Source organism: Pseudomonas entomophila (assembly GCF_018417595.1).
In the GTDB taxonomy this organism is placed as follows: Bacteria; Pseudomonadota; Gammaproteobacteria; order Pseudomonadales; family Pseudomonadaceae; genus Aquipseudomonas; species Aquipseudomonas entomophila_C.
Window position 1 is genome coordinate 399,540 of record NZ_CP070982.1, and the last position, 57,671, is coordinate 457,210.

Consider the following 57,671-nt stretch of genomic DNA (forward strand, 5'->3'; position numbering starts at 1 on the left):
CTGTACTTCGGCGCCTCCGAGCCGCTGGACCACTACTTCAACCCACCGGAAGGCACTCCAGCCAGCCTCGAGGCCGCGCGCCAGGGCCTGCAGCTGACCTTCCTGCACTGGGGCCTGCACGGCTGGGCGATCTACGCCCTGGTCGGCCTGGCCGTGGGTTATTTCGCCTACCGCCACAACCAGCCGCTGGCACTGCGCTCGGCGCTGTACCCGCTGGTCGGTGAGCGTTGGGTCAAGGGCGGTGCCGGCCATGCCGTGGACATCTTCGGCATGTTCGTCACCCTGCTGGGCCTGGTGACCAACCTCGGCATCGGCTCGATGCAGGTGGCTTCCGGTCTGGAATACCTGTTTGGTATGGACCACAGCAAGACCAACCTGCTGGTGGTGATCCTGGTCATGGCCGGCGTTGCCACCGTGGCTGCAGTGTCGGGCGTGGAAAACGGCATCCGCCGCCTGTCCAACCTGAACATCCTGCTGTTCAGCGGCTTGCTGATCTTCGTGCTGCTGGCCGGTAACACCCTGCACCTGCTAAACGGCTTCGTGCAGAACATCGGTGACTACCTCAACGGTGTCGTGCTGAAGACCTTCGACCTGTATGTCTATGAAGGCGACAACGACAAGTCCGAGCGCTGGCTGGGCCTGTGGACCGTGTTCTACTGGGCCTGGTGGATCTCCTGGGGCCCGTTCGTCGGCATGTTCATTGCCCGTATCTCCAAGGGCCGTACCGTGCGCCAGCTGGTCAGCGGCGTGCTGCTGATCCCGCTGGGCTTCACCCTGGCCTGGCTGTCGATCTTCGGTAACACCGCATTGGACCTGGTGATCAACCAGGGTGCGGTGGAGCTGGGCAAGACGGCGCTCGAACAGCCGTCGATGTCGATCTACCAGCTGCTGGAATTCTTCCCGGCCGCCAAGATTGTCATCGGTGTAGCCGTGTTCGTCGGCTTCGTGCTGTTCCTGACTCCCGCCGACTCCGGCGCGGTGATGATGGCCAACCTGTCGTGCAAAGGCGGCAAGGTCGACGAGGACGCCCCGCACTGGATGGTGGTGTTCTGGTCGGTGGTCATCACCCTGGTCACCATCGGTTTGCTGTTCGCCGGTAACTTCGAGGCCATGCAGACCATGGTGGTACTGGCCGGCCTGCCGTTCTCGGTGGTCCTGGTGCTGTTCATGTTCGGCCTGATGAAGGCCATGAAGCAGGATGTCGCGGTCGAGAGCGAGCGCGCCGAGCTGGCCGCCCGTGGCCGTCGCGGCTTCAGCGAGCGCCTGAGCCAGCTGGACCTGCAACCGACCCAAGCGGTGGTGCAGCGCTTCATGGACAAGCAGGTCAGCCCGGCGCTGAAAGAAGCCGCCGAGCAGCTGCGTACCCTGGGCTTCGAGGTCGAGACCCGTGTTGGCCAGTCGCGCAACATGATGGGCCTGCGGGTGATGATGGAAGAGGGCAACCCCTTCGTCTACGAAGCCAGCCTGGACGGTTACATGGCTGCGCCGAGCGAGGCGCCGGTCGAGGGCGAGCCGGAAGTGCGCCAGCGCTTCTACCGTGCCGAGGTGTACCTGCACGATGGCAGCCAGGAGTACGACCTGATGGGCTTCACCCGCGAGCAGATCGTGCGTGACGTGCTTGATCAGTTCGAGAGTCACCGCCAGTTGCTGGGGCGTGTGTACAGCTGATCGTCGCTGATGTCCGGCAAGGGCCTGGTTCGTGAGAACCAGGCCCTTTTCGTTTGGCCGCTCAGCGGGCCTGGAGCAGGTCTGTCCTGGGGGCCGAGCGCTGCTTTGTGGCATCCTCGGCCTGGCTGCACAGTTTCATCGGCAGCTCGACCTGTTTGAACACGAATTGTTCGTGGCGCAACAAGCGATAGCCGGCCGGGTCGGCGCAGTCGACCTGCTCCGGCTTGCCTTTCTTGACCCGGTAGCGCTGCAGGTGGGGAGGAGCGGTTCGCCAGGCTACCCGAATGTCGCCGTTTTCCAGATGTTCGATGTCCAGGTCTGGCGATGGTACTGGCAGCGCTGGCAGCAGTTCCACAGCGATGCTCAGGGCGTTGCGCATAAGGCCGCGCCAAGCCAGACCCTCGGCCGAGACGACACCGACGATGCACAGGTAGTGCCAGCCAGGATCCGGGCCGATAGGGGCGTCGATCAGCACCGTTCCCTCGGCTGGCAAGGTGCCGCTGTAGTCTTCGGGGTTTTCGCAGGCCCGTGCGTCGCGCGTGGTTTTGTAGCGGTAGCGCGGGGTGTCCAGGGTGAAACCGAAGTTCCAACGGGGTAATGGCGTATGCGCCTGCGCATCCAGGCTGAGTTTGTGCAAGGTCTTGAAGTCACTGCGTTGCTGATGAAGCTGGAAGCCGGGCAGCAGGTGGCAGCGATCCACGCTCAGGTCGGCTTGGCCATCGCTGAAGCAGTCGAGTAAACGGTTCACCGGTGTCGACTCGATCTGCTGGCCATTGCTGTGGTTGGCCACGCCCACGATCCGGTTGCTGGCACGGTCCAGTATCGGGCTCCCCGAGGCACCTTCGGCGACCCTGGGGCAGTCGGCGCCTTTCAGGTTGCGCAGTACCGACGGTGGGGTGCGCGAAACGGGCAGATCGTGTTCGGTGCACGCCCAACGTCGCAGGCCGACATTCATTGCGACCACTTCGCCGACCAGCAGCACGCCACTGCCGGATGGCAGTGGCGGGGCAAGCGCCAGCGGTTCGATGCCGCTGTCGAGCAGGTGCTGCAGCGGGGCTTGCAGTTCCAGCAGCGCCAGGTCACTGCCTTGGATGCTGCTCCAGAGCGTCCGGCGGGTGGCGAACCGCCGACGGTCGTCGAGGGTGTCGGCAAAGTAGTTGAACGTGATGCTGGCCTGCAGGGGCTGGTCGTGGACGATCACGCCATTTTGCTTGCTGACGCAGTGGCCGGCGGTTACCACGTACGCCGGACCATCCGCTTGTCCGTCAGGCCGACGGGTGTCGATCAGCGAGCCGATGCAATGGCCGTTGCCGGGTAGCTCGAGGCGGCCAATACCACTCCAGTGATGGTTCTGTCCTTGGCTGTTGGCGAGCAGCACAGGGTCGGAGCGGGTGGGCTGGCCTTGCCCGTAATCCATCGCCACGGCTGGAAATGAGAGGGCTAGCCCAAGGCAGAGGGGGCGCAGGTCGATCATGGTGGAGCCTCGTGAGGGGGAGGCGCTCACTTTCGGCCTGAGCCGCTGGCCCGCGGCGGTAGATAGTGCTGGGGCCCGCGTGTGGCGCTACCAATATGTAACGCCTCTCGGCGTCCTCCGACCAAGACCCTTGTGTCTTCATTTCTCAAGGGCAAATACAACATGGTATCCGCACCCCCTTCCCCCTTCGATTTCAGGGCAGCTGTTGCCAGGCAGTTCGCCGATCGGCCGACCTTGCGCGCGGTGGCAAGCCAGCAACTGCTGGCGCTGTTGCGCAAGCAGCTTCCCTATATCGCCGGAGTCCAACCCGAACTGTCATCCGCCGACGCGCTGATGCTCGATTCGCCGGAGCCTGGCGTGTCCTGGTGGACGACCCAGCCCTTGGTCGATGCCGTGCTCGAGGCCATGGCACAAGGGCAGCCCATGAACCTCGAACCGCTCGAGCAGCGTGACTACAAGCTGGGGCTTTCGGGACCGTATCGTTTCCCGGGGTCGCACAGTGAGTGGGAAACACGGGCGTTGAAGGGGCTCAGCGAGCCGTTGAATGAATTGATCGAGCAACTTCCCGGTCATTTCGCCAAGGCCCAGGTGGATTTCTGGGCGGCGCAGGGTGACGCTGCTGTCAGCCGTGACCGTTGCCTGGCAATGCTGCTGCGGCTGGCTTTACTGCGCAATTTGCCGCTGCAAGGGCTGGATGCGCGGCAGAAGGCGTGCATGCAGGGGTTGCTGCTCGGCGAAACGACACCGTCGGTGTTTGTCGTGAACGTGCAACTGTGTCTTGGAAAGCAGCAGTTCAGCCTGGTCCGCAGCAACCTGTTGGTGGTTGGTGAGTGGGATGAACGCGAAGTGGTGTTGTGGTGCTCGGCGTCGAGCGTCGTGCAAGCCTTCGCGTCGCTCGACGAGTTTGCGCTGGCGCTGCGTGATGAGCTCGCCGCGGATTACCAGTTCGATGACCTGGCCTGGGATCGTCACTTGCTCGAAGGCGATGTGTTCGCGCAGCAGGCGGCCTTGCTGCTCGATGGCATGCTCGAGCGTATCGGACAGGTTCGTTATTCGCAGGTGCAGGGGCTGGCGGCGTTGGAGCACCTGTTCGCCACGCTCAGCGACCCCGCGCAATACTTCCATAACGGCTACTTCGTCGATCAGCAGGTGCAGCCGGCGCTGCCGCCGGGTCTGGCGACGGCGGGTGGCGTTGACAGTTTCGCCTGGCAGCAGGCGTTGCTGGTGCTTGCCCTGAACCAACTCGAGTCGGGGGGGCACGCGGCGCTGGATGGAGTACTGGATCTGCGCAGCTATACCCGTGAGCAGCTGCGGGCGTACCTGGAAAAGGCCTTCCCGGATGAAGAAACGATCCCGTCATCCGATGATGTCCTGCTGAAGCTGTCGGCCGCCGCAGGCATGCCTGGCGGGGCAGCGGTGGGCACGGGAGGCGGGGAGCCCTTGGTGCCCATCGGTGACAAGAGTCTGACCGAGTTTGCCATCGACAACCTGGCATCGCTTGGCGACAGGATCATCAGCGGCGTCGCGCGCCGAGATGGTACAGCCTTGCCTGACTGGCTGGATGTGGCCTTCGTCAAAGCGCTGGTGGCCCGCGTCGATATCGGTGGTGGTTACCCCAGTTACGTGGCTGCGCAGCTCGATGAGCGTGGCCGGCGTCCGCAGCGGGTGGCATGTTTCGCTCGGGAATGGCGTGCTGGGCTGTTGTTTGCGGCGCTGCGCGCGAAGCTGGCTGGCCGCCTGAGCGACAGTGCGCTGCAGTGCGTGACCGATTACTGCAACGGCCACGTGGACACCACCGCGCCCGCCGTCTCCTTGCTGCCACTTGCTTTCAAGCGACGGCCGGACGCAACGGTACACGACACGGTTGCCGGCATGTATGTGCTGCTGTGCAGCGAGCCTGCGGTCGTCGTGCTGTACAGGCCCTTGGTGCAGCATGACACAGTCATGGGTTTCGCCAGCGAGGCGGCGATGATGGCGGCGATCTGCCAGGATCCGGTCTTGCAGCAGAGCCTGCTGGACTGGATGGCACCCTCCGCCAGGGCGATCTATGACAATGGCGGTTTTGCCGAGCCGCATATCAGCCGGATCGGGGTCGACCCCTTTCTCAATTTCGAGCCGCCAGCTCCCGCGAGCCTTGGCGTCAAGCTGTGGGAAACCAATGTCGACGAACAACTGTACCAGGCCAATCGCGACCTGCTGGTGGCGTTGGCCGACCTTCAGTCCACTTCCGATGCGCAAAGCCGCTGGGCCCTTCTGGTCAAGGGTGGCTGGTTGCTGTTCAACACCGCTGCCCTGTTTCTCCGGGGGCCTGTCACTGCTGTCACCTGGCTGGTGCAGGCCGTCGAGACGCTTGAAAGTGATCTGCAGGCCATCAGTCAGGCCGGACCCTTCGACCGCTCCGCCGCCTGTGTCGATGTGATGCTGACGTTGGGGGGGATGCTGGCGGACCTTCGCTTGCCCAGGAACTCTGCCGCGCAAGCTGGGCGCTTGCCGGACGTCAGCGGATTCGATGGCCCGCCTGCAGCGGGGTTGGCCAGGCACCGGGTCGACGTGATGCCCCGACAAGGTCGGGTCGAACTGGAGGGAACGTTGGCTCGTCTTCCGGGGCGGCAGCTGGATTTCTCCTGGCGTGGCAACCAGGGGTTCAACTGGCTGACTCCGTCCCAGCGTTCGGCTCTTCTGGCCTTGCGCGCGGATATCAACCTCAAGGGGCTGGCGCCGCTGGCGAGTGGCGACGCTATGGGTACCTACCAGGTGGGTAGCCGGCATTACGTTGTACTGTCGGGGGATCCGTATGAAGTCAGTGTTTCCAGCGCAGGTGTACAGGTTCTGGGGCCGAAGGGCATGCCTGGCCCGTGGCTGACACGTCAGTGGCAGGCGTGGCGGGTCGATGCGCGGTTGCGCTTGCAGGCGGGCATGCCACGCCAGGCGACGCGGGCCAGGCTCGAGGCTGCCTACCTGTCGATGCGGCAGGCGGCCGACGCCCTCACCGAGCAGTCCAGCGAGACCTCGGCGATGTTCGCCGGTCAGGGCCAGGACGTCTTGCGGGTACAGGGCCAGATCGACAAGCTCGAAGCACTCATGCAGGCCGAGGCGGCGAAAGCGCAGGCCGATTCGACCGTGATCGCACTCTATGCCACGCGCCAGGCCAGCCTGCGCACACAGTTGCAGGAACTGCGCTTGCAAGCCGTCGCGACCGTCGAGAAGGCGGTCAGGCTCGACAATGAGAAGCTCACGGTGCTCGAGCGGATGCTCGAGCCTAAGTATGGCGTTGCCCAACGAGCACAAATGGCAGGCATTCTCCGGGAGGAGGTCGCGACCCTGCGCAGCTCCTTGATCATCAACAACGATTTCATTTTCAACGAATTGTGGCGGCTGGCCGAATACCCCGAGCTCAATGCCCTGGCCGATGCCTTGCGGGCAAAGGCTTTGCATCAGGCCACGCTGCAGTATCAGCGGTACAAGAAGGCGCTCGAGCGGGTCGTTGCCTTGCAGGAGCGCATGCTGGTCGCCAATGCACAGTTGGATGATTTGCTTACGCAGGCCTCCCCTGAGCTGCAACTTACCGTAGGCAACGATATGCGCACGGTGGCGCAACTCATCGAGCACAGAACCTTCACGACCCAGGACCTGCGCTTTCATCATGCGCTCAACCTGGCGGATCTGGCATTGCACATGGACTCGACAAGTGGCTGGCGGCAGCTTGCGGACTACAAGGCCGACCTGGGCGGCAAGAGCCTGCAGGGCGCCGCCAATGCCCATGGTGAGTCGATCACGGCCAATCTCGCGGTGTCTGACCGGGTGAGCATTCTGCAAGAGGCCTGGGACGAGTACAGTGCTGCGATCATCAATAGCGAGCTTGCCGCAGTGGAAGGGGGCAAGCTGGTGGTGCCGGCCATGCTGGCGCGCTACAAAGCGCATATGCAGTTGCTCAAAGAGGATGCTGGGCGTCGGCTGGTGGAGGCACGGGATGTGCTGGAAGGTCGGCTAGACCCGGCGCTCAGTACGCCGGCCTACCCGCGCTCCAGTGAAACCCAGCATGTGATCCGCGACGCCGAGGGCGTCATTGCCATTGCCAGCGAAGTGCTGGAGGAGGGGCGTACCGTGCTGGTGGTGCGCGACCCTCTGCGCAAGGCCGTGGTGCAGCGCTTTGACCTTGTGGACGGGACCTGGATCGAGCGGGTCGAGACACCAGGCGAGGCGACGCCGGCCTTGGCGGCCACGTTGGCAAGCGTCAAGGCCGCCCTCGAGGGTAACGAAAGCGTGCGTGCCCATGCCGCGCGCTTTGTGCAGCAAGATATCAGCGGCAAGCGTCTGACCCGGCTGTTCGACACGCAAATTGCCAGGCTTCGAGCACTGCAAGGTGTACTACCGGCCACCGACACGCAAGCTGCGGAGCTGTTGAAGACAGGTCTTGAGTCTTTGCAGGCCGACAAGACCGAGCATTTGACCGAGCTCTACACACATACCGCGTACCCCACCGCCGAGGCGCTGCGCTTTCTGCATGAGCGGCAGTTGCTCAAGGTTGAGTACGTGGGCCCGCGAAGGACCATGGCCGATGGTAGTGCGTTCGACGAGTACAAGGTCATGCGGCTGAAGGCGCCGGGTGAGCACAAGGGCAGGGCTCTGTGGGCCGCCCACTTTCATCTGCCCAGCGGCGATGCCATGGCCAGCGCGTTTACGCGCGGCCACTTGAAGTTATGGGCCCAGCGTTTCGACAGCAACCGCAATATGGCCGCTGGAGCGCAGGCCGTGCCTGGGAGGCGGGTGCATTATGGCCCGCTGACCCTCGCCGACGCGCAGGGGATCATTGCGTTTTGAGCGGTGGGGCATTGGCGTAGCGCCCCTGCCTGCCATGAGCCGGCATGGCCTGATTGGCCCGTTCGGCGATCAGCTGGGGCAGGGCGACCAACTCGATCCCTTGGCTGTTGAGCCGAGGGATCTCGCGTTCCAGCACTTCGAGCGTCTGCGGGTAAGGGTGGCCGATCAGTACCGCCGAGCCCTGTCTGCGTGCCAACTCGATCCCTTGGCGCAGTTGGCCAGCAATCGCTTCGCGGGTGCGCACGTCATCCAGGAATACATCCCGGGAGACATGCGCCAGCCCTTGCGCCTGTGCTTGTGCTCCCGCCACGGTGGCTGCGCTGGTACGGCTGTCGACGAAGAACAGGTGACGGCGCTGCAGTTCCTCCATCAGCCAGTGCATCGGCTCACGCTGGGCAGTCATGCGGCTGCCCATGTGGTTGTTGATGCCGGTGGCGTAGGGCACCTTGGCCAGCGCGGCGTCCAGGCGTCGGGCCAGTTCCTCGATGGCTGTGCCGGGGTGCCAGGCGTAAGGGCCGGTGGCCGGGTCCATGGGCATGTGCAGGATCACCGTGCGCCCGGCCTTGTGGGCCTGGCGGGCGAAGTCGGTGGCGTGGGGCGTGTCGGGCATGATCGCCATCGTGACCGGGCCGGGCAGGGCGAGGGTGCGGCTGTCGCGCTCGTCGCTCTGGCCCAGGTCGTCGATGATGATGCTCATGTAGGCCTTGCCTGGCGCCGCCTGGGCGGCGCCGAGCATGAGGCAGAACAGCGTGAACAGCAGATAACGCATGGGAAGCGGTCAGTTGCCCTTGGTGATGTTCAGGCCCTTGAGCAGGCTGAGGGCCTGGCTGAGCTGGAAGTCGTTGTCCTGTGGGCGATCCTTGCGCTTGCTGCTGCCGGTCGGGCGATCGGCGCCGCCGTTGCCGTTGCCCAGGTGGCCTTGCAGGTCGGCTTCCTTGAAGTTGTCGTTGTCGGCTTCCGTGGTGAGCTTGGCCGGACGCACTTCGATGTCGGGGACAATGCCCTGGGCCTGGATCGAGCGGCCGTTGGGCGTGAAGTACAGTGCGGTGGTGAGCTTGAGCGCACGGTCGTTGGCCAGCGGCAGCACGGTCTGCACCGAGCCCTTGCCGAAGCTGTCGGTACCCATCAGCACGGCGCGTTTCTGGTCCTGCAGGGCGCCGGCGACGATCTCCGAGGCCGAGGCGCTGCCGCCGTTGATCAGCACCACCAGTGGCACGCCTTCGCTGGCGTCGGCCGGGTCGGCGGAGAAGCGCAGCTCGGAGTTGGCGATACGGCCCTTGGTGTAGACGATCAGGCCTTTGGTGAGGAAGTGGTCGGCCACTTCCACCGCAGCCTGCAGCACGCCGCCTGGGTTGTTGCGCAGGTCGAGCACCACGCCGCGCAGCTTCTTGCCGTTATCCTTGCGCAGCTTGGCCAGGGCCTTGCCCACCTCGTCACCGGTCTTGACCTGGAACTGGGTGATGCGGATGTAGCCGTAGTCGTTCTCCAGCAACTGGCTTTTCACGCTCTTGACCTGTATCACCGCGCGGGCCAGGGTCACGTCGAAAGGCGTGCCGCCATCGCGAACCAGCGTCAGGGTGATCTTCTCGCCGACCTTGCCGCGCATCTTGTCGACCGCTTCGGTCATGGTCTGGCCGCGGGTCGGGGCGCCGTTGATCTTGACGATCAGGTCGCCGGCCTGCACGCCAGCGCGGGAGGCCGGAGTGTCGTCGATGGGCGAGACCACCTTGATGAAGCCGTCTTCCTGGCCGACTTCGATGCCCAGCCCGCCGAACTCGCCGCTGGTGCTCTCCTGCAGCTCCTGGAAATCCTCGGGGCCGAGGTAGGCCGAATGCGGGTCGAGGTTGCTGAGCATGCCCTTGATGGCGTTCTCCAGCAGCGTCTTGTCATCCACAGGCTCGACATAGGCGGCCTTGATGCGGTCCATGACCTCGGCGAAGGTGCGTAGCTCCTCAAGCGGCAACGGCGCCTTGGCGGTCACCTCTGTGGCTGGCACTGTGGCCGGCTTGGCGGCGACTGGCTTGGCCGGCTCGGCGGCAATGGCCAGGGGCGCGCCGACGACCAGGGCGATGGTCAGGGCCAGTTGAGAGAGGCGAGGCGAGTACAGCATGTCGAACGAACTCCTGATCCTGTTGGCGCTCCTGCGGGGAGCATCGGTGCGTCACATTGGATGTGCCGCGCCGTAAAAATAGTCGAACCTAGCCTCGGCACCATTGCGCGGGGTCGGAGGGCCGGCCCTGCTGGCGAATCGCGAAGTACAACCCGGCGCTGTCCTGGCCGCCACTGTCGCCGACGGTCGAGATCGCTTCGCCGGCCTTGACGATGTCGCCGGCGCTCTTGAGCAGGCTCTGGTTGTGGCCGTACAGGCTCAGGTAACCATTGCCATGGTCGAGGATGACCAGAAGTCCGGCGCCACGCAACCAGTCGGCGAACACCACGCGCCCGCCATGCACGGCGCGCACCTGGGTGCCTGCGCTGGCGCCGATCATCACGCCGTCCCACTTGGCCCGGGCATCGCCACCGCGTGCATCGCCAAAGCGTGCCAACAGTCGACCATTGACCGGCCACGGAAGTTTTCCCCTGGCCGCGGAAAATGCGCCGCCATAACTGGCTCCGTCACTGGAAACCACTGGCCCCAGCGTGGTGCGGGCTTTTTTCGGGGTTTCTTCGGGCGTGTTGTCGCGGGCGGCGGCCAGGGCTTGTTCCTTGAGCCTTTTTTCTTCTTCCTGCTTGGCCAGCAGGGCGCGTTGGCGGGCTTCTTCAGCCTCGCGGGCCTGGCGGGCGAGGGTTTCCTCGATGGTTTTGAGCACCTTGCCCAGGTCGGCCTGGTCCTGCTCGCGGGCCTGGAGCTTCTGGTCGCGCTCCTTCATGTCGCTGTTGAGCTTGGCCAGCACCTGCTGGCGCTTGCCGCGCTCGCTTTCGAGGGCCTGGCGCTGGCTGTCGAGGTCGGCGCGTTGCGCCAGCAGCTGTTCCTGCTGACGGCCGATGTCCTGCTCGACATTGGCCAGTTGGCGCAGTGTCTCATTGAAGGTGCGCAGTTGTTCGGTGCGCGCCTTGCTCAGGTAGTCGTAGTAAGAGAGGGTGCGGGCGAACTTTTCCGGGTTCTGCTGGTTGAGCAGCAGCTTGAGGTATTCCTCGCGGCCGTTGTTCTGGTAGGCGGAACGGGCCTGGATGGCGATCAGTCGCTGTTGTTCACTGCGGGCGCTCTGGAGTTTTTTTTTCTCGTGGTCAAGGCGCTCCAGCTCGCCCTCGGTCTTTTTTAGTTCTTGCTGCAGTGCCTCCACTTGCTTTTCGAGGTTGCCGATGTCGGTCTCGGTGGCCTTGAGGTCTTTCTGCACGCCGGACTTCTCCTCCTGGAGCTTGCCCAACATTTTTTTCAGCTCGGCGATGTCCTGGCGGGTGGCGTCCAGCTGTTGCTGGGTCTGCGCGCGCTCGTCGGCAGCGAAGGCCGGGGCGAGCAGGCATGACAGGGCTAGTAGGAAGAGGGCGCGGAGCATGAGGTTTGGCGTACCGGGGATGGAGACTGGCCTAGTATGCCCGCGTGGGCCTGCAAAAAAAACGCCCCGCGGCGTGTGCGGCGGGGCGTTGGTCTGGAATTCATGTGTTTTGGGGTCGCAAAGCGACCCCGAAACACGGATCAAGCGTCAACCAGAATGGACGTACCGGTCATTTCCGCAGGCTTCTCCAGCCCCAGCAGCTTGAGCATGGTCGGTGCTACATCCGCCAGTACGCCGCCTTCGCGGACCTTGACGCTGCGCTTGCCGACATAGATGAACGGCACCGGCTCGCTGGTATGGGCGGTGTGCGCCTGGCCGGTACATTCGTCTTCCATCTGCTCGACGTTGCCGTGGTCGGCGGTGATCAGCGCTTCGCCGCCCACCTTGCCCAGCGCCTCGACGATGCGCCCGACACAACTGTCCAGGGCTTCGACGGCTTTGACCGCCGCTTCGAATACGCCGGTATGGCCGACCATGTCGCCGTTGGCGTAGTTGACCACGATCACGTCAAAGCGCTGCTGCTCGATGGCTTCGACGATGCGGTCGGTCACTTGCGGAGCGTTCATTTCCGGCTGCAGGTCGTAGGTGGCGACCTTCGGCGACGGGATCAGGATGCGCTCTTCGCCTTCGAACGGCTCTTCGCGGCCACCGGAGAAGAAGAACGTGACATGCGCGTATTTTTCGGTTTCGGCGATGCGCAGCTGGGTCTTGCCGTTCTTCGCCAGGTATTCGCCGAGAACGTTGTCCAAGCTGGACGGAGCAAATGCGGCAGGCGCCGGGATTTTCGCCGAATACTGGGTCAGGCCGATGTACGCCGCCAGCTTGGGCAGGCGTGCGCGTGGGAATTCGTTGAAGTCCGCTTCGACGAACGCGCGCGACAGCTCGCGGGCGCGGTCGGCGCGGAAGTTCATGAAGATGACCGCGTCGCCATCCTCTACCTTGACGGCTTCGCCAATGCGCGTGGCCTTGACGAACTCGTCGTTCTCCTCGCGGGCGTAGGCGGCTTGCAGGCCGGCAAGGGCGTTGTCGGCGGTGTATTCGGCGGCGCTGTCGACGATCAGGTTGTAGGCGGCGCTGACGCGGTCCCAGCGGTTGTCGCGGTCCATGGCGTAGTAGCGGCCGATCAGGCTGGCGATGCGGCCCTTGCCGAGCTTGGCGAAGGTGGCGTCGAGCAGTTCGATGGAGGACTGGGCGCTGCGCGGCGGCGTGTCGCGGCCGTCGAGGAAGGCGTGCAGGTAGATCTTCTCGGCGCCGCGCTGCGCGGCCAGTTCGGCCATGGCGATCAGGTGGTCCTGGTGGCTGTGCACGCCGCCGTCGGAGAGCAGGCCGAGGATGTGCACGGCCTTGCCGGCACTGGCCGCCTTGTCCACCGCGCCGGTGAGCACCGGGTTTTCGAAGAACTCGCCGTCACGGATGGCCTTGGTCACCCGGGTGAAGTCCTGGTACACCACGCGGCCGGCGCCGAGGTTCATGTGACCGACTTCGGAGTTGCCCATCTGCCCGTCGGGCAGGCCCACGTCCATGCCGGAACCGGAGATCAAACCGTGCGGCTGGGTGGCGCGCAGGCGGTCGTAGACCGGTGTGTTGGCGGCGAAGATGGCGTTGTATTCGGGGCTTTCGCTGTGACCGAAGCCATCCAGGATGATCAGGACCAGGGGTTTAGGCGTACTCGTCATCAATCAAACTCACGGTTGTTCAAAGATGATAAAGACACGCATTTTAGGGCAAATCCGCCAGCGGCGGCGAATATTCCTCCCCTTGCCCGACCAGCGCGGTCGGATATGGAACATGAAGGTGGTTTTCCGGCCGGCCCGGTGGGCTTTGGCGGTCATGGGGGGCTGTGTATACTGGCCGCCATTTTCAATCGCCTGGAACACCCCTGATGGTTGCTCACCTGATTCAATTCGCGACAGATCACTTCATCCTGGTGGCGATCTTCGTCGTCCTGCTGATCCTGCTGCTGATCAACGAAGTCCGCCGTGGCGGCCAGAGCCTGAGCAACGGCCAGCTGACCGCCCTGGTCAATTCGGAGAAGGCCGTGGTGATCGATATTCGCCCCTCGAAGGAGTATTCGGCCGGGCATATCGTCGGTGCGCTGAACATTCCGCAGGACAAAGTGGCCAGCCGCATGAGCGAGCTGGAAAAGCACAAAGACAAGACCCTGATCGTCGTCGACGCGATGGGCCAGCAGTCCGGCACCCTGTGCCGCGAGCTGCTCAAGGCTGGTTTCACCGCCGCCAAGCTCAGCGGTGGCGTTTCCAGCTGGAAAGCCGATAACCTGCCCCTGGTGAAGTGATATGAAGCCCGTCATCGTCTATTCCAGCGACTACTGCCCCTACTGCATGCGCGCCAAGTACCTGCTCGAGAGCAAGGGCGTGGCGTTCGAGGAGATCAAGGTCGACGGCAAACCCCAGGTTCGCGCCGAAATGAGCCAGAAGGCCGGGCGCACCTCGGTGCCGCAGATCTGGATCGGCAGCACGCACGTCGGTGGATGCGATGACCTCTATGCCCTGGAGCGCGCGGGCAAGCTCGACGCGCTGCTGGCGGCCTGATTCGCACTGCATTCAAGAACATTAGGAAAAGGATCTGCCATGACCGAGCAACAGACCAACGGCGCCACTGACGCCAACGCCCCACAATTCTCCCTGCAGCGCATCTACGTGCGTGATCTGTCGTTCGAGGCCCCGAAAAGCCCGCAGATCTTCCGCCAGCAGTGGGAGCCGAGCGTTTCGCTGGACCTGAACACCCGCCAGAAAGCCCTGGAAGGTGACTTCCACGAAGTGGTGCTGACCCTGTCGGTGACCGTCAAGAACGGTGACGAAGTGGCCTTCATCGCCGAAGTGCAGCAAGCCGGCATCTTCCTGATCGCCAACCTCGACGCCGCTTCCATGAGCCACACCCTCGGCGCGTTCTGCCCGAACATCCTGTTCCCGTACGCCCGTGAAACCCTGGACAGCCTGGTGACCCGTGGTTCGTTCCCGGCTCTGATGCTGTCGCCGGTCAACTTCGACGCCCTGTACGCGCAAGAGATGCAGCGCATGCAGGAAGCGGGTGAAGTGCCGACTGTTCAGTAATTTCTGCGGCAAATGAAAAAGGCGACCTTCACGGTCGCCTTTTTCATGGTGTATCGCCTGCCCCGGCCCCTTCGCGGGTAAACCCGCTCCCACAGGCTCCCGATATCTGTGGGAGCGGGTTTACCCGCGAAAGGGCCAGTGCGATCAACGCATCAACTCCCGGCAAACCCCTGCTGCCGCCACGCTTCATAGACCGTCACCGCCACGGTGTTGGACAGGTTCAAGCTGCGGCAGCCCGGGCGCATCGGCAGGCGCAGGCGCTGCTCTGCCGGCAAGCTGTCCAGCACTTCCGCTGGCAGGCCGCGACTCTCGGGGCCGAACAGGAAGGCATCACCGGGTTGGTAGGCGACCTCGTGGAACGGGTGCGAGCCCTTGGTGGTAAAGGCGAACAGCCGCGGATTGCCCAGGCTTTCCAGGCAGCTGGCCAGGCTCTCGTGGCGCTTGAGCGTGGCATACTCGTGGTAATCCAGCCCTGCCCGGCGCAGGCGCTTGTCGTCCAGTTCGAAGCTGATGGGCTCGATCAGGTGCAGGGCGCAGCCGCTGTTGGCGCAGAGGCGGATGATGTTGCCGGTGTTCGGCGGAATTTCTGGTTGAAAAAGGATGACGTGAAACATGCACGGCTCCAGGCGTGAAGATGACGAGCATTCTACCCTCGAACCGGACCTGCGTTCGAAGGCCTTCCCGCGGGTGATCCTGTCCCTGGCCATTGTCGGGCTGATGGTCGGCCTGATGATCGGCCGCCTGACCACGCCCGAGGAGCGGGTGCTGGAGCAGGTAATGGTGGTGCAGGACGGCCTCGACCTGTGGTTCAACGAGGAACCCAAGCTGCACGGTGAGAATGTCGAAGGCACCGTGGCGGTGGTGTTCGAGGCCCAGGGCAAGGCCCAGCGCGGCCAGCTGACGATGCAGGGCAAGCCGGTGGGCTGGCGCCTGCAGAAAAGCGAAGAGGGGCTGGTGCTGAGCGTGGTGGCCGCCCGCCCCCTGCACGGTGAGTGGACCGTTGCAGAGGACGAGGGGCGCTGGCGGGTGCAGGTGAGGCTGCACGAATAAAAGAGGGGATGTCCCGGCCTGCCTGTACCAGGGTCCCCGAAACTTGCGCGAGGGCGAAGTAAAGAGGGGGTATCCCGGCCTGCCTGTACCGAGGCCCCCGAAACTGGAGATACGGTGTCTATTGCAGGGGTTGTGCCAAGTTTCCCCAATCCAGTGAATACTAGGGGTGATGACGGTTTTGCCAGAATCTACGGTTTTTTTTGCCTTCGCACGGTGCAGGCGGCACAAGTTCGGTGCATGGCGGGCAAGACAAGACGGACCTCAGCAACGCATTCGCGGGCAAGCCCGCTCCCACAGGATGACCGCGGCTATTTGAAGCCGCGTTGAGCCTGTGGGAGCGGGCTTGCCCGCGAATGCGTCAGTTCAGGCAGTCAGGGCTTAATGATCTTCGCCCTCATCATCATCCCCGCCATCGACCTTCATCCCCAGCTCCTTGATCTTGCGCGTCAGGGTATTGCGCCCCCAGCCCAGCAGCACCGCCGCGTCACGGCGCCGCCCTGCGGTGTGCTTGAGCGCTGTCTCGATCATGATTCGCTCGAAGCTGGGCACGGCGCTGTCGAGCAGGCTCGACTGGCCACGGGCCAGGGCCTGGTCGGCCCACTGGCGCAAGGCCTGCTCCCAGTTGGTCACCGGCGCGGCGTCCTGGGGCAGGTTGAGCAGTTCCGGCGGCAGGTCGCCGACCAGCACTTCGCGGCTGGATGCCATCACGGTGATCCAGCGGCAGGTGTTCTCCAGCTGGCGCACGTTGCCCGGCCACGGCAGGTTGCGGATGAACTCCTCGGTTTCCGGTTTGAGCAGCTTGGGCTCGACCGCCAGCTCCTGGGCGGCGCGACCGAGGAAATGGCGGGCCAGGGCCGGAATGTCTTCGCGCCGGTCAGCCAGGCGCGGGATATGGATGCGGATCACGTTGAGGCGGTGGAACAGGTCTTCGCGGAACTTGCCGGCCTGTACCAGCGACTCGAGGTTCTGGTGGGTGGCGGCGATGATGCGTACGTCCACCTTCACCGGCACATGGCCGCCGACCCGGTAGAACTCGCCATCGGCCAGCACCCGCAGCAGCCGGGTCTGGGTGTCGGCGGGCATGTCGCCGATCTCGTCGAGGAACAGCGTGCCGCCGTCGGCCTGCTCGAAACGGCCACGGCGCAGGTTGGCGGCGCCGGTGAAGGCGCCTTTCTCATGGCCGAACAACTCGGATTCCATCAGGTCCTTGGGGATCGCCGCCATGTTCAGGGCGATGAACGGCGATGCCGCGCGTGGGCTGTGGCGGTGCAGGGCGTGGGCCACCAGCTCTTTGCCGGTGCCAGACTCGCCATTGATCAGCACGGTGATGTTGGAGTGGCTGAGGCGGCCGATGGCGCGGAACACCTCCTGCATCGCCGGCGCCTCGCCGATGATCTCGGGGGTGCGGGCCAGGGCTTGCGGCACGTCCAGCGCCTGCTGCTCCTGGGCGTGCTGGTTGGCGCGCTTGACCAGCGACACCGCCTCGTCGACGTCGAACGGCTTGGGCAGGTACTCGAAGGCGCCGCCTTGATAGGAGGCCACGGCGCTGTCCAGGTCGGAGTGGGCGGTCATGATGATCACCGGCAGGCGCGGGTGCTGCTCGCGGATCTGCGCCAGCAGGTCGAGGCCGCTGGCCCCCGGCATGCGGATGTCGGAAATGATCACGTCCGGTTGCTGGCGGGCCAGGCGGCCCATGACACCATCGGCGCTGTCGAAGCTCTGGGTGGTCATCCCCTCCTGCTGCAGGGCCTTCTCCAGGACCCAGCGGATGGAGCGATCATCATCGACGATCCAGACGGTTTCACTTCGGCTCATGGGACGGTGGCTCCTTGTTCCAGGGGCAGGTAGATCGAGAAGGCGGTATGGCCGGGGTGGCTTTCACACTCGATCAGGCCCTGGTGCTGGCTGATGATGTTCTGGGTGATGGCCAGGCCCAGCCCGGTACCGTCCGGGCGGCCGCTGACCATGGGGTAGAAGAGGGTGTCCTGCAGCTCCGGGGGAATGCCCGGGCCGTTGTCGACGATCTCGACCCGGGCCACCAGGCGGTGGCGCACATGGCCGATGGTGAACTGGCGCACCGCGCGGCTGCGCAGCGCAATACGCCCCAGGCGCAGCTCGTTCTGGCTGCCGATGGCCTGCATGGCGTTGCGCACGATGTTGAGCACGGCCTGGATCATCTGTTCGCGGTCGATCAGCACGTCCGGCAGGCTCGGGTCGTAGTCGCGCACCAACGTGATGCAGCCCTGGCTTTCGGCTTCGACCAGGCTGCATACCCGCTCGAGCACTTCGTGGATGTTGGTCATGGCCAGCGACGGCAGCTTGTTCGAACCGAGCATGCGGTCGACCAGGTTACGCAGGCGGTCGGCTTCCTCGATGATCACGTTGGTGTAGTCGCGCAGGTCGTCTTCAGGGAGCTCTCGGGCCAGCAACTGCGCCGCGCCACGGATCCCGCCCAGCGGGTTCTTGATCTCGTGGGCCAGGCCGCGCACCAGCATCTTGGTGGTTTCCTGCTTGCTCAGCTGGGCTTCTTCCTTGGTGATGCGCAGCAGGCGATCACGGGGGTGGACTTCGAGCAGCAGCAAGGTCTGGCCCTGATGCAGGATGGGGGTGACGGCGTAGTCGACGGTGATGGTCTGACCGGTCAGCGAGGTCAACTGGGCTTCGCGCTTGGTGAATGGATGCGCCTGCTCGACCGCCTGGCGCAGTGAATTGAGCGCCTCGGTCGATTCGGTGAACAGCTCGCTGATGAACTGCCCATGGCTGCGCTGGCCGCTGACGGCCAGGAGCATTTCCGCGGCCGGATTCATGTACTCAAGGCGCAGCTCGGCGTTGAGCAGGAGCGTGGCCGTGGTCAGGTTGTCCAGGAGCAGACGGTGCTGTGCATCGCTGATGGTCATAAGGCGTCGTTGACCTCTTTTGGCACATGGGCGCCCCGAGGCTGGCCAGGGGCGCGCACGGATAACGTGCTGGATGCTGTGAAAATGCAAGAACCAAACCAAGGCTCCGAAAAGAAGCGGAATATCCGGATAAAGCCCTGGTTATGCGCAAATACAGACCAGAAAGCCCTGGTTTATCGATTCTTGTGACCCATATTGGGGTGCATGATGGGGCGCTCGATCTGATCGTGCACCAATATGGAGCATAGAGCGGTCACGGCGTTTTGCACAGCTGGCCGCTGGCGCGGACCAAGGCAAGGTGACGAACCGGGTTGTGCGTGCGCTGTTGCAGGGCGTCGGCCAGCTGAGTGGCGCAGTCGCGTGGCATCGCCTGGTCGAAGCGGGCAAGGGCGGCGAGCAGTTGCTCTTGCAGTCGGTCCAGTTCGGGGCGCACCTCATTGCCGAGGTCCCGTCGGGCGAGGCTGGGCGCTTGCCGTGCGAGGTGCCAGCTGTCGAGCAGCTGATACTGCAGCAGTTTATTGGCCTCCATCTGGTCGGCGAAGAACGCTGCAGCGCGCACCGGATCAAGCTGATGAGCAGGTGCAGCCTGGCGTGCACTGGCCAGCACTTGTTCTTCGCGGGCGCTGGCCTGAACCGCCTGGCGCTGGTCCCACTTGTGCAGGGCGACTGTCTCGGCCAGGTCCAGGCGCCGATCGATGGTGTCGAGCAGGTGGCCAAGTGCAGGGGAGGGAGGTGGTGGGGTGGCGCAGCCGGACAAGGCAATGCACCAGGTCAGGGCAAGGGGGATACGCATGGCGGTCTCCTGAGATAGATGGAGACTGAAGTCTCTGTATAGGTTCGAAGGCGGCAATAGGTTTAGTCCTGTCTTGCCGTTGTGCAAATAGAAACGGCCTCCCGAGGGAGGCCGTTTCAGATCGATGTCGGCGACGCCAGGCGTCGGCTACATCAAACGCTGTAGTACAGGTCGTATTCCAGCGGGTGAACGAAGGTGCGGACCTTGATCTCTTCTTCCGACTTCAGCTCGATGTAGGCATCGATGAAGTCGTCGGAGAACACGCCGCCCTTGGTCAGGAACGCACGGCCCTTGTCCAGCTCTTCCAGGGCTTCTTTCAGGCTGCCGCAAACCTGCGGGATTTCTTTGGCCTCTTCAGGCGGCAGGTCGTACAGGTTCTTGTCGGCGGCATCGCCTGGGTGGATCTTGTTCTGGATACCGTCCAGGCCGGCCATCAGCAGGGCGGCGAAGCACAGGTACGGGTTGGCCGCCGGGTCCGGGAAGCGCGCTTCGATACGGCGGGCTTTCGGGCTGGAAACGTAAGGGATACGGATCGAGGCCGAGCGGTTGCGAGCCGAGTAGGCCAGCATTACCGGGGCTTCGAAGCCAGGTACCAGACGCTTGTAGGAGTTGGTGGCCGGGTTGGTGAAGCCGTTCAGGGCCTTGCCATGCTTGATGATGCCGCCGATGAAGTACAGGGCGGTATCGGACAGGCCGGCATAGCCTTCGCCCGAGAAGGTATTCTTGCCGTCTTTGGAGATCGACATGTGCACGTGCATGCCCGAACCGTTGTCGCCGTACAGCGGCTTCGGCATGAAGGTGGCGGTCTTGCCGTAGGCATCAGCCACGTTGTGCACGCAGTACTTGAGGGTCTGGACTTCGTCAGCCTTGGTGACCAGGGTGTTGAACTTCACACCGATCTCGTTCTGGCCGGCAGTCGCCACTTCGTGGTGGTGGACTTCGATGACCAGGCCCATCTCTTCCATGGCGTTGCACATGGCGGTACGGATTTCGTGGTCGTGGTCGCACGGCGGAACCGGGAAGTAGCCGCCTTTGACGGCTGGGCGGTGGCCCTTGTTGCCGCCTTCGACGTCCTGGTCGGTCATCCAGGAGCCTTGCTCGGAGTAGATCTTGAACATCGAGCCGGAGATGTCCGACTTGAACTTGACCTGGTCGAAGATGAAGAACTCAGGCTCCGGGCCGACGAAGACGGTGTCACCGATACCGGTGGTCTTCAGGTACTCTTCGGCACGCTTGGCGATGGCGCGTGGGTCGCGGTCGTAGCCCTGCATGGTGGACGGCTCGATCACGTCGCAGACCAGGATCAGGGTCGGCTCTTCGGTGAACGGGTCCAGCACGGCGGAGGCGTCATCCGGCAGCAGGATCATGTCGGAGGCTTCGATGCCTTTCCAGCCTTCGATCGACGAGCCGTCGAACATCTTGCCGATTTCGAAGAAGTCGTCTTCCAGCGCATCGCGAGCCGGCATGGTGACGTGGTGCTGCTTGCCTTTGGTGTCCGTGAAACGCAGATCAATCCACTTGACGTCATGATCTTTGATGAGTTGAACCGACTTCGACATGTTGTCCTCCGGATGGTCTAGGGCGCGGTTGGCCGCTGCCCTGGAAAAAGGGTGTCGCTGGGCGCGGATAGTCGGCCAAGCTTACCTGCCTCACAAGGGAGCAAATTGCATGCCAGTGCCCAAAAATGGCGAGGCCGGGATAAAACCCGGCGTTGACGGGCATTTAGCGTAGCTGTGCCTTGGAAATGTGCACGTATAAGGGGCGTAGTCGTGAGGTTTTGCACCAACATGGTGCGCTACTAGGTGTTGCGCTGATTTGTACGGCCCATTCGCGGGCAAGCCCGCTCCCACAGGGTTCGGTGTCGTTCTTGGGGCTGGGGAGTCATCTGTGGGAGCGGGCTTGCCCGCGAATGGGCCGTGACAGGCACTGCACAAACCTTCCTCGAACCTTCTGTACAAAAGTTGCTCAAACCTTGAGCAATTTCCGCTATAATTCGCGCCCCTCATTTTCGGCAGGCCCTGCGCGCGCTGTTAAACCAATGAAACTTATCGTCAAAGTCTTCCCAGAGATCACCATCAAGAGCCGGCCGGTGCGCAAGCGCTTCATCCGCCAGCTCGCCAAGAACATCCGCAACGTGCTCAAGGACCTGGATCCCGAGCTCGCGGTTGATGGTGTCTGGGACAACCTCGAGGTGGTCACCCGCGTCGAGGACGAGAAGGTCCAGCGCGAAATGATCGAGCGCCTCACCTGCACCCCGGGTATCGCCCACTTCCTGCAGGTCGAGGAGTACCCGCTGGGCGACTTCGACGACATCGTCGCCAAGTGCAAGCACCACTTCGGCCACCTGCTGGCCGGCAAGCACTTCGCCGTGCGCTGCAAGCGCGGCGGCCACCACGACTTCACCTCGATGGATGTCGACCGCTACGTCGGCAGCCAGTTGCGCCAGCAGTGCGGTGCCGCCGGCATCGAGCTGAAGCAGCCCGAAGTGCTGGTGCGCATCGAGATCCGCGACCAGCGCCTGTACGTGATCCACAACCAGCACAACGGCATCGGCGGCTACCCGCTGGGTGCGCTGGAGCAAACGCTGGTGCTGATGTCCGGTGGCTTCGACTCCACCGTGGCGGCCTACCAGATGATGCGTCGCGGCCTGATGACCCACTTCTGCTTCTTCAATCTCGGTGGCCGCGCCCACGAACTGGGCGTGATGGAAGTGGCCCACTTCCTGTGGAAGAAGTACGGCAGCAGCCAGCGCGTACTGTTCATCAGCGTGCCGTTCGAAGAAGTGGTCGGCGAGATTCTCAACAAGGTCGACAACAGCTACATGGGCGTGACGCTCAAGCGCATGATGCTGCGCGCGGCCGCACGCATGGCCGACCGCCTGGAAATCGATGCCCTGGTCACCGGCGAGGCGATCTCCCAGGTTTCCAGCCAGACCCTGCCCAACCTGTCGATCATCGACTCGGCCACCGAAAAGCTGGTGCTGCGCCCGCTGCTGGCCAGCCACAAGCAGGACATCATCGACCAGGCCACCGAAATCGGCACCGCCGACTTCGCCAAGCACATGCCTGAGTACTGCGGCGTGATCTCGGTGAACCCGACCACCCATGCCAAGCGTCACCGCATGGAGCACGAAGAGAAACAATTCGAGATGGAAGTGCTGGAGCGTGCCCTGGAGCGCGCCAAGTTCATTTCCATCGACCACGTGATCGATGAGTTGGGCAAGGACATCGAAGTCGAGGAAGTGGCCGAGGCGCTGCCCGGTCAGATCGTCATCGACATTCGTCACCCCGATGCCCAGGAAGACGAGCCTCTGGCACTGGCCGGTATCGAAGTCCAGGCCATGCCGTTCTATGCGATCAACAGCAAGTTCAAGCACCTGGACCCTACGCGCCAGTACTTGCTGTATTGCGACAAGGGTGTGATGAGCCGTCTGCACGCACACCACCTGCTCAGTGAGGGACATGCCAATGTGCGTGTTTATCGTCCGACATAAGACGCCAGGGCTGTATGGCGGCAGCATCCGCCATCGCCCTCCCGACCACCGGGCCCGCTGAGCCTCAAACCGTACATATTGGCCACCTAAACTGGTGGCAACCGAATCCTCTGATCGAGATACAGTTGTGATCGAAAATCTGCGTAACATCGCCATCATCGCCCACGTTGACCATGGTAAAACCACCCTGGTCGACAAACTCCTGCGCCAGTCCGGCACCCTGGAGCGTAACGAGCTCAACGACGAGCGCGTCATGGACTCCAACGACCAGGAAAAAGAGCGCGGCATTACCATCCTGGCGAAAAACACCGCCATCAACTGGAACGGCTACCACATCAACATCGTCGACACCCCCGGCCACGCCGACTTCGGTGGCGAGGTTGAGCGTGTAATGTCGATGGTCGACTCCGTGCTGCTGCTGGTCGACGCCCAGGACGGCCCGATGCCGCAAACCCGCTTCGTGACGAAGAAGGCTTTCGAAGCTGGCCTGAAGCCGATCGTCGTGATCAACAAGGTCGACCGTCCGGGCGCGCGTCCTGACTGGGTTCTGGACCAGATCTTCGACCTGTTCGACAACCTCGGCGCCACCGACGACCAGCTGGACTTCCAGGTTGTCTACGCCTCGGCCCTGAACGGCATCGCCGGTCTGGACCACACCGCCATGGCCGAAGACATGACCCCGCTGTACCAGTCGATCGTCGACAACGTGCCAGCGCCAAGCGTTGACGTCGATGGCCCGTTCCAGATGCAGATCTCCGCACTGGACTACAACAGCTTCCTCGGCGTTATCGGCGTTGGCCGTATCGCCCGTGGTCGCATCAAGCCGAACACTCCGGTTGTCGCCATCGATGTCGACGGCAAGAAGCGTAACGGCCGTATCCTCAAGCTGATGGGCCACCACGGCCTGCACCGCGTCGACGTCGAAGAAGCCCAGGCTGGCGACATCGTCTGCATCAGCGGTTTCGACGAGCTGTTCATTTCCGACACCCTGTGCGACATGAACAACGTCGAGGCGATGAAGCCCCTGACCGTCGACGAACCAACCGTTTCGATGACCTTCCAGGTCAACGACTCGCCGTTCTGCGGCAAGGAAGGCAAGTTCGTGACCTCCCGCAACATCAAGGAGCGTCTGGACAAAGAGCTGCTGTACAACGTTGCTCTGCGCGTTGAAGAAGGCGACTCGGCTGACAAGTTCAAGGTTTCCGGCCGTGGTGAGCTGCACCTGTCGGTACTGATCGAAACCATGCGTCGCGAAGGCTTCGAGATGGCCGTTGGCCGTCCTGAAGTGATCATCCGCGAAGTGAACGGCGTCAAGCAGGAGCCGTTCGAGAACGTCACCATCGACATCCCTGAAGAATCCCAGGGCAAGGTCATGGAAGAGATGGGCCTGCGTAAGGGCGACCTGACCAACATGGCGCCGGATGGCAAAGGCCGTGTGCGTCTGGAGTACAACGTACCGGCTCGCGGTCTGATCGGTTTCCGTAACCAGTTCCTGACCCTGACCAACGGTGCCGGCATCCTGACCTCGATCTTCGATCGCTACGACACCATGAAGCCAGGCACCATGTCCGGCCGCCTGAACGGTGTTCTGGTTTCGATCGAGACCGGCAAGGCGCTGACCTACTCGCTGGAAACCCTGCAGGCGCGCGGCAAGCTGTTCATCGAACACGGCCAGGACATCTACAACGGCCAGATCATCGGCCTGAACAGCCGTGACAACGACCTGGGCGTGAACCCGACCAAAGGCAAGAAGCTCGACAACATGCGTGCTTCGGGCAAGGACGAAGTCATCGCCCTGGTTCCGCCGGTTCGCCACACTCTCGAGCAGGCCCTGGAATTCATCCAGGACGACGAGCTGTGCGAAGTCACCCCTAAGTCGATCCGTCTGCGCAAGAAGATCCTCGACGAAGGCGAGCGTACCCGCGCTGCCAAGAAAGCCAAGAACTGATTAGTTTCAGGCTGAACTGAAAACGCCCCCGGTCGAAAGGCCGGGGGCGTTTTTGTTTATGGATGTGGGCACCGCGTCGGCCGCTTCGCGGGTAAACCCGCTCCCACAGGAACTGCGCAATCCCTGCAGGAGCCAGCCTTGCTGGCGAAGCCGGGTCGGCTGCGCTGGTGTTTACCGGCCAAGCACCCGGCAATAGAACTTCCACTCCTCCTCCAGCGCATGTGCCAGGTTCTCCGCCTGGCGGAATCCATGCCGCTCACCCGCATAGAAATGCCCCTCGGCCTCGATACCGTTGGCTTTCAGCGCCTCCAGCATGCTGCGCGTCTGCTCCGGTACCACCACTGCGTCCAGCTCACCCTGGAAGAAGATCACCGGCACCCGAATCCGTTCGGCATGCAGCAATGGCGTGCGCTGGCGATAGCGTTCGGCATCCCGCTCCGGGTCGCCGATCAGCCAGTCGAGGTAGTCGCCCTCGAACTTGTGGGTCGCCCGCCCCAGCGCCAGCGGATCACTCACGCCATACAGGCTGGCCCCGGCGCGGAACACATCGTGGAAGGCGAGGGCGCACAGCGTGGTGTAGCCGCCGGCGCTGCCGCCGCGAATGAACGCCTGGCCGGCGTCGGCCAGCCCCTGCCCGGCAAGATGAGCGACCGCGGCACAGGCATCCGCCACGTCACTTTCACCCCAGCGCAGGTGCAAGGCCTGGCGGTAGGCGCGCCCGTAGCAGCTGCTGCCCCGGTAGTTGAGGTCGGCGACGGCAAAGCCGCGCTGGGTCCAATACTGGATGCGCGTATCCAGCACCGGATAGCAGGCCGACGTCGGCCCGCCGTGGATGAATACCACCAGTGGTGGTGGGTTTTTTTTGTCGATGGCGGGGTAGAAGAAACCATAGGCTTGCCCATCGCCGCTGTTGTAGCGGATGGATTGGGGAAGGCTGATCGACCCGCTGGGCAGTACCTCTGCGCCGCCTGCCAGGACGCGTACCTCGTGGTTGCCACGGTTGATGGCAATTACCGCGGGAGGGCTGATCGGCGATGCCGCGATGGCATAGATGTACCCGCTGTCCATCGCCAGGCTGCGGAACCGGGTATAGGCGCTGGCGAAACGTTCCACTTCACCGTCTGTGTCGCGCAGGCCCAACTGCCCGAAGCCATCTTCGAACCAACTGGCCAGGTAATGCCCGGGCCCAAGTGCCAGCCAGGTGCTGGCGCCCATTTGCCAAGGGGCTCCGGCATGGTCGGCGGGGGTGGCGGGCAGGGCTTGCCAGTGCTTGCCTACTTCGCCCCAGGGTTGCCAGAAGCCGTGACGATCGGAGAGGCAATACAGGCGGCCATCGGCATCGAAACGAGGTTGCTGCAGCGACTCGTCGAGCCCGGCGATACAGCGCGCTGCGCCCCATGCGCCGTCAGTCTCCCGCTCACGACACATCAAGCGGGTTGCCGTCCAGGGTTGTGCCGGGCGGTCCCACTCGATCCAGGCCAGGCGTCGGCCATCGTCGCTCAATGTGGGAGAGGTGTAGAAATCCGCACCTTCGGCGAGAACTGCGCGGCGACCTTCCTCGAAGGCAACCAGGCGATGCTCGACGCGTTCGCCGTGGCCTTCCTCGACCGCCAGCAGCATCCCGTCATGCCACTGCACATCACCATAGCGGCACTGCTCGTCATGGGTCACTGGATGTGGCATCGAGCCATCCAGCGCCTGGCGGTAGACCTGCTGGTCCTTTTCGTTGACGAACAGCACCGCGTCGCCCGCCAGGCAGAAGCTGCCGCCGCCATATTCATAGACCCGGCTGCGTATGCTGAACCCGTCCGGCGTCAGGCAGCGCGCCTGCTGATCGCGCCAATGCCAGATCCGACAGGCGCCATCGGCCGGGCGGAACTCGTTCCAGAACAGGCCGTGCTCGCTGACCTTGAGTTCGGCGAAGTCAGTGCCGGCGGCCACCGCCTGGGCGGCGCTGAACTCAGCCGCGGGCGATGACATGGGAATTGCGCTCGTTGCGGAAGGTCATCTGTTCGATCTCCAGTGTCGCCTGTTCGGCTTCCTCGCGTGCCTTGAGGATGATGCCGTGGTCCGGTGACTTGCCACACACCGGGTCTGCCTTGCTGGCGTCGCCGGTGAGCATGAAGGCCTGGCAGCGGCAGCCGCCGAAGTCCTTCTCCTTCTCGTCGCACGAGCGGCACGGCTCGGGCATCCATTCATAGCCGCGGAAGCGGTTGAAGCCAAACGAGTCGTACCAGATGTGTCGCAGGTCGAGGTCGCGCACGTTGGGGAACTGCACCGGCAGCTGCCGCGCACCATGGCAGGGCAGCGCGGTGCCGTCCGGGGTGATGGTCAGGAACAGGCTGCCCCAGCCGTTCATGCAGGCTTTGGGGCGCTCTTCGTAGTAGTCCGGGGTGACGAAGATCAGCTTGCACGGGCTACCTTCGGCCTTGAGCTTGGCACGGTACTCGTTGGTGATGCGCTCGGCTCGCTCAAGCTGCGCGCGGGTCGGTAGCAGGCCCAGGCGGTTGAGGTGCGCCCAGCCGTAGAACTGGCAGGTGGCGAGCTCGACGAAATCGGCTTCGAGCGCGATGCACAGCTCGATGATGCGGTCGATCTTGTCGATGTTGTGCCGGTGGGTGACGAAGTTCAGCACCATCGGATAGCCATGGGCTTTCACCGCCCTGGCCATTTCCAGCTTCTGCGCGAAGGCCTTCTTCGACCCGGCCAGCAGGTTGTTCACCTGTTCGTCGCTGGCCTGGAAGCTGATCTGGATATGGTCCAGCCCGGCCTGCTTGAACGCGGTGATTTTCTGTTCGGTCAGGCCGATGCCGGAGGTGATCAGGTTGGTGTAGTAACCCAGGCGGCGGGCTTCGCCGATCAGTTCGGCGAGGTCCTGGCGCACCAGCGGTTCGCCACCGGAGAAACCGATTTGCGCGGCGCCCATCTCGCGGGCCTCGGCCATCACCTTGAACCACTGCTCGGTGGTCAGCTCCTTGCCCTGCTCGGCGAAATCCAGCGGGTTGGAGCAGTACGGGCACTGCAGCGGGCAGCGGTAGGTGAGCTCGGCCAGCAGCCACAGCGGCAGGCCGACCGGCACCTCAGGCGAGGGTGATCCAGTGTTCGGCACGGGCCACCTCCATGAATTGCTCGATGTCGTCGGCGACTTCGGGCACACCGGGGAATTGCCGCTGCAGCTCATCGATGATCGCCGCGACGCTGCGCTGCCCGTCGATCAGCCCGCCGATCAGGCCGGCGCTGTCGTTGAGCTTGATCATGCCTTCGGGGTACAGCAACACATGGCCCTTCTGCGCCGGCTCGTACTGGAAGCGGTAGCCGGGGCGCCAGCTGGGCACCTGTTGACGGTCGAAACTCATAGGGCGATCCCCTTGTGCCAGACCCGCTCGTTGGTGACGCTGTGATAGGGCGGGCGGTTCAGTTCATAGGCCATGCTCATGGCATCGAGCATGCTCCAGAGGATATCCAGCTTGAACTGCAGGATCTCCAGCATGCGCTCCTGGCCCTCGCGGGTGGTGTAGTGCGCCAGGGTGATCGCCAGGCCGTGCTCGACATCGCGACGGGCCTGGCCCAGGCGTGTGCGGAAGTACTCGTAGCCGGCCGGGTCGATCCACGGGTAATGCTGCGGCCAGCTGTCCAGGCGCGACTGGTGGATCTGCGGGGCGAACAGTTCGGTCAGCGAGCTGCTGGCGGCCTCCTGCCAGCTGGCGCGGCGGGCGAAGTTGACGTAGGCGTCGACGGCGAAGCGCACGCCGGGCAGTACCAGCTCCTGGCTGCGTAGCTGGCCCGGGTCCAGGCCAACGGCCTGGCCGAGACGCAGCCAGGCTTCGATGCCACCGTCCTCGCCCGGGGCGCCGTCATGGTCGAGCAGGCGCTGGACCCACTCGCGACGGACCTCGCGGTCCGGGCAGTTGGCCAGGATCGCCGCATCCTTCATCGGGATGTTCACCTGGTAGTAGAAGCGGTTCGCCACCCAGCCCTGGATCTGCTCCCGGGTGGCGCGGCCTTCATACATCGCCACGTGGTAGGGGTGGTGGATGTGGTAGAAGGCGCCCTTGGCGCGCAGGGCCTGCTCGAACTCGGCAGGTGACATTGGTGCGGTGTCATTCATCAAGCGGACTCCTGTGGCCAGCACTCACAGCTCGATGCTCATGCCATCGAAGGCGACTTCCACCCCGCGGCGGATCACTTCCGTACGCTCGGGGGAGTCCTCATCGAGAATCGGGTTGGTGTTGTTGATATGGATGAGCACCTTGCGCTGGCGCGGGAAGCCATCCAGCACCTCGAGCATGCCGCCCGGTCCGTTCTGCGCCAGATGGCCCATCTCGCGGCCGGTACGGGTGCCGACACCGCGGCGTTGCATTTCATCATCCTCCCACAGGGTGCCGTCGACCAGCAGGCAGTCGGCGTCGCCCATCATCTGCAGCAGCTTGTCGTCGACCTGGCCCAGGCCCGGGGCATAGAACAGCTTGCCGCCGGTGCGGGTGTCTTCCACCAGCAGCCCCAGGTTGTCGCCCGGATGCGGGTCGAAACGGTGCGGCGAGTAGGGCGGTGCGGCGCTGCGCAGGGGGAAGGGAGTGAACCTGAGGTTCGGGCAGGCCTCGATGACAAAGCTGCCTTCCAGCTCGATGCGGTTCCACACCAGTCCACCGTTCCAGTGGCTGAGCATGTTGAACAGCGGGAAGCCCGTGGTCAGGTCCTGATGGACCATGTCGGTGCACCATACCTGATGCGGGCAGCCCTCACGCAGGCTGAGCAGGCCGGTGGTGTGGTCGATCTGGCTGTCGAGCAGGACGATGGCGCTGATGCCGGTGTCACGCAGGGCGCGGGCCGGTTGCATCGGCGCGAATGCCTGCAGTTGGGCGCGGATGTCCGGCGAGGCGTTGCAGAGGATCCAGTGCTCGCCGTCGTCGGACAGGGCGATGGACGACTGGGTGCGCGCGCTGGCGCGCAGGCTGCCGTCGCGATAACCCTTGCAGTTGACGCAGTTGCAGTTCCACTGGGGGAACCCGCCACCGGCGGCGGAACCGAGAATCTGGATGTACATGGCGACCCTTCTCAAACCGTATCCGAAAAACGACAACGCCCCGGCAGGCCGAGGCGTCTGACCGCGCTGTTGCTTAGCGGTTGGCGAAGTACATGGTCACTTCGAAGCCGATACGCAGGTCGGTGTATGCAGGTTTGGTCCACATGGGATGACTCCTTCCGGATGGGTTTTGGGTTGAACGGTGACGGCTGGATATCGCCTGTATTTGGCGATTCCATTGACCGAGATTGCGCTATCTTACAAGAAAAATTTGTACCGAAAGGTTAATTCTTCGAAAAGCGCCATTGCATTCTCAGTAACAATCCAATGCTGTTGCCTGCCACTGGTGGTCGGGGGCGCCGGCATTGGCCAGGCACAGCCAACCGTGTTCGGCGGCAAGCAATTGCTGCAACAAGGCATCCAGTTGCGGCTGCTCGACAGAGAGAATAGACCGCTTCATTTCGCAAAGATCCGGATTTTGTGTCGCCATATGTGCTTGCCAGGCCCACTCGGCGACTTCTGCGTTTGGCATGGCGGCCTCGTCGAACTGCTCGGCAAGCTGTTGGCGGGCACCGATGTCGAGGTGCACGCCATCGTTCAGCAGCGTGAGCAGGTGGTCGAGGATCTGCCCATGGCTGGCGTGAGGTGACTGCACGCCAAACAGCAGGCCGCAGTGTCCCTCGACCTGGCGAAACGCGCTGAACACCGCATACCCCAGTTGCAGTTCGACCCGCAGGCGTTGGTAGACCGGCCCCTGCAGCAAATGTGCAAGCAGGCGGCCGCAGGCATGCAGTGCTGCTGGCAGCGGGCAGAACAGCAGCAGGGCGGGTTCGCTGCCTTGGGTGGGGACCTGGCGCCACTGGCGCCCGTGAACGCCCGCTGGAGGGTGCCCTTCGCCGGGCAACCCCATGACATTCGCCAAGGCCGCGCCCAGTGCGTCGAGCTGTGCGCCGTCGAAACCAACCGCCAGGCCGCGCCAGCGGGCCTGTTGCCAGAGTGCGTCGAGCAGTGACGAATCGAGGAGGCAGGATGGCTGAGCTTGTGTCTCACCAGGCAGCAACGCATTCGGGAGTGCCGTGAGCAGAGTGCGTATCGGGATCAGCGTCGGTTGCACGGCTGCTGGCGCATGCCAGTACTTTGTGGCCGGGGCACGCATGATCCCGAGGGCTTCCTCGGCGCACCTGATCACCGCCACGGGTTGTCCGGCGACACGTAGTTGCCAGTACTCGCCGCTGGCGCCGAAAGCGAATTGTAGCGACACCCGCTCGGCGCGCTCCTGCAGCGGTTGCAAGGCGCGTTCGAGAACTGCCTGAAAGCGCCGGCGCAGGGGCGAGGGGATGTGCCAGCGCAGGTACAGGGCGGCGAACTGTCGCGCGGATGGCAGGTTGTTGTCGATGGACAGGCCCAGCGGCGGTTGAGCGGTGCCAGCGGCTGGCGAAGCATCCAGCAAGGGTTCTGCGGGCGGCAGTTGCCAGCGGCCTGAGCGCTGGTGTTGCAAGGCCTCCAGGAGCTTGCCGAACGCTGCCAGGCCCTGTTCGTCGAGCCCTTGGAACGGCTGGCCGGTACTGTCACGCCGGGCCAGGTCGAGGGCGCTGCCAGCCTGTTCGCGGCGTTGTTGCAGGTGGCTGTAGGCGTTGTTCAGCTGTTGCAGCGATTGCTGCCGGATGAAGCCCAGCCAGCCCTGCAGCAAGGCCTGCGTGGTGCGTGGTGAAGCATTGGGAGACAGTTGCAACTGGATATGCCAAAGCAACTGCCCTGAGAAGGCGTACAACACCTGTGTTCGGCAGCCTTGCAGCCAGCCACGTTGACGTAGTTCGGCCAGCCAGCCACCGGGGCGGCTGTCATTCAGCATGGCCAGCAGCAGATCCAGCGCCTGCTCCGCGGCGGGGGGCAGGCCCTCATGGGCGAACAGCAGGTCGTGGCGTGATCCGCGGGTCACGGGTGGCCGCAGGGGCCCGTCGAGCAAGGCTGGTGGCGCTTGCTGCTCGTGTCGAGCGCCCGCTGCGAACAGCTCGCCGAATTGCCGGCCGAGTTGCTCCAGCGCGTCCAATGATTGTGGCCCGGCCAGGCTCAGGGTGATCTGCCCGCCCTGGTAAAAGTGCCGATGAAAATGTTCCAGTGCCCGCTGGAAGGCGCCGTCCTGCAAAGGCAGGCTGTGTCGGTTGCCGGCATGGAATCCGCTGAGGGGGTGGCGTGGTGACACGGACTGGAGCAGGGCAAACTGGTGCTGTGCTTCGCGGTTGCGCGACCAGGCGATAAATTCGGCATGGATCACCTCGCGCTCGCGGTGCTGGCGGTCCCGGCCGAGGTCGGGCTCGGCAAGCATCTGGCACAGGCGCTCGAGCGCACCGGCCAGGGCGCTGGGCGGCACCTCGAAGAAGAAGTCGGTCGTGCGTTCGCGGGTGCTGGCATTGACCTGGCCACCCAGGCTCTGGACATGGCGCATCAGGCCGTCTTCCAGCGGGAAGCGTGCCGTGCCGAGGAAAAACAGGTGTTCGAGGAAGTGGGCCAGGCCGGGCCATTTCGCCGGGGCATCGTGGCTGCCGGCATGCACCCGCAGTGCCGCGGCCGCACGCTTGAGGCGCGGTGCGTGGCGCAGGGTCAGTTGCAGGCCGTTGGCGAGGGTGAGGTGGCGGAGGGTGTCTGGCATGACGCCATGCTAGCGCGCCAAGGCGAGGTTGTCTGTGTTCACCGGCAAAGCCATCCCATTGATCTGACGTGACCTCTGTAGGAGCGGCTTTAGCCGCGATCGCCAGACACCGCGATACCTGCATCGCGGCTAAAGCTGCTCCTGCGTGACAGGGTGTCAGCCCCGGCGCCCGTGCAGTTCCTGGCGCAGGTCGGTGAGATACGGAAACGCCGCACGTCCGTTCAGGACACGCTCGCGCTGCAGGTCCGCCAGCAACTGGCACTCCTCGTGCCCCGCCATCGCCAGCACATCGCCATCCGGCCCGACGATGCTGCTCTGCCCGCAGTAGCGGATCTCGCTCTCGCTACCGCAATAGTTGGCATACACCAGGTAGCACTGGTTCTCTTGCGCCCGCGAGCGAACAGTCACCTGGCAGACGAAGTCGTAGGGCGCCATGTTCGCCGTCGGCACCAGGATCAGCTCGGCGCCCTCAAGTGCCAGGCGCCGGGCGTTTTCCGGGAACTCGATGTCGTAGCAGATCAGCATCCCGACTTTCCAGCCGTTCAGCTCGACCACCGGAAAGTGGTCGGCACCGGGGCTGAACATCGAGCGGTCGAGCTCACCGAACAGGTGGGTCTTGCGGTAGTTGCACAGGCTGCTGCCGTGGGCATCGATCAGTTGCACGCTGTTGTAGATCGCACCGTCCTCGCCACGCTCCGGGTAGCCATAGATGATGGCGATCCGGTGCGTCTGGGCGATCTCCACCACGGTCATCGCCGATGGCCCATCGACGGCCTCGGCCAGGCGCTCTACCTGGTCCGGGCCGATGTTGTAGCCGCTGAGGAACATCTCCGGGCACACCAGTAACTGCGCGCCCTGGGCGGCAGCCTGCTGGGCCTGGTGGTGCAGGCGATCGAGGTTGCCGGGCACGTCCAGCGGGGCTGGCGTACCCTGGAACAGGGCGATGCGCATGGCACTACTCCTTCGCTCAGTCGGCCAGGGCGATCGGTCCGATCTCGTGGAACACATCGCCTGGGCCGGGGTTGTCCGGGTGGGTCTGGCCACCGAAGTGGTTCATGATACCCCACACCGCATTCAGCGAAGTCTGCACCGCGCCTTCCACCCAGGCCGGGGTCCACGACACGTCGTCGCCGGCGATGAAGATGCCGCGCTGTTCAGCAGGCATGTCCTGCTGCATGAAGTGCGCGTACATGCGCTGGTTGTAGCGGTAGTGGCCCGGCAGCGCGCCCTTGAAGGCGCCGAGGAAGTGCGGGTCGGCCTCCCACGAAATGGTGATCGGGTCGCCGATGATGTGCCCGGCGATATCGGTCTTCGGGTAGATCTTCTTCAGCGCGTCGAGGGCCAGCTGCACGCGCTTTTCCGTCGGGTGGGGCAGCATCTTCAGGGCGTCGCTCATCCAGGCGTAGGACAGGCAGATCACCCCCGGCTTGTCGTCGCCGTTGTCGAACAGGTAGGTGCCGCGGGTCAGCCGGTCGGTGAGGGTCATGCTCATCAGGTCGCGGCCGGTCTCCGGGTCCTTGTCCTTCCAGAACGGCCGGTCGACCATCACGAAGGTCTTCGACGACTGCATGTAGCGGGTGCGGTCCAGGGCCATCCACATCTTCTGCGAGAACAGCGATTCCTCGCAGTCGATCTGGGTGGTCAGCAGCCAGCTCTGGCAGGTGGTGAGCACCGCCGCATAGTGGCGGGTGTCGCCATAGTTGTCGGTGACCGCCAGGCGGCCATCGGTGGCACGGGCGATGCGCTTGACCCCGGCACGTGGTGCACCGCTGTGCAGGGTTTTCAGGCTGGTGCCGGCCGGCCAGTGGGCGCAGCGCTCCGGCGCATGGCGCCAGATCCCTTGTGGTACCTGCTCGACACCGCCCACCACCAGGTGCTGGTGATCGTCGCAGTTGGTCATCACCACGCGGAAGATTTCCAGCATCGAGTTGGGGAAGTCGGAGTCCCAGCCACCGGTGCCGAAGCCCACCTGGCCGAACACTTCGCGGTGCTGGAAGCTCAGCTTGGCGAACGAGCGCGAGGTGGCGACGAAGTCGTAGAAGGTGCGGTCGTCCCACAGTGGCACCAGCTTGTTCCACAGGTCCTTCAGGCGTGGCACATCGCGGTCGCGGATGGCCTGCTGGATATCGCCGAACTGCGCGCCGCTCTCCAGGGCGTCGGCCCAGGCGTCGGCCACTTCGTGGAACAGCTGCGGCAGATCGGCGGACTTCTCGGCGTAGTAGGTCTGGCCCTCCAGGTCGATCACCGTGCTGCCCGAGGCGGGGGTGAGCGGGTTGGGGAAGGGCTTGGTCTCAAGGCCCAGCTTGTCGACGTAGTGGTAGAACGCCGTGGACGAGACCGGGAAGCGCATGCCGCCCAGTTCGGCGACGATACCATCGGTGCCGTTGAAGGCCTGGGAGCGCAGCCGGCCGCCCAGTTTGGAGGCCTCGTACACCACGGGCTTGAGGCCTAGCTTCATCAGTTCGTAGGCCGCCACCAGCCCGGCGATGCCGCCACCGACGATCGCCACTTCCTCGCCATGCCGTTCCTTGGGGATGCTGCCCAGGCCGGCCGGGTGTTCCAGCCAGTCATCGAAGGCGAAAGGGAAGTCCGGGCCGAAGATGGTGATGGGTTTCTTGCCGTCGGCGGGGTGGCGGTTTTTCTTGTTCATTGGGTGACCTTGCCAGGGAGGCTGCGCAGGGGGCGGAGCCTGAGTATAGAAAATGACTAGTGGCCATTTTATGAAGCGCGGCGGTCGTAATTAAGATGCAGAGTGGTGTCGTTATGCAGCTTGTTTCGTCTAAATGACCTAATGATTTTCAAGAGTGACGAGCTACCGCAAAGTAGACAGGTGCTCGACGGTTTCCGGGTACTTTTGCACCAGTCGGATAAGGGCCACGGCCTGGGCGTTGGGCTTGGAGCGCCCCTGTTCCCAGTTTTCAAGGGTGCGAACGTTGGTACGCAAGTAAGCGGCGAACACCGCGCGCGACATGTTGAGCTGCTGGCGCAGGTCGGTAAGCTCGTTCGGGGCCAAGGGGGCCAGTTCCTCGAAGGCGACCTTGTGCGAACGCAAGGTCAGCTTGCCGGTACGTTCCTCGGCCAGGGCGTCGAAGCCTTCGGTGAGCTCAGTGAAGATGTTGCGTGGCATTGGTCGTCCTCATCAGGTATTCGTGCTCAAGCAGCTGTTTCAGCGCTTGGCACTGCTGTGGCGTCAAGGTCGTCCTGGACTTCCTTGCCGCAGAGCGTGAAGAGCCAGAACTGCTGCCCGGTGGACCACCAGTAGTAGATGATCCGGATTCCGCCTCGCTTGCCTTTGTGGCGCATTGTGTTGGCGAAGCGCATTTTCCTGAGACCACCTGTGCCCTTGATGACATCACCGATGTGGGGATGCATGAGGAGCAATCGTTGCAGCAGGCGGAAATCGGTGTCGTCGAGGTATTGGCTGCGGTGGCGCTCGAAAGCAGGTAGTTCAACGAATAGGGCGTCCATATTTTGTACGCTATCTACGTATAGCTTCTGATGGGATGGCCGGCGCGTCAATAGGGCGAGCCCGTTTCAGCCTAAGCGCAGATCTGGCGAGGAGGAGTGGGGGAGAATTGCTGGATGTGTCGTGAAACCGTGGGTTTAGAGGGGGGCAGGCCGGTGTAAGACGTTGGATCCTGTGGGTCCTCTCAGCCATTTCCTACATATGAGATTTTGATTGGGACCTATCCTACAAGCCGTGCCGTCTCGGTCCGGCTTCCAAGGTATCTATTCGCGGTTAACTTTTGCCGGTCACCGCACATTCGGTGACCGGGCGTGAGAACCCGATACCAACTTGAGCGCCGAGGCGTGCGTTATGGCAGCCCTGCGCGGGCAGGCTTTTGCCTGGCCGGTTTCCAAGTTGGCCGGATTCTCACCCCGCGTATGGCTGCCACCTTGATCCCGTGAGAAGGATGCAGAGGGCAGTTATCCCAGACTCAACTTGGATACTGCGCTATGAAAAAGATCGTCCCAGACCCACCCCTGAAGTTGAACCCCACCACCGAGCAGTCCTTCTGCACCTGCCAGTCCAGCCACCCACCGATCTTCACCGTCCGCCCCGGCGTCGACGCCGCCGACGCCTTGGTCCACGCCAGCATGCTGGCCCGCGCCATCCAGGAGATCGCCGACAACTACGCCCTGCATCACGCCCCCGAAGCGAACCGGGCGATGATCTGGTCGATCCTGCATTCGGCGGAAACGCTCAGGGCATTGCTGGAGGGATTGCTCGACGCAATGGAAGCCTGACGGCAAGACGCGGGGCAGTCAGCCCGGCTGCCCCCGGTCCACCTTGCTGCTGAGGATGATCGACGTGGTGGTCTTCTCCACTCCGTCGAGGCTGCCGATCTGGTCGAGCAGTTGGTCCAGTTGTTCGGGCGAATCGCTGTGCAGCCAGGCGACATAGTCGAACTCGCCGCTCACCGCGCACAGTTGCTGCACCTGCCCCATGGCCGACAGCCGCCGTACTACTTCCTTGCCCGAGCGCGGCTGCACCTTGATCCCCACATAGGCCTGCAAGCCCCCGCCAATCAAGCGCTGGCCCAGGCGCACGCCGTAGCCGGTGATCACCTTGCTCTTTTCCAGCCGCGCCAGGCGCGAGTTCACCGTGGTGCGGGCGATGCCCAGCTGGCGGGCGAGGGTGGCGACGCTTTCCCGGGCGTTGATCTGCAACAGAGCGATCAACTGGCGGTCGATTTCGTCGAGGGCGATGGGGCGGGTGTCTGGCATTCTGAGGTCCTTGCTCGGCGGCAAGCCAGCCTAGCCATGCTGTGTAGGATTGTGAAGTGTCAGGTCAGGATGAGTTCGCCGTTTGATGCTCCCGCAGGGGCTTGCGACTGCATGTCAATGGAGGGCGTGCCCAGTGCTGAATTCAGCAGCATTGCGCCTTTTCCAGGAGGTGTCGCCAACACTCGGGCACAATTACCGATGGCGACCTGGGACTGGCTGTATGAAAAGGATGAGAGGTGGGCGCGCGCACTGGTGTTCGCGGCTTGCTTCGTCAGTTCAGTATGGGCGCTGGGCGCCCGCACTGTTTGAAGCTTTGCTTATGTCGCAAATTCTCGCACGCTCATTGAATCGTCCAGTATGTTGCTTCAAGGCAGCGAACCAAGAATGGCGTAGTCCACGAGTGCACGTTCGACGCTCTGCCTTTGGTTGATGAACAGAATGACCGTCACAGTCAGTGACAGCTCGTTCACTTCGTAAAAGACGCGGAAGTTCTCAACGAGCAGGCGGCGAAACTTCGTGATGCCGAGCTTGGCGAGTTCAGGAGCTACAGGGTAGGCATTTGGGGCGGCACCGAGCAGCGATACGACTTGGTCAACCAGTGGCATCACATGCCCGTAGGCTGCTGCTTGGGACACTTCGGTGGGGGCATGGCCAGCAAGGAATTGGATCTGATTTTCAATGCTGAATTGTGCAGTGTTGGCGAGAATTACGGTGTATTTTTTTTTGGACATAAGCCCTCCAGTTAATTATTCATTTAGGTACCTCCTGGCCATGCGAGCCTTGAAGTCGTCTACGGAGCAGTACATGCCTTGCTCTGCCTCGCGCGAGCCGATCGCGAGAAAACGAGCCAGTGCAATGGCTTCATCACGTCGCATGCGATCAGCGTACGATTCGATGACATAAGCGGCTTTACCGTTCTGTGTAACGACCATGGGTTCTGCAAGATCCAGGTCTGCTGCGTGTTGTTTCAAGTAGCTAATGGTCTCAATTCGCATCGAGAGTCCTCCGGGCCGTGTTAGGGCTTCGGTAATGGGCGTCGTGCCCAGTCAATTTTCAAATCTAAAGCCGAGTTGTCTCGACTGATCCAATTATAGTCTAAATTCAGGCTTAAAGTCAATGTGAATCACAGCGAGAGTGGAATTGCAACCTATAAATGTGATGCGGTTCACATTTATAGGTTGCAGGTCGAGGTCTCGTTGGTGATTGTGGGCGCAATGGATATCCATACGGCGTGTTCGCCGGATGCTCCGCGCTGCAGGGGTACGGGTGATGGCCTGTGTTACCAACGTCATTCAGCAATGCCATGGCGAGGCTCGCACCCAGCGCTGGCATCCCTATCTCGAGTGTGAGCGGTACTGTGCTGAATTCATCAGACCGCACACCTGCTATGGCATGAATACATCTCAGTTTGCTCCGCAAACTATATTGCATTCATCTGCAGATTCATCGCTGGGATTTAATTCGGCAACGAGTGCCTTAGAAAGTCGAAAGCCGCGCAGTGCGCGGCTTTGAAGGTGGTGGGCCCACACGGACTCGAACCGTGGACCAAAGGATTATGAGTCCTCTGCTCTAACCGACTGAGCTATAGGCCCTCAGCAGGTGCGCCGGATTATAACGAGGGTTTCGATACCGTGCCATCCGAAAGATCCGATAGTGCTATGCGAAGGAAGGTAGCGGCGAATTCCTCGGGTGGCAGGGGCAGGCTGACGATGTAGCCCTGGATCTGCTCGCAACCCTCGGCGGCAAGGAAGCGTTGCTGGGCCTGGTTCTCCACCCCCTCGGCGATGATCGTCAGTTGCATGCTGCGCCCCAAGGCGATGATGGCGCGGGCGATGGCGGCGTCGTGGGGGTCGTCCGGCAGGCCGCGGATGAACGACTGGTCGATCTTGAGAATGTCCAGCGGCAGGCGTTTGAGGTAGCTGAGCGAAGAATAGCCGGTGCCGAAATCGTCGATGGCCAGCTGTACGCCCAGGTGCTTGAGCTGGTGCAGCACGCTCAGGGCTTCCTCGGCCTGGCTCATGATGAAGTTCTCGGTAATCTCCAGTTGCAGGTCACCCGCCTTGAGCTGGTAGCTCTTGAGCAGTTGCTCGATGCGTTTGGCCAGATTGGGCTGGCGTAACTGCGCGCCGGCGAGGTTGATCGAAAGCGGGCCGAAGGCCTGGTAGGTTTTTTTCCAGGCGTGCATCTGCCGGCAGGCTTGCTCAAGCACCCAGTCCCCCAGCTGGAGGATGGTGCCGTTTTCTTCGGCGAGGTGGATGAACTGCTCTGGCGGCACCTCGCCGAAGGTGGGGTGGGTCCAGCGGATCAGGGCTTCGGCGCCGACCAGGCTCTGGGTCTTGAGGCTGAACTTGGGCTGGTAGCACAGGCTCAGTTCGTTGCGTTCGATCGCGCGCCGCAGTTCGTGCTCGAGAGCGATGCGTTCGCTGGCCTGGGCGGTAAGGTCGCGGGTGTAGGTCTCGACACGGTTGCGGCCCTTGGCCTTGGAGCGGTACATGGCAGCGTCGGCGTTGCGGATCAGTGTGGCGACGTCGCTGCCGTCCTGTGGATACAGGCTGATGCCGATGCTGGCGCTGGTGAAGAACTCGTGCTCGCCGGCTTGGAAGGGGGCATGGAAACAGGCCAAAAGTTTGTTGGCGATGGCGCTGGCATCGCTGGGTTTATGCAGGCCGGGCAGGAGGATGATGAACTCGTCGCCGCCCAGGCGGGCCACGGTGTCGACATCACGCACCTGCTCTTTCAGGCGTTGGGCGATGCCTTTGAGCAGCAGGTCGCCAACCGGGTGGCCGAGGCTGTCGTTGATGTGCTTGAAACGGTCCAGGTCGAGGAACAGCACGGCGCCCTGGCGGTTGGAGACTTGCGCGCAGGTGAGGGCCGACAGTAGGCGGTTCTCGAACAGTGCGCGGTTGGGCAGGCCGGTGAGCGGGTCGTGGTGGGCCTGGTAGTCGAGTTTGGCCTGGGCATGCTTGAGGCTGGAGATATCGGCGAACACGGCAACGAAGTGGGTGGTTTCGCGCTCGCTGTTGCGCACGGCGCTGATGGTCAGCCAGCCAGGGTACAGCTCGCCGTTCTTGCGCTTGTTGTAGATCTCGCCTTGCCAGTGGCCCTCGGCGGTCAGCTGGTGCCACATGGCGGCGTAGAAGGCACTGTCATGCTGGCCGGAGGCAAGCAGGCGGGGGGTCTGGCCGAGGGCTTCGATCTCGCTGTAGCCGGTGATCTCGCTGAATGCCCGGTTGACTGCGCTGATGCGCTGGTCGGTGTCGGTGATCAACACGCCTTCGGCGGTGTTCTCGAACACGGTGGCGGCCAGTTGCAGTTTCTCCTGCATGAGGTGGCGTTCGGTGATGTCACGGGCAATGGTCAGCATGCAGTCGACGCCGCCAATCGGCAGGGGCCTGGCAGACAGCTCGCACAGGCGGATCTGCCCGTCGCTGCGGCGGATATGGCAACTGAAGTCGCGCACGAATCCATCGCGGTTGAGTTGCTCGACCAGGCGCTGGCGTTCGTTGAGGTCGACCCAGATGCCCAGGTCGAGGGAGGTCTGGTCGACGGTCGTGCTGATGTCGTAGCCGGTCAGGCGGCAGAAGCCTTCGTTGACCTCCAGCAGCAGGCCATCCTTCTGGCGTGACAGCAGCAGCCCGTCAGGCGAGGCGTGGAAAGCCTTGGCGAACTTTTCCTCGGAGATCTGTAGCTGTTGCTGGGTTTCCTTGAGCTGATTGATATCACGTACCGCCACCACCAGGGCTTTGGTGCCATCCAGCTCGAAGGTCTCGGCGGAGACAAGGCCAGTAAACAACTGGCCGTTGCTGCGCCGGAAGGTCATTTCCAGGTTGCGGATACCGCCCTGGTGCAGACGCTCGAGCAACAGTGGACCCGTGCCGGCCACACCCCACAGGCCAAGTTCGGTGGCCGTGCGGCCAAGCACTTGCGCCGGGCCCAGGCCGATCTGTTCCTCGAACGCTTCGTTGACCTCCATCAGGCAGCCGTCACTGTGGCGTGCAATGAGCAGGATGTCCGGGCATTGCTGGAACACCGAGGCGAACTTCTGTTCCGACAGGCGCAGGGCGTCCTCGGTGTGCTTGGTTTCGCTGATGTCGATCATCAGGCCGCGCATCAAGGGTTTGTGGCCGTGCTCGATCATGCTGACGATGTTGCGCACCCACAGGGAATGGCCATCGGCGCGGATCACCCGATAGTCGAGGCTGTGGTCACGCCCGGCCGCCGTTTCGCTGTCGCAGTAGGCTTGGGCCCAGAGCGCGTCCTCCGGGTGCAGGATGCTGCGCCAGAAACCGGGTTTTAGCCATTCGCCCAAGGGGTAGCCGAGCAGATCCTCGGCATGGGGCGATACGTAGCTGTAGGTGAAATCATTGGCGTCGGCCTCCCAGGCAATCGCCGACAGGCTCTCGACCAGGCCGCGGTAGTGGTATTCGCTGCTGCGCAGCTCCTGCTCCAGGGCGATGCGCCGGGAGATCTCCGAGCTGAGCCGGCGGTTGATGCGGATCACCACGGCGAGGATGGCCACCAGCAACAGGACGCCCGGCAGGCCGTAGAGCAGCATGTCGTGCCAGAACGTGCGCTGGTCGATGACATTACCCACCCAGCGTTGCTGGATATGGCTGACCTCGCTGCTGCTCATGTCGGCCATGACCTTGTCGAGGATGCCGATGAAAATCTTCTGTTCTTGTGGCGCGGCCATGGCCAACTGATAGCGGTAGGGCGTCTCGCCACTGACGTAGAGGCCGTCGAGCTTGAGCTGGCGCAGGCTCCAGATGCTCGAGGCGAGGTCGCCGACCACCGCGTCCACCGCATCCGTGGCCAGGGCCTGGAGCGTGGAACTGACGTTGGGCATGGCGACCAGGTTCAGGTCCGGATGGTGGGTGCGCAGCAATTCATGGGGGGCGTAGTTCTCCACCACGGCGATCTTCAAGCCATAGAGATCTTCCAGGTTGCGCGGTTGAGCGCCGCCTTTGTGGGCGAGAATGACGATCGGGAAGTCCAGGTAGGGACGGGTGAATGCCAGGTAGGCCTGGCGTTCCGGGGTGGACATGATCCCGGGCAGCAGGTCGATGCGGCCCGTGCGGGCCTGCGCGAGCACCTCGGTCCAGCTGCTGGGCTCGATGGGCTTGAGCTTGATGCCAAGACGGTCCTGGATCAAGGCGATGTAATCGGCGGCCAATCCCTGGTAGCGGCCTTCCTGGTCGCGAAATTCAAATGGCGGCCATGAAGCGTCGACGCCCAGGCGCAGCTGCGGGTGAGCGCTGAGCCAGGCTTGTTCCTCGTCAGTCAGGGTGAGCGCGCCGGCCGTTGTGTTCCAGGCGAGCAGGAGCAGCAACAGAAGGGCCGGCATCAAGGGCATAGCGGCCTCTCGATCAGGGGGTCTGACTCGAGTGTAGACGGGCATCCGGCCAGCGGCGTGGCGCCGTTCACGACCATTTGTCACATAAGAAAAACCCCGGCCTGGGCCGGGGTTCGTCTTTACTCGTCGAGGAAGGAGCGCAGATGCTCGCTTCGCGTCGGGTGGCGCAGCTTGCGCAGCGCCTTGGCTTCGATCTGACGGATCCGCTCGCGGGTCACGTCGAACTGCTTGCCGACTTCCTCAAGCGTATGGTCGGTGTTCATGTCGATGCCGAAACGCATGCGCAGCACCTTGGCTTCGCGCGCGGTCAGGCCCGAGAGCACGTCGCGGGTCGCTTCCTTGAGGCTTTCGACCGTGGCCACGTCGATTGGGGACTGCATGGTGGAGTCCTCGATGAAATCGCCCAGGTGCGAGTCTTCGTCGTCACCGATCGGCGTTTCCATGGAGATCGGCTCCTTGGCGATCTTCAATACCTTGCGGATCTTGTCCTCAGGCATCTCCATGCGCTCGCCAAGCTCTTCCGGGGTCGGTTCACGGCCCATTTCCTGCAGCATCTGGCGGGAAATACGGTTGAGCTTGTTGATCGTCTCGATCATGTGCACCGGAATACGGATGGTGCGTGCCTGGTCGGCGATCGAACGGGTGATCGCCTGGCGGATCCACCAGGTGGCGTAGGTCGAGAACTTGTAGCCGCGACGGTATTCGAACTTGTCCACCGCCTTCATCAGGCCGATGTTGCCTTCCTGGATCAGGTCGAGGAACTGCAGGCCACGGTTGGTGTACTTCTTCGCAATGGAGATTACCAGACGCAGGTTCGCCTCGACCATTTCCTTCTTGGCGCGGCGGGCCTTGGCCTCGCCGATGGACATGCGACGGTTGATTTCCTTGATTTCGGCGACGGTCAGGCCGGTCTCGGTCTCGAGGTCGATCAGCTTTTGCTGGCAGGCGACGATCGCGGCGTCTTTCTCACCCAGGGCGGCGGCCCATTTGGTGTTGCGCTTGGCCAGGTCGCCGGACCAGGTCTGGTCGGTCTCGTTGCTCGGGAACAGGCGCAGGAAGTCGGCGCGCGGCATGCGGGCGTCACGCACGCACAGCTGCATGATGGCGCGTTCTTGCTGGCGCAGGCGGTCGAGGGCGCTGCGTACGCGCTCGACCAGTGCGTCGAACTGCTTGGGCACCAGCTTGATCGGCATGAACAGGTCAGCCAGGGCCTGCATGGCGCCAATGCTTTCGGCGTGAGTGCGGCCGTGCTTCTTCAGCACCTTGAGGGTGATGACCAGCTGATCGTTGACGGCACCGAAACGCTGTGCGGCAACGACTGGGTCCGGACCGCTTTCGGCCTCTTCCTCGTCATCACTGCTTTCGGCGTTTTCGTCGTCTTCGTCTTCTTCTTCCTTCGCGGCGGCGGCCTTGGCACCTGGGATCGGTACTTCTTCGGTCGGCGCGGCGATGTTGTCGTCAGGGTCGATGTAACCGCTGAGGACGTCGGACAGGCGGCCGCCTTCGGCGGTGACGCGGTCGTATTCGCTGATGATGTAGTCGACGGTGCCCGGGAAGTGAGCGATGGCGCCCATGACTTCACGGATGCCTTCCTCGATGCGCTTGGCGATTTCGATCTCGCCTTCGCGGGTCAGCAGCTCGACGGTACCCATTTCACGCATGTACATGCGCACCGGGTCGGTCGTGCGGCCGATATCGGTCTCAACGGCCGCCAACGCTGCGGCGGCCTCTTCGGCTGCGGCTTCGTCGGTGTCGGCTTCCGCCAACAACAGGGCATCCGCATCCGGAGCACTCTCGAATACGTTGATCCCCATGTCGTTGATCATGCGGATGATGTCTTCCACCTGCTCCGGATCTGAAATATCCTCTGGCAGGTGGTCGTTGACCTCCGCGTAAGTCAGGTAGCCCTGCTCACGACCGCGGGTGATCAACTCTTTGATACGAGATTGCTGTTGCGCTTTTCCGGACATAACACCCTATCCACTGAAGGTCTTGGCGGGCAAAAAACAAGCCGAGGATTATACCCGAGCATGGACCTCACGCGCCAGATGAGGTCGGGTTTTGTGCGGGAACATTGCGGCGGAGCAAGTCAAGCAGCTTGGCATTTTCGTCCTCGTCCAGCTTCGTTAGACGGGATTTACTGATCAAACGTTCCAGGCCGCGCTCCCGCTGAGTGGCTGATAATCTGTTAATGGTGTCGAAAAACTGCTGTTCAAGGTTCTGGTCCTCGATTAGCCATTCTTTCTCGGCCATTGATCGTAACATCGCGCCGTACTGAGTTCCGTGACAGCGGGCCATCAGTTCCATGGAGCTTAGCTCAGGTTTTTTCTGCACGGACTGGACCACCGAGATCAGCAGTTGGCCGTCTTCAGACTTCTCGTCGGCGAAGTTGCTGGCGTCCTCGACTTTCAAGGCGAGGGCAGGGCGGTGCAAGACCGTGCGGATGGCGATCCTTATTGGTGGCTCAACTGCCACGGGTACCCACTGCGGCGGTTCGCGCCGCCATTCGCCATCTTTCCAGTTCTTGCCGCCTTTCCAAGACTTGCCATCGCGTGGCTTCTTGCTACTTCCCTTGCTGGGTGTCCATTCCTGGTAGCCGTGCGCATCCGCCGAATAGTCGGGCGGTGCGGGGTCGCCATAATGGCCGTAGTCGATTTCGCTCGGGTAGTTGTAATCAGGGGCGAGATTGTGGCTGGACAGGCTGGATTGCGGTGTGTCCTTTCTCAGTTGCTCTGTTTGCTGTGCATCGAGCCCGGTAATTTCCTTCAGGCGGTTGCGCATCAACTGACGCAGGTTCGCACCGGGCACCTGCTCGATCAGCGGAGTGGCCAGCGTGGCCATGTGCGCCTTGCCTTCCAGCGAGCGGGGATCTGCCTCGTTGCTCAGCTGTTCGAAGAAGTAGTCGGCCAGCGACTGGGCGTGCTGGTTGATGCGCGCCTGGAAGGCGTCGGTGCCCTCGGCGCGGACCAGGCTGTCCGGGTCCTCGCCTTCGGGCAGGAACAGGAAGCGCGCGCGGCGGCCATCCTGCAGGCTCGACAGGGTCGACTCCAGCGCGCGCCAGGCGGCCTTGCGGCCGGCCTGGTCGCCGTCGAAGCAAAACAGCACGCTGGGTACGACGCGGAACAGGCGCTTGAGGTGCTCCTCGCTGGTGGCCGTGCCCAGCGTGGCCACCGCGTTGCGCAGGCCTTGCTGGGCGAGGGCGATCACGTCCATGTAGCCCTCGACCACGATGATCTCGTCGAGGTTGCGGTTGTGCTTGCGTGCCTCGTACAGGCCGTACAATTCCTGGCCTTTGTGGAATACCGGGGTTTCCGGGGAGTTCAGGTACTTGGGCTTGTCGTCGCCCAGTACCCGGCCGCCAAAGGCGATCACCCGGCCGCGACTGTCGCGGATGGGGAACATCACTCGGTCACGGAAGCGGTCGTAGCGCTTGCCGCTTTCGGCGTTCTCGATCAGCAGGCCCGCGTCGATCATCACCTTCTGCTGCAGGGTGTCGGCACCCAGGTGCTTGAGCAGGTTGTCCCAGCCCGGTGGCGCGAAGCCCAGGCCGAAGTCGCGGGCGATCTCGCCGGACAGGCCGCGACCCTTCAGGTACTCCACTGCCGCCTTGCGGGTGGGGTGGTTGCGCAGGGCCTGGCGGTAGAACTCTGCGGCGGCTTCGAGCAGCGGGTACAGCGGCGAGTCGGTCGGCTGGCGCGGCTTCTGTCCGCGACGGCCTTCCTCGCGTGGTACCTCCATGCCCGCCGCGCGTGCCAGTTCCTCGACTGCCTGGGGGAAATCCAGGTTGTCGTGGTCCATGACAAAGCCAAGCGCGTTACCGCCGGCGCCACAACCGAAACAGTAGTAGAACTGCTTGTCGGGGCTGACAGTGAAGGAGGGGCTTTTTTCCTTGTGAAACGGGCAGCAGGCGGAGAGATTCTTGCCGGTCTTCTTCAGCTGGACGCGCGAACTCACCACATCGACGATGTCGGTGCGGTTGAGGAGGTCATCGATGAAGCTCTGGGGAATCAGCCCGGCCATGGCAGTCTCGTCATCTGGCAACTGGCAAGTCTAAACGCTTGTGCGCGGGTTTGGCGTGGGGTATCGCAGAAGAGGTGTTGTGCTCGTCACCAGCCCGATGAAGGGCTCGTCAGAGAGGACGTGCACGCCTGGCCAAAGACCAGTTCTGACGTGTTGAGGCTGGTTGCCCATGGCTTTTGCCGGGGCACCCAAGGCGCATGGCCAAGGGTTTGAAACGACCGCTGCCATCAGCCCGACACGAGGCCGGGCGGGGCAGAAGCTTTGCGTAGAACGTCTGTATTAGTACAGACGAACGGCGCGGCGCTGTTCGCGCTGAACCTTCTTGGCGTGACGCTTAACAGCGGCAGCGGCTTTGCGCTTACGCTCGGCGGTCGGCTTCTCGTAAAACTCGCGGCTACGAACTTCAGCCAGTACTCCGGCTTTTTCGCAGGAGCGCTTGAAACGACGCAGAGCTACGTCGAAGGGTTCGTTCTCTTTAACTTTGACGGCTGGCATCCAGGGCTACCTTAATTCATTACCGGGGTAGACGTGCTCCTGGCAAAACATAAGGTGTGCTGGAGAACGTCGGTTTTCAAGGGTTGCGGATGTTAACCCTTAGCTGGCCGGAATGCAAAGCCTCTGATCGAAAACCGCTGGTCGGCACAAGGTGCGGGGACTATCATGCGCGCCTTCGAATTCAGCCTCCACAAGGCACGGACCCATGCTAGTACTGGGATTGGAAACATCCTGCGACGAAACTGGCGTCGCATTATACGACAGCGAACGCGGCCTGCTGGCCGACGCGCTGTTCAGCCAGATCGACCTGCACCGCGTCTATGGCGGTGTCGTCCCCGAGCTCGCATCGCGCGACCACGTCAAGCGCATGTTGCCGCTGATCCGCCAGGTGCTGCAAGAAGCCGGCTGCGTCGCCACCGAGATCGACGCCATCGCCTACACCGCGGGTCCTGGCCTGGTCGGCGCGCTGCTGGTGGGTGCGTCTTGCGCCCAGGCACTGGCGTTCGCCTGGGATATTCCGGCGATCGGTGTGCACCATATGGAAGGCCATCTGCTGGCGCCGATGCTCGAGGAGCAACCACCGGAATTTCCGTTCGTCGCTTTGTTAGTCTCGGGTGGCCACACGCAGTTGGTTCGGGTAGATGGGATCGGCCAATACGAGCTGCTGGGCGAGAGCCTGGATGACGCCGCTGGCGAGGCCTTCGACAAGACCGCCAAGCTGATCGGCCTCAACTACCCGGGTGGCCCGGAGATCGCGCGCCTGGCCGAGCAGGGCACGCCGGGGCGTTTCGTATTCCCACGGCCGATGACCGATCGGCCTGGCCTGCAATTCAGCTTCAGTGGCCTGAAGACCTTCGCCCTGAACACCTGGCAGCAATGCCGTGATGCCGGGGACGACAACGAGCAAACCCGTTGCGACGTGTCGCTGGCGTTCCAGCAGGCGGTGGTGGAGACTCTGACCATCAAGTGCAAGCGCGCCCTCAAGCAGACCGGCCTCAAGCGCCTGGTCATCGCAGGTGGCGTAAGTGCCAACAAGGCCCTGCGCGCATCCCTCGAGGAGATGCTGGCCAGCATCAAGGGCAACGTCTATTACGCGCGCCCGCGCTTCTGTACCGACAATGGCGCGATGATCGCCTACGCGGGCTGCCAGCGTCTTCTGGCCGGCCAGCAGCAGGACCTGGCGATCAGCGTCCAGGCACGCTGGCCGATGGAACAGTTGCCTCCCGTGTGAGAGGGCGCCGGAAGGCGAGCGTCAGAAGTGGCGTTCGCGCCCGGCGAACAGGTCGCGCAGGTTGCTGCGGTGTCGCCACACGATCATCAGGGTGAGCACCGTCATCGGCAGCAAGGCCTCGGGCTCGCGCCAGGCCAGCAATGGCAGGGTGAGCGGCGTGGCGATGAGGGCGGCCAGCGAGCTGGTGCGGGTCAGGTAGAAGGTCAGCAGCCAGGCGCCGATGGCCAGTAACGCGGCCGGGAAGTACAGGGCCATCAGCATGCCGGCTGCCGTGGCGACGCCCTTGCCGCCCTGGAAGCGGAAGTAGACCGGGAACAGATGGCCGAGTACCGCGCAGATGCCGACCCAGGCCTGCTCCTGCGGGTCGAGGCCGACCTGGCGTGCCAACAGCACGGGCAACATGCCCTTGCACAGGTCGCCCAGCAGCGTCAGGATCGCCAGCTTGCGCCCTGCCAGGCGTAGCATGTTGGTTGCGCCGGCGTTGCCCGAGCCACTGGAACGCGGGTCCGGGCTGCCCGTGAGGCGGCTCAGGAGGATGGCGAAGGACAGAGAGCCGAGCAGGTAGGCAAGCAGCGCCAGTGACCAAAACATGCTAACTATTCCGGGCGAGGACGCCCTGATTCTAACGGCGCCCGTCGCCCTTGTCGTGCTGTGGAGAGAAGTGCTTGGACAGAGTGTTCATCGAAGGCCTGGAAGTCGATACCGTCATTGGTGCCTATGACTGGGAGCGGGATATTCGCCAGTGCCTGCGCCTGGACCTGAGTTTCGCCTGGGATAACCGCCCGGCCGCCGCAGGTGACGACCTTTCACTGGCACTCGACTACGCCAGCGTTTCGGCGCGCATCCAGGCCTTTGCCGAGCAGGCGCGCTTCGAACTGGTCGAGACCTTCGCCGAGCGCCTGGTGGCGGTGCTGATGGGCGAGTTCAACATCCCTTGGGTGCGCCTGAAGCTGACCAAGCCAGGCGCGGTGCCCGCGGCCCGTGGCGGCGTTGGCGTGGAGATCGAGCGCGGATGTCTCTGAGCACGGTTTACCTGGGGGTGGGCAGTAACATCGACCGCGAACGGCATTTGTGCGCGGGGCTCGATGCGCTGGCGGGCATTCTCAGTGACATGCACTGTTCAGCGGTGTTCGAAAGCCAGGCCGTGGGCATCAAGAGCGGGCCCTTCTACAACCTGGTGGTGCGTGGACAGACCGATCTGCCGCTGCTGGAGCTCGATCGTCGTCTCAAGTTCATCGAAGCGGACAATGGCCGCTATGCGCCGGACCGCAAGGGCCTGCCGCTGGATATCGATGTGTTGATGTACGACGACCTGCATGGCACGTTCAATGGGCTTGTGCTGCCTCGTGCGGAGATCCTGAAGAACGCCTTTGTGCTGTGGCCACTGTCGCTGTTGGCGCCGGAGCTGGTGCACCCGGGCGCGGGCAAGCCAATGGGGCAGTTGTGGCATGAGGCGAGCATCGAGCAGGTACTGGCACCGGTGCCGTTCGAATGGCGGGGTTTGCAGCTGACCCGGATCTGATCCGTAGCGGTTCGCCGGCAAGCCGGCCCCTACACATCAGGTAGGAGCCGGATTGCCAGCGAACAGGTAGCACGGTCAACGCACTTTGTACGCCCGTAGTGCGCTCAGTCGCTCAGTCTTGAGCGCCACGCCCAGAGCCTGCCCCGTCAACCCACTTTCCATCAACGGCTTCACATCCACCTCTTTGGCTGCCGTTGCCGCGCCTCGCAGGTACTCGGCCTGTGGATAATCTCGGGCTTCCCGCAAGGCATCCATCCTGCACGCCTCGATGAACTCCTCGAAGCGTTGCGGGCGTCGGTATACGTCAAATTTCTGCAGCAGTTCCAGCAGCGCTTCGGGGGGCAGTTCCATGGCGCGGTGCCCTTGCTCATGGAACTCACCCACCAGTATCGCCAGTTCCTGGCACTCGCGGGGGGCCTTGAAGCGCTGGTTGACCGCCTTGATCTGCTTTCCTTCGAGTGCAAGCAGAAGGCAGGCCCAGCGCACCGCCAGGGGCTGTTGGTGCGCTGCGGCCTGTTGCAACACATCGAGTGCGTGGCTGCCCTGGCCGGCCTCGCCGTGGAACAGGGCGTCAACTTCCGGCATCAGTTCCTTGAGCGCGCCACAGGCGCGTAGCACTTCGACGAACACTTGGGGCTCGTCCTCCATCAGTGCGCGCTCGATTTCCTTCCAGCTTCGCTCCGCGGTAAGTGCCTGCAGTTCGCCCGAAGCACTGATCTGGCGCATCAGCTCCAGTGTTTCATCGGCTATGCGAAACCCCATCGGCGCATAACGGGCGGCGAAACGTGCCACGCGCAAGACGCGTAGCGGATCTTCTGCGAAAGCGAGGGAAACGTGACGCAGGATGCGCTGATCCAGGTCCTTTTTGCCATGGTAGGGGTCGTGCAGGTCGCCGTGCTCGTCCTCGGCCATGGCATTGATGGTCAGGTCACGGCGTATCAGGTCCTCTTCGAGGGTCACGTCGGGGCTGGCATGGAAGGTGAACCCGCCATAACCGCGCCCACTCTTGCGCTCGGTGCGGGCCAGGGCGTATTCCTCACCGGTTTTGGGGTGAAGGAACACCGGGAAATCGGCGCCCACCGGGCGAAAGCCCTGGGCCTGCATCTGTTCGACCGTGGCACCGACCACCAGCCAATCGACGTCGCTGACCGGGCGGCCGAGCAAGCGGTCGCGCACGGCGCCGCCAACCTTGTAGATCTGCATATGAAACCTCCATGAGTGCCGACAGGATACCGTGTCGGCACGCATGGGGGAGGGTCAGAGGTGATGAACCACGGCCAGGTCCATGCGCCCGTATTCACCGGCCTCGCCATGCTCGCTGCGGGGCGGCATGTGGTGGGTCTTCATGACCTGGTCGCCTTGTACGGTTTCCAGGTGGATGTCGAAGCCCCACAGGCGGTGCAGGTGCTTGAGCACTTCGTCGGTGGAGTCGCCCAGTGGTTTGCGGTTGTGTTGCTGGTGGCGCAGGGTCAGGGAGCGATCGCCACGACGGTCGATGCTCCAGATCTGCACGTTGGGCTCGCGGTTGCCCAGGTTGTACTGGGCGGCCAGTTGCTCGCGGATGGTCCGGTAGCCGTCTTCGTCGTGGATCGCCGGTACCAGCAGGTCGTCGCGCTGGTCGTCGTCGAGGATGCTGAACAACTTGAGGTCGCGGATCACCTTCGGTGAGAGGTACTGCAGGATGAAACTCTCGTCCTTGAAGCTGCTCATGGCGAACTTGATGGTGGACAGCCAGTCACTGCCGGCGATCTCCGGGAACCAGCGGCGGTCCTCTTCAGTTGGGTGTTCGCACATGCGACGGATGTCGGTATACATCGCAAAGCCCAGGGCATAAGGGTTGATGCCGCTGTAGTACGGGCTGTCGAAGCCGGGTTGGAACACCACGCTGGTATGCGACTGAAGGAACTCCATCATGAAGCCTTCGGTGATCAACCCCTCGTCGTAGAGGTCGTTCATCAGTGTGTAGTGCCAGAAGGTCGCCCAGCCTTCGTTCATCACCTGGGTCTGGCGCTGCGGGTAGAAATACTGGGCGATCTTGCGCACGATGCGCACGACTTCACGCTGCCAGGGTTCGAGCAGCGGGGCGTGTTTCTCGATGAAGTAAAGGATGTTTTCCTGCGGCTCGGCCGGGAAGCGCGCGTCATCCTTTTCGCTGCCTTTGTCCGCGCCTTTGGGGATGGTGCGCCAAAGATCGTTGATCTGCCGTTGCAGGTGCTCCTCGCGTTCTTTCTGGCGGCGGCGCTCCTCTTCCGCAGAGATGGGGTAGGGGCGCTTGTAGCGGTCCACGCCGTAATTCATCAGGGCGTGACAGGAGTCGATCAGGTCTTCCACGGCGTCGATACCGTGGCGCTCCTCGCATTGGGCGATGTACTGCTTGGCGAACACCAGGTAATCGATGATCGAACTGGCGTCGGTCCAGGTGCGGAACAGGTAGTTGCCCTTGAAGAAGCTGTTGTGGCCATAGCAGGCATGGGCGATCACCAGTGCCTGCATGCACATGGTGTTCTCTTCCATCAGGTAGGCGATGCACGGGTCGGAATTGATCACGATCTCGTAGGCCAGGCCCATCTGCCCGCGGCTGTAGGACTTCTCGGTGCTGAGGAACTGCTTGCCATACGACCAGTGGTGATACCCCAGGGGCATGCCCACGGAGGCATAGGCATCCATCATCTGCTCGGCGGTGATGACTTCGATCTGGTTCGGGTAGGTGTCCAGCGCATAGCGCGCGGCCAGGCGGCTGATCTCGCGGTCGTAGGTCTGGATCAGTTCGAACGTCCACTCCGAACCGACGGAAATGGGTTGGCGTCTCTGTTCTCTGGCGCTCATGTGGCTAACCTGCGCTGGAAGAGTTCACGGAAGACCGGGTAGATATCGCCGGCCGATACCAACTGCTGCTGGGCGAAGGTGTCCGGATAGGCTTCGCCTATGCGTTCGTACTCGTACCACAGCGCCTGGTGTTCGCGTGGAGTGATCTCGACATAAGTGTAGTACTGCACGTGCGGCATGATCTGGTTGGCGAGGATGTCGCGGCAGATCGGCGAGTCGTCATTCCAGTTGTCGCCATCCGAGGCCTGGGCGGCATAGATGTTCCAGTCACTGGCCGGGTAACGTTCGGCCATGATCTCCTGCATCATTTTCAGCGCGCTGGAAACGATGGTGCCGCCGGTCTCGCGGGAGTAGAAGAATTCTTCTTCGTCCACTTCGCGGGCACTGGTGTGGTGACGGATGAACACCACCTCGATGCGGTCATAGTTCCGCTTGAGGAACAGGTACAGCAGGATGAAGAAGCGCTTGGCGATGTCCTTGGTGGCCTGGGTCATGGAGCCGGAAACATCCATCAGGCAGAACATCACCGCCTTGGAGCTGGGGTTGGGTTGCTTGATCAGCAGGTTGTACTTGAGGTCGAAGGTGTCGAGGAACGGCAGGCGGTTGATGCGCGCCTTGAGGCGTTCGATCTCGATCTCGGTTTCCTGGATGTCGGTGAAGTTGTCCGGCTCTTCGACTTTCAGCCGGTCCAGCTCCTTTTGCGCTTCCCGCAACAGGGCGCGGCTGCTGCCGGTCAGCGCGATGCGCCGGGCATGGGCCGAGCGCAGCGTGCGCACGATGTTGATGCGCGAGGGGTTGCCTTCATTGGCGATACCGGCGCGTACGGTCTTGAAGGTGTCGGTACCGGTCAGGTGGCGCTTGACCAGGTTGGGCAGTTCGAGGTCCTCGAACATGAACTCGAGGAATTCCTCCTGGGTGATCTGGAAGACGAAGTCGTCCATGCCCTCGCCGGAGTTGCCAGCCTTGCCGCGCCCGCCACCGCCGCCGCCACCCTGGGGGCGGGCAATGTGTTCGCCGGCGGTGAATTCCTTGTTGCCGGGGTGGACGATGGTCTGTTTGCCGCCACGACCGTGGTGCAGCACCGGCTCATCGATATCGCGACCCGGGATGCTGATCTGTTCGCCATGCTCCATGTCCATGATGGAGCGGCGGCTCACGGCCTCTTCGACGGCTTTCTTGATGTGTTCACGGTACCGCCGCAGAAAACGCTGGCGGTTGACCGTGCTCTTGTTCTTGCCGTTCAGGCGTCGGTCGATTACGTAGCTCATGGGCCCTCCGGTAGCGGGATACAGCTGCAAGCTTCAAGCTACGAGCTGCAAGCAAAAGCAGTCGCCGCCGCCACGGACGGTGCGCGGGAGCCCGACGCACCGCACGTGACTTGCCGCCTTTACTGCGATTTCCTGACCCGCAGGTACCATTCCGACAGCAGGCGCACCTGTTTGTCGGTGTAGCCACGCTCCACCATCCGGGTGACGAAGTCGTTGTGCTTCTGTTGATCCTCTTTGCTGGCCTTGGCGTTGAAGCTGATGACGGGCAGCAGATCCTCGGTGTTGGAGAACATTTTTTTCTCGATCACCACCCGCAGCTTCTCGTAGCTGAGCCAGCTGGGGTTCTTGCCATTGTTGTTGGCCCGGGCGCGCAACACGAAGTTGACGATCTCGTTGCGGAAGTCCTTCGGATTGCTGATGCCGGCCGGCTTCTCGATCTTCTCCAGCTCTTCGTTGAGGGCGATGCGGTTGAGGATTTCGCCGGTTTCCGGATCGCGGTATTCCTGGTCCTGGATCCAGAAGTCGGCGTACAACACGTAGCGGTCGAAGATGTTCTGGCCGTACTCGCTGTACGATTCGAGATAGGCGGTCTGGATCTCCTTGCCGATGAACTCGATGTAGCGCGGTGCCAGGTACTCTTTCAGGTAACGCAGGTAGCGTTCGCGCACCTCGGCCGGGAACTGCTCCTGCTCGATCTGCTGTTCCAGCACATAGAGCAGGTGCACCGGGTTGGCCGCAATTTCGTGCGGATCGAAGTTGAACACCTTGGACAGGATCTTGAACGCAAAACGCGTCGACAGGCCATTCATGCCCTCGTCGACACCGGCTGAGTCGCGGTATTCCTGGATCGACTTGGCCTTGGGGTCGGTGTCTTTCAGGTTCTCGCCATCGTAGACACGCATTTTCGAGTAGATGTTGGAGTTTTCCGGCTCTTTCAGGCGCGAGAGCACGGTGAACTGGGCCAGCATCTTGAGGGTGTCGGGCGCGCAGTGGGCCTTGGCCAGCGAACTGTTGACCAGCAGCTTGTCGTAGATCTTGATTTCGTCGCTGACCCGCAGGCAATACGGGACCTTGACGATGTAGATCCGGTCGATGAACGCTTCGTTGTTCTTGTTGTTGCGGAACGTGTGCCACTCCGACTCGTTGGAGTGGGCCAGCAGGATGCCGGTATAAGGGATGGCGCCCAGGCCTTCGGTGCTGTTGTAGTTGCCCTCCTGCGTGGCAGTGAGCAACGGGTGCAGGACCTTGATCGGTGCCTTGAACATCTCGACGAATTCCATCAGGCCCTGGTTGGCCCGGCACAGCGCGCCCGAATAGCTGTAGGCGTCGGCATCGTTCTGTGGAAACTCTTCGAGCTTGCGGATATCCACCTTGCCCACCAGGGCCGAGATATCCTGGTTGTTCTCGTCGCCCGGTTCGGTCTTGGCGATGGCGATCTGGTTGAGGATCGAGGGGTAGAGCTTGACCACCTTGAACTGGCTGATATCACCGCCAAACTCCGCCAGGCGTTTGGTGGCCCAGGGCGACATGATGGTGTTCAGATAGCGTCGCGGTATCCCGAAGTCCTCTTCCAGAATGGCGCCGTCCTCAGTGGCGTTGAACAGCCCCAGGGGCGATTCGAACACCGGCGATCCCTTGATGGCGTAGAACGGTACTCTTTCCATCAACTGCTTGAGCTTTTCGGCAAGCGACGATTTACCGCCGCCTACCGGGCCCAGCAGATAGAGGATCTGTTTCTTTTCTTCCAGGCCCTGGGCGGCATGACGGAAGTAGGAGACGATCTGGTCGATGCATTCTTCCATCCCGTGGAAGTCGGCAAAGGTTGGATATCGACGGATCACCTTGTTGGAGAAGATCCGCGACAGCCTGGAGTTGCTGGAGGTGTCGATCAGCTCGGGTTCACCGATGGCCATCAACAGCCGCTCGGCCGCCGAGGCATAGGCACTGCGATCTTTCTTGCACAGTTCGAGGTACTCCTGCAGGGTGAGTTCTTCCTGCCGGGTGGACTCGAAACGTTGTTGGAAGTGGCTAAAAATGCTCATGACGTCACCTCGCTCGATACGTGGAGACGACGCCGGATCAGTCAGCTGATGCTGGCATGCAACCGGGCTTGCCGATTGCTGTAAACCCCCCAGAACACCCTGAAGCGCTACCGATGACCCGCACGCCGGTGTACCGGCTCTCCCCTTTTTTTGGATGGCCTGGGCTTAAGGATAGTTGGTTATACGCAAGGTCAAGGGCGGGGAGCCAAGAAGACGCCTACGACCGTTCGTCAGGCCGGGCGCGAGCCCGCACGGAGCGCGGGCTGCAGGAAAAATGAAAATATTATTCAGCACTGCCCTGGGCAGTCTCGCCCGGGTAGGTGTTGCGCCACAGCTCGAAGCCACCATCGATGCTGTAGACGTTGGAGAAGCCCTGGCCGACTAGATAGGCGGCGGCGCTCTGGCTGGAATTGCCGTGGTAGCAGACAACCAGTGTAGGCGCATCGAGGTCGGCGTTGCGGATGAAATCGGCCACCGAGTGGTTGTCCAGATGAGTGGCGCCGGTGATGTGCCCGGCGGCATAGGCCTGCGGGTCGCGGATGTCGACCACGACCGCACCTTCGGCACGCAGGGCGAGGGCTTGTTCGGGGCTGATACGCTTGAATTCGCTCATGGGTGCGCTTCCTTCAGGGGTGATCGTTGTTGGGTACTGGTGGGCGAGGGGTACCCTCGCGGGTGCAATCGCAGCGGTGGTGCTCGCCGCTGTCGACGTTGTACAGGGTCATCGCGCCGCCCCAGACGCAACCGGTGTCCAAGGCGATCACGCCCGGTACGTCGACACGGCCTTCGAGGGCGGCCCAATGGCCGAAGATGATCTTCACGTGCCGCGAGCGGCGGTCCGGGTGGTCGAACCAGGGCTTGTAGCCCTTGGGGGCGCTGTCCAGCCCTTCCTTGCTCTTGAGGTCGAGCTTGCCGGTGGCGGTGCAGAAGCGCATGCGGGTGAAGTAGTTGGTGATCACCCGCAGGCGTTCGACACCCGTCAGGTCCTTGCTCCACTTGTTCGGTTCGTTGCCGTACATGCCGTCCAGGTACAGCTTGAGGCGGCCATCGTCACGCAGCACTTCCTCGACTTCGGCGGCCAGTTCCAGTGCCTTGCCCAGCGTCCACTGCGGTGGGATGCCGGCATGGACCATGGCAATGCCGCGTGGCTCGTCGTAGTGCAGCAGCTTCTGCCGGCGCAGCCAGTCGAACAGCTGGTCGGCGTCCGGGGCTTCGATGATTTCGCGCAGGGTGTCGCTTTTCTTCAGCCGTTCGACGTTGTGCCAGGCAGCCAGCAGGTGCAGGTCGTGGTTGCCCAGCACGCAGACCAGCGAATCACGGATCGAATAGAGGTAGCGCAGGGTCTCGAGCGACTCCGGGCCGCGGTTGACCAGGTCGCCCACCAGCCACAGGCGGTCGACCGCAGGGTTGAAGCGCACGCGTTCGAGCAGGCACTTGAGTGGTTGCAGGCAGCCTTGCAGGTCGCCGACCGCGTAGGTGGCCATCAGTGCAGCGCCCCGGGTACGGCCAGGCGGAACGGCGCAATCGTGGCGTCGAAGCGCTTACCGTCCTCGGCGAACATCTGGTAGCTGCCCTGCATGGTGCCGACGCGGGTGCTGATCACCGCGCCGCTGCTGTAGGTGTGGCTCTGGCCGGGTTCGATCAGCGGTTGCTGGCCGATCACGCCCGCGCCGCGGACTTCCTCGACTTCGCCATTGCCGTTGGTGATCAGCCAGTGCCGGGACATCAGCTTGGCTTTCACCGTGCCGTTGTTCTGCACGGTGATGGTATAGGCGAAGGCGAAACGGTCGTTCTCAGG

At 63.0% G+C, this 57,671-nt stretch carries 47 protein-coding genes, 1 tRNA gene and 1 pseudogene (2 of these 49 cut by a window edge); 12 read left to right on the forward strand and 37 right to left on the reverse strand.

Translation table 11 applies throughout. From position 1 onward, the window contains the following. A protein-coding gene (locus tag JYG34_RS01725; protein WP_249746279.1) for a BCCT family transporter crosses the window boundary here: on the forward strand, positions 1-1,668 show its 3' portion. The gene continues 279 nt to the left of window position 1, outside the view; the window shows 1,668 of its 1,947 coding nt (coding positions 280-1,947); its start codon lies beyond the left edge, outside the window; the stop codon is at positions 1,666-1,668. A 61-nt stretch (positions 1,669-1,729) separates the two neighbouring features. Here the strand turns inward: JYG34_RS01725 and JYG34_RS01730 are convergent, their stop codons facing one another. Continuing rightward, positions 1,730-3,085, reverse strand: coding sequence for a trypsin-like serine peptidase (locus JYG34_RS01730; RefSeq protein WP_213659260.1), 1,356 nt, complete (start codon positions 3,083-3,085; stop codon positions 1,730-1,732). Between the two features lie 189 nt (positions 3,086-3,274). Here JYG34_RS01730 and JYG34_RS01735 point away from each other — a divergent pair, with 189 nt between their 5' ends. After that, entirely contained in the window at positions 3,275-7,963 is a 4,689-nt protein-coding gene (locus JYG34_RS01735; protein ID WP_213659261.1) for a DUF6543 domain-containing protein, read from the forward strand. Here JYG34_RS01735 and JYG34_RS01740 read toward each other — a convergent pair. The 4 genes from JYG34_RS01740 to gpmI form a co-directional block, all read right to left on the reverse strand. After that, positions 7,950-8,732: a divergent polysaccharide deacetylase family protein gene (locus JYG34_RS01740; protein ID WP_213659262.1), complete on the reverse strand. Its 783-nt coding sequence runs from the start codon at positions 8,730-8,732 to the stop codon at positions 7,950-7,952. The two genes, JYG34_RS01735 and JYG34_RS01740, sit on opposite strands and share 14 nt — an antisense overlap. 9 nt (positions 8,733-8,741) lie before the next feature. After that, positions 8,742-10,073: a S41 family peptidase gene (locus JYG34_RS01745; RefSeq protein ID WP_213659263.1), complete on the reverse strand. Its 1,332-nt coding sequence runs from the start codon at positions 10,071-10,073 to the stop codon at positions 8,742-8,744. A gap of 88 nt (positions 10,074-10,161) precedes the next feature. Then, positions 10,162-11,460, reverse strand: coding sequence for a murein hydrolase activator EnvC family protein (locus tag JYG34_RS01750; protein ID WP_213659264.1), 1,299 nt, complete (start codon positions 11,458-11,460; stop codon positions 10,162-10,164). A 140-nt stretch (positions 11,461-11,600) separates the two neighbouring features. Further along, positions 11,601-13,136: a 2,3-bisphosphoglycerate-independent phosphoglycerate mutase gene (gene gpmI, locus JYG34_RS01755; protein WP_213659265.1), complete on the reverse strand. Its 1,536-nt coding sequence runs from the start codon at positions 13,134-13,136 to the stop codon at positions 11,601-11,603. Positions 13,137-13,342: 206 nt separating this feature from the next. On the opposite strand from gpmI, the gene JYG34_RS01760 reads away from it, so the two are divergent. From JYG34_RS01760 to secB, 3 genes are read left to right on the forward strand one after another with little or no spacing between them, the layout of a single operon-like run. After that, positions 13,343-13,756, forward strand: coding sequence for a rhodanese-like domain-containing protein (locus JYG34_RS01760; RefSeq protein ID WP_213659266.1), 414 nt, complete (start codon positions 13,343-13,345; stop codon positions 13,754-13,756). Between the two features lies 1 nt (position 13,757). After that, positions 13,758-14,012, forward strand: coding sequence for a glutaredoxin 3 (grxC, locus tag JYG34_RS01765; RefSeq protein WP_003249204.1), 255 nt, complete (start codon positions 13,758-13,760; stop codon positions 14,010-14,012). 39 nt (positions 14,013-14,051) lie between these two features. Further along, on the forward strand, positions 14,052-14,534 hold the full coding sequence (gene secB, locus JYG34_RS01770; RefSeq protein ID WP_011531802.1) for a protein-export chaperone SecB: 483 nt from the start codon (positions 14,052-14,054) through the stop codon (positions 14,532-14,534). Between the two features lie 152 nt (positions 14,535-14,686). Here secB and trmL read toward each other — a convergent pair whose 3' ends face one another. After that, entirely contained in the window at positions 14,687-15,148 is a 462-nt protein-coding gene (gene trmL / locus JYG34_RS01775; RefSeq protein ID WP_213659267.1) for a tRNA (uridine(34)/cytosine(34)/5-carboxymethylaminomethyluridine(34)-2'-O)-methyltransferase TrmL, read from the reverse strand. On the opposite strand from trmL, the gene JYG34_RS01780 reads away from it, so the two are divergent. After that, positions 15,147-15,584 carry a hypothetical protein gene (locus JYG34_RS01780; protein WP_213659268.1) on the forward strand — a complete coding sequence of 146 codons (438 nt, stop codon included), beginning with the start codon at positions 15,147-15,149 and terminating at the stop codon, positions 15,582-15,584. The genes trmL and JYG34_RS01780 overlap by 2 nt on opposite strands. A 378-nt stretch (positions 15,585-15,962) precedes the next feature. On the opposite strand, the gene ntrC is transcribed toward JYG34_RS01780, so the two are convergent. The 4 genes from ntrC to glnA form a co-directional block, all read right to left on the reverse strand. Further along, positions 15,963-17,399, reverse strand: a complete 1,437-nt coding sequence (gene ntrC, locus JYG34_RS01785; RefSeq protein ID WP_011531805.1) for a nitrogen regulation protein NR(I) — start codon at positions 17,397-17,399, stop codon at positions 15,963-15,965. Then, positions 17,396-18,481 carry a nitrogen regulation protein NR(II) gene (gene glnL, locus JYG34_RS01790; protein WP_213659269.1) on the reverse strand — a complete coding sequence of 362 codons (1,086 nt, stop codon included), beginning with the start codon at positions 18,479-18,481 and terminating at the stop codon, positions 17,396-17,398. Before glnL ends, ntrC begins: the two co-directional genes overlap by 4 nt. Positions 18,482-18,734: 253 nt before the next feature. Beyond that, positions 18,735-19,274, reverse strand: coding sequence for a gamma subclass chorismate mutase AroQ (gene aroQ / locus JYG34_RS01795; RefSeq protein WP_213659270.1), 540 nt, complete (start codon positions 19,272-19,274; stop codon positions 18,735-18,737). Positions 19,275-19,426: 152 nt separating this feature from the next. Beyond that, positions 19,427-20,833, reverse strand: a complete 1,407-nt coding sequence (glnA, locus tag JYG34_RS01800; protein ID WP_011531808.1) for a glutamate--ammonia ligase — start codon at positions 20,831-20,833, stop codon at positions 19,427-19,429. A gap of 479 nt (positions 20,834-21,312) precedes the next feature. Here glnA and thiI point away from each other — a divergent pair, with 479 nt between their 5' ends. Next, positions 21,313-22,767, forward strand: a complete 1,455-nt coding sequence (thiI, locus tag JYG34_RS01805) for a tRNA uracil 4-sulfurtransferase ThiI (protein ID WP_213659271.1) — start codon at positions 21,313-21,315, stop codon at positions 22,765-22,767. Positions 22,768-22,894: 127 nt separating this feature from the next. Then, positions 22,895-24,715 carry a translational GTPase TypA gene (gene typA, locus JYG34_RS01810; protein WP_213659272.1) on the forward strand — a complete coding sequence of 607 codons (1,821 nt, stop codon included), beginning with the start codon at positions 22,895-22,897 and terminating at the stop codon, positions 24,713-24,715. 171 nt (positions 24,716-24,886) lie between these two features. Here the strand turns inward: typA and JYG34_RS01815 are convergent, their stop codons facing one another. The 11 genes and pseudogenes from JYG34_RS01815 to JYG34_RS01865 all read right to left on the reverse strand — a co-directional run bounded on the left by JYG34_RS01815 (position 24,887) and on the right by JYG34_RS01865 (position 35,856). Further along, the gene (locus tag JYG34_RS01815) at positions 24,887-26,695 is read right to left on the reverse strand and encodes a S9 family peptidase (RefSeq protein WP_213659273.1); all 1,809 of its coding nucleotides are present in this window, start codon (positions 26,693-26,695) and stop codon (positions 24,887-24,889) included. Continuing rightward, positions 26,676-27,824: a pyrroloquinoline quinone biosynthesis protein PqqE gene (pqqE, locus tag JYG34_RS01820; protein ID WP_213659274.1), complete on the reverse strand. Its 1,149-nt coding sequence runs from the start codon at positions 27,822-27,824 to the stop codon at positions 26,676-26,678. Before pqqE ends, JYG34_RS01815 begins: the two co-directional genes overlap by 20 nt. Then, positions 27,796-28,071 (reverse strand): pyrroloquinoline quinone biosynthesis peptide chaperone PqqD, encoded by a 276-nt coding sequence (pqqD, locus tag JYG34_RS01825; RefSeq protein ID WP_213659275.1) that lies wholly within the window; start codon positions 28,069-28,071, stop codon positions 27,796-27,798. Before pqqD ends, pqqE begins: the two co-directional genes overlap by 29 nt. Continuing rightward, a complete protein-coding gene (gene pqqC, locus JYG34_RS01830) occupies positions 28,068-28,823 on the reverse strand; it encodes a pyrroloquinoline-quinone synthase PqqC (protein WP_213659276.1) in 756 nt (251 codons plus the stop codon). The genes pqqD and pqqC overlap by 4 nt, the downstream gene beginning before the upstream one ends. 24 nt (positions 28,824-28,847) lie before the next feature. Beyond that, positions 28,848-29,759, reverse strand: coding sequence for a pyrroloquinoline quinone biosynthesis protein PqqB (gene pqqB / locus JYG34_RS01835; RefSeq protein ID WP_213659277.1), 912 nt, complete (start codon positions 29,757-29,759; stop codon positions 28,848-28,850). 73 nt (positions 29,760-29,832) lie between these two features. Next, positions 29,833-29,904, reverse strand: a complete 72-nt coding sequence (gene pqqA / locus JYG34_RS01840; RefSeq protein ID WP_003243383.1) for a pyrroloquinoline quinone precursor peptide PqqA — start codon at positions 29,902-29,904, stop codon at positions 29,833-29,835. Between the two features lie 147 nt (positions 29,905-30,051). Continuing rightward, positions 30,052-32,388, reverse strand: coding sequence for a pyrroloquinoline quinone biosynthesis protein PqqF (pqqF, locus tag JYG34_RS01845; protein WP_213659278.1), 2,337 nt, complete (start codon positions 32,386-32,388; stop codon positions 30,052-30,054). Positions 32,389-32,544: 156 nt separating this feature from the next. Beyond that, on the reverse strand, positions 32,545-33,339 hold the full coding sequence (locus JYG34_RS01850) for a carbon-nitrogen hydrolase family protein (protein WP_213659279.1): 795 nt from the start codon (positions 33,337-33,339) through the stop codon (positions 32,545-32,547). Between the two features lie 16 nt (positions 33,340-33,355). After that, positions 33,356-35,038 carry a flavin monoamine oxidase family protein gene (locus tag JYG34_RS01855; protein ID WP_213659280.1) on the reverse strand — a complete coding sequence of 561 codons (1,683 nt, stop codon included), beginning with the start codon at positions 35,036-35,038 and terminating at the stop codon, positions 33,356-33,358. A 162-nt stretch (positions 35,039-35,200) separates the two neighbouring features. After that, complete coding sequence (locus JYG34_RS01860) at positions 35,201-35,515, reverse strand: helix-turn-helix domain-containing protein (RefSeq protein ID WP_011531819.1); 315 nt, start codon at positions 35,513-35,515, stop codon at positions 35,201-35,203. Beyond that, positions 35,493-35,856, reverse strand: a pseudogene (locus JYG34_RS01865) (toxin). Before JYG34_RS01865 ends, JYG34_RS01860 begins: the two are co-directional and overlap by 23 nt. Before the next feature lie 489 nt (positions 35,857-36,345). Here JYG34_RS01865 and JYG34_RS01870 point away from each other — a divergent pair. Beyond that, positions 36,346-36,636, forward strand: coding sequence for a DUF3077 domain-containing protein (locus JYG34_RS01870; protein WP_011531820.1), 291 nt, complete (start codon positions 36,346-36,348; stop codon positions 36,634-36,636). Positions 36,637-36,654: 18 nt separating this feature from the next. On the opposite strand, the gene JYG34_RS01875 is transcribed toward JYG34_RS01870, so the two are convergent. From JYG34_RS01875 to rpsU, 8 genes are all read right to left on the reverse strand, one after another. Beyond that, a complete protein-coding gene (locus JYG34_RS01875) occupies positions 36,655-37,116 on the reverse strand; it encodes an Lrp/AsnC family transcriptional regulator (RefSeq protein WP_213659281.1) in 462 nt (153 codons plus the stop codon). A 365-nt stretch (positions 37,117-37,481) separates the two neighbouring features. Beyond that, entirely contained in the window at positions 37,482-37,847 is a 366-nt protein-coding gene (locus tag JYG34_RS01880; protein ID WP_213659282.1) for a type II toxin-antitoxin system RelE/ParE family toxin, read from the reverse strand. A 15-nt stretch (positions 37,848-37,862) separates the two neighbouring features. Beyond that, positions 37,863-38,111, reverse strand: coding sequence for a type II toxin-antitoxin system Phd/YefM family antitoxin (locus tag JYG34_RS01885; RefSeq protein ID WP_213659283.1), 249 nt, complete (start codon positions 38,109-38,111; stop codon positions 37,863-37,865). A gap of 520 nt (positions 38,112-38,631) precedes the next feature. Beyond that, positions 38,632-38,708, reverse strand: a tRNA-Ile gene (locus JYG34_RS01890). Positions 38,709-38,725: 17 nt separating this feature from the next. Beyond that, positions 38,726-42,469, reverse strand: coding sequence for a bifunctional diguanylate cyclase/phosphodiesterase (locus tag JYG34_RS01895; protein ID WP_213659284.1), 3,744 nt, complete (start codon positions 42,467-42,469; stop codon positions 38,726-38,728). A 119-nt stretch (positions 42,470-42,588) separates the two neighbouring features. Next, on the reverse strand, positions 42,589-44,439 hold the full coding sequence (gene rpoD / locus JYG34_RS01900; protein WP_011531826.1) for an RNA polymerase sigma factor RpoD: 1,851 nt from the start codon (positions 44,437-44,439) through the stop codon (positions 42,589-42,591). Positions 44,440-44,506: 67 nt separating this feature from the next. Next, positions 44,507-46,489: a DNA primase gene (gene dnaG, locus JYG34_RS01905; protein WP_213659285.1), complete on the reverse strand. Its 1,983-nt coding sequence runs from the start codon at positions 46,487-46,489 to the stop codon at positions 44,507-44,509. A 279-nt stretch (positions 46,490-46,768) separates the two neighbouring features. Further along, a complete protein-coding gene (rpsU, locus tag JYG34_RS01910) occupies positions 46,769-46,984 on the reverse strand; it encodes a 30S ribosomal protein S21 (RefSeq protein WP_003255575.1) in 216 nt (71 codons plus the stop codon). A 205-nt stretch (positions 46,985-47,189) separates the two neighbouring features. Between rpsU and tsaD the strand changes: the two genes are divergently transcribed. Continuing rightward, positions 47,190-48,215: a tRNA (adenosine(37)-N6)-threonylcarbamoyltransferase complex transferase subunit TsaD gene (gene tsaD, locus JYG34_RS01915; protein WP_213659286.1), complete on the forward strand. Its 1,026-nt coding sequence runs from the start codon at positions 47,190-47,192 to the stop codon at positions 48,213-48,215. A 21-nt stretch (positions 48,216-48,236) separates the two neighbouring features. Here the strand turns inward: tsaD and plsY are convergent, their stop codons facing one another. After that, positions 48,237-48,806: a glycerol-3-phosphate 1-O-acyltransferase PlsY gene (gene plsY / locus JYG34_RS01920; RefSeq protein WP_213659287.1), complete on the reverse strand. Its 570-nt coding sequence runs from the start codon at positions 48,804-48,806 to the stop codon at positions 48,237-48,239. A 74-nt stretch (positions 48,807-48,880) separates the two neighbouring features. Here plsY and folB point away from each other — a divergent pair, with 74 nt between their 5' ends. Together folB and folK are read left to right on the forward strand one after the other, a co-directional pair. Further along, the gene (gene folB / locus JYG34_RS01925; protein ID WP_213659288.1) at positions 48,881-49,237 is read left to right on the forward strand and encodes a dihydroneopterin aldolase; all 357 of its coding nucleotides are present in this window, start codon (positions 48,881-48,883) and stop codon (positions 49,235-49,237) included. Next, on the forward strand, positions 49,228-49,737 hold the full coding sequence (folK, locus tag JYG34_RS01930; protein ID WP_213659289.1) for a 2-amino-4-hydroxy-6-hydroxymethyldihydropteridine diphosphokinase: 510 nt from the start codon (positions 49,228-49,230) through the stop codon (positions 49,735-49,737). Before folB ends, folK begins: the two co-directional genes overlap by 10 nt. Before the next feature lie 75 nt (positions 49,738-49,812). Here the strand turns inward: folK and JYG34_RS01935 are convergent, their stop codons facing one another. From JYG34_RS01935 to apaG, 7 genes are all read right to left on the reverse strand, one after another. Beyond that, positions 49,813-50,940, reverse strand: a complete 1,128-nt coding sequence (locus JYG34_RS01935) for a multifunctional CCA addition/repair protein (RefSeq protein WP_213659290.1) — start codon at positions 50,938-50,940, stop codon at positions 49,813-49,815. Positions 50,941-50,994: 54 nt separating this feature from the next. Beyond that, entirely contained in the window at positions 50,995-52,563 is a 1,569-nt protein-coding gene (locus JYG34_RS01940; protein ID WP_213659291.1) for a SpoVR family protein, read from the reverse strand. Beyond that, complete coding sequence (locus JYG34_RS01945) at positions 52,560-53,831, reverse strand: YeaH/YhbH family protein (protein ID WP_213659292.1); 1,272 nt, start codon at positions 53,829-53,831, stop codon at positions 52,560-52,562. The genes JYG34_RS01940 and JYG34_RS01945 overlap by 4 nt, the downstream gene beginning before the upstream one ends. 119 nt (positions 53,832-53,950) lie before the next feature. Next, entirely contained in the window at positions 53,951-55,873 is a 1,923-nt protein-coding gene (locus tag JYG34_RS01950; protein ID WP_213659293.1) for a PrkA family serine protein kinase, read from the reverse strand. Between the two features lie 283 nt (positions 55,874-56,156). Next, positions 56,157-56,486, reverse strand: a complete 330-nt coding sequence (glpE, locus tag JYG34_RS01955; RefSeq protein WP_213659294.1) for a thiosulfate sulfurtransferase GlpE — start codon at positions 56,484-56,486, stop codon at positions 56,157-56,159. 13 nt (positions 56,487-56,499) lie between these two features. Beyond that, on the reverse strand, positions 56,500-57,357 hold the full coding sequence (locus tag JYG34_RS01960; protein WP_213659295.1) for a symmetrical bis(5'-nucleosyl)-tetraphosphatase: 858 nt from the start codon (positions 57,355-57,357) through the stop codon (positions 56,500-56,502). Further along, positions 57,357-57,671 carry the 3' portion of a Co2+/Mg2+ efflux protein ApaG gene (gene apaG, locus JYG34_RS01965; RefSeq protein WP_213659296.1) on the reverse strand. Its footprint extends 66 nt past the window's final position, so 315 of the gene's 381 nt are visible here — the last part of the coding sequence; its start codon lies off the right edge, out of view; its stop codon occupies positions 57,357-57,359. The genes JYG34_RS01960 and apaG overlap by 1 nt, the downstream gene beginning before the upstream one ends.

Bases quoted from the DNA above. Each gene is read 5' to 3' on its own strand.
- JYG34_RS01730 (WP_213659260.1), bottom strand. From the start codon at position 3,085: ATGGATTACGGGCAAGGCCAGCCCACCCGCTCCGACCCTGTGCTGCTC.
- JYG34_RS01740 (WP_213659262.1), bottom strand. From the start codon at position 8,732: ATGCGTTATCTGCTGTTCACGCTGTTCTGCCTCATGCTCGGCGCCGCC.
- JYG34_RS01745 (WP_213659263.1), bottom strand. From the start codon at position 10,073: ATGCTGTACTCGCCTCGCCTCTCTCAACTGGCCCTGACCATCGCCCTG.
- JYG34_RS01750 (WP_213659264.1), bottom strand. From the start codon at position 11,460: ATGCTCCGCGCCCTCTTCCTACTAGCCCTGTCATGCCTGCTCGCCCCG.
- gpmI (WP_213659265.1), bottom strand. From the start codon at position 13,136: ATGACGAGTACGCCTAAACCCCTGGTCCTGATCATCCTGGATGGCTTC.
- JYG34_RS01760 (WP_213659266.1), top strand. From the start codon at position 13,343: ATGGTTGCTCACCTGATTCAATTCGCGACAGATCACTTCATCCTGGTG.
- grxC (WP_003249204.1), top strand. From the start codon at position 13,758: ATGAAGCCCGTCATCGTCTATTCCAGCGACTACTGCCCCTACTGCATG.
- secB (WP_011531802.1), top strand. From the start codon at position 14,052: ATGACCGAGCAACAGACCAACGGCGCCACTGACGCCAACGCCCCACAA.
- JYG34_RS01780 (WP_213659268.1), top strand. From the start codon at position 15,147: ATGCACGGCTCCAGGCGTGAAGATGACGAGCATTCTACCCTCGAACCG.
- trmL (WP_213659267.1), bottom strand. From the start codon at position 15,148: ATGTTTCACGTCATCCTTTTTCAACCAGAAATTCCGCCGAACACCGGC.
- ntrC (WP_011531805.1), bottom strand. From the start codon at position 17,399: ATGAGCCGAAGTGAAACCGTCTGGATCGTCGATGATGATCGCTCCATC.
- glnL (WP_213659269.1), bottom strand. From the start codon at position 18,481: ATGACCATCAGCGATGCACAGCACCGTCTGCTCCTGGACAACCTGACC.
- aroQ (WP_213659270.1), bottom strand. From the start codon at position 19,274: ATGCGTATCCCCCTTGCCCTGACCTGGTGCATTGCCTTGTCCGGCTGC.
- glnA (WP_011531808.1), bottom strand. From the start codon at position 20,833: ATGTCGAAGTCGGTTCAACTCATCAAAGATCATGACGTCAAGTGGATT.
- thiI (WP_213659271.1), top strand. From the start codon at position 21,313: ATGAAACTTATCGTCAAAGTCTTCCCAGAGATCACCATCAAGAGCCGG.
- JYG34_RS01815 (WP_213659273.1), bottom strand. From the start codon at position 26,695: ATGTCATCGCCCGCGGCTGAGTTCAGCGCCGCCCAGGCGGTGGCCGCC.
- pqqD (WP_213659275.1), bottom strand. From the start codon at position 28,071: ATGAGTTTCGACCGTCAACAGGTGCCCAGCTGGCGCCCCGGCTACCGC.
- pqqC (WP_213659276.1), bottom strand. From the start codon at position 28,823: ATGAATGACACCGCACCAATGTCACCTGCCGAGTTCGAGCAGGCCCTG.
- pqqB (WP_213659277.1), bottom strand. From the start codon at position 29,759: ATGTACATCCAGATTCTCGGTTCCGCCGCCGGTGGCGGGTTCCCCCAG.
- pqqF (WP_213659278.1), bottom strand. From the start codon at position 32,388: ATGCCAGACACCCTCCGCCACCTCACCCTCGCCAACGGCCTGCAACTG.
- JYG34_RS01850 (WP_213659279.1), bottom strand. From the start codon at position 33,339: ATGCGCATCGCCCTGTTCCAGGGTACGCCAGCCCCGCTGGACGTGCCC.
- JYG34_RS01855 (WP_213659280.1), bottom strand. From the start codon at position 35,038: ATGAACAAGAAAAACCGCCACCCCGCCGACGGCAAGAAACCCATCACC.
- JYG34_RS01860 (WP_011531819.1), bottom strand. From the start codon at position 35,515: ATGCCACGCAACATCTTCACTGAGCTCACCGAAGGCTTCGACGCCCTG.
- JYG34_RS01870 (WP_011531820.1), top strand. From the start codon at position 36,346: ATGAAAAAGATCGTCCCAGACCCACCCCTGAAGTTGAACCCCACCACC.
- JYG34_RS01875 (WP_213659281.1), bottom strand. From the start codon at position 37,116: ATGCCAGACACCCGCCCCATCGCCCTCGACGAAATCGACCGCCAGTTG.
- JYG34_RS01880 (WP_213659282.1), bottom strand. From the start codon at position 37,847: ATGTCCAAAAAAAAATACACCGTAATTCTCGCCAACACTGCACAATTC.
- JYG34_RS01885 (WP_213659283.1), bottom strand. From the start codon at position 38,111: ATGCGAATTGAGACCATTAGCTACTTGAAACAACACGCAGCAGACCTG.
- JYG34_RS01895 (WP_213659284.1), bottom strand. From the start codon at position 42,469: ATGCCCTTGATGCCGGCCCTTCTGTTGCTGCTCCTGCTCGCCTGGAAC.
- rpoD (WP_011531826.1), bottom strand. From the start codon at position 44,439: ATGTCCGGAAAAGCGCAACAGCAATCTCGTATCAAAGAGTTGATCACC.
- dnaG (WP_213659285.1), bottom strand. From the start codon at position 46,489: ATGGCCGGGCTGATTCCCCAGAGCTTCATCGATGACCTCCTCAACCGC.
- rpsU (WP_003255575.1), bottom strand. From the start codon at position 46,984: ATGCCAGCCGTCAAAGTTAAAGAGAACGAACCCTTCGACGTAGCTCTG.
- tsaD (WP_213659286.1), top strand. From the start codon at position 47,190: ATGCTAGTACTGGGATTGGAAACATCCTGCGACGAAACTGGCGTCGCA.
- plsY (WP_213659287.1), bottom strand. From the start codon at position 48,806: ATGTTTTGGTCACTGGCGCTGCTTGCCTACCTGCTCGGCTCTCTGTCC.
- folK (WP_213659289.1), top strand. From the start codon at position 49,228: ATGTCTCTGAGCACGGTTTACCTGGGGGTGGGCAGTAACATCGACCGC.
- JYG34_RS01935 (WP_213659290.1), bottom strand. From the start codon at position 50,940: ATGCAGATCTACAAGGTTGGCGGCGCCGTGCGCGACCGCTTGCTCGGC.
- JYG34_RS01940 (WP_213659291.1), bottom strand. From the start codon at position 52,563: ATGAGCGCCAGAGAACAGAGACGCCAACCCATTTCCGTCGGTTCGGAG.
- JYG34_RS01945 (WP_213659292.1), bottom strand. From the start codon at position 53,831: ATGAGCTACGTAATCGACCGACGCCTGAACGGCAAGAACAAGAGCACG.
- JYG34_RS01950 (WP_213659293.1), bottom strand. From the start codon at position 55,873: ATGAGCATTTTTAGCCACTTCCAACAACGTTTCGAGTCCACCCGGCAG.
- glpE (WP_213659294.1), bottom strand. From the start codon at position 56,486: ATGAGCGAATTCAAGCGTATCAGCCCCGAACAAGCCCTCGCCCTGCGT.
- JYG34_RS01960 (WP_213659295.1), bottom strand. From the start codon at position 57,357: ATGGCCACCTACGCGGTCGGCGACCTGCAAGGCTGCCTGCAACCACTC.